The following is a 57,671-nucleotide window of genomic DNA, read 5'->3' as shown; positions in this document are numbered from 1 at the left end:
CTTCGCGGACCCCAGTTGGGTATGCCTGCCGGCGATCCAAGGCAGCGGTCGAGCGGTCAACCGCATCATGCCTACAAGACGCCCTCGATCCCCGCCGCGGTCCAGCCGGTCAAACACTCGGACACCTCCGTCAGGTCTTTGGTCTGCCAGGGCCCGTCGAAGTCGGTCACAACCACTCGTTGATGGCGGCGAGGTGGATGGTGGCTTCGTAGCGGACTGCGAGTTTGATGCCCCGGGCTGCCGATGCACCAGCGGAGTCCGCCGACCGCCAGTTAGGCGTCGACCTCGAACGCCGGGACGTAGCCGCGCCCAGCGCCAAGGTCTTCATAGACCGTTGTCTGGGCAACCCGGTTCCACCGGTGTCCGAGCAGAAGCGCAAGGCCGCCGGGCCCGGCGAGGAAGATGTGGACACGAGCGGCGGGCTTGCATTCGAGGTCTTGGCGGATAGCGTTGCGTAGCGCCTGGGCATAGGCGACGGCCTCGCCGGCGCCGGCGACGGACTGATCGTGTGCGCCGTCGGCGGGCAGCAGAGTGAGAATCCTGTCGATCGGGAGGTTCGCGTCGGTGACGTATCGGGAGACCGCGGTCGTCGGGTCGACGCTCATGCCTATGGCCACGGCCAGTTCGTTGCCGTTGCCGACAGTGGTCGTGACACCGTCGGGGGCGGAGACCGGTACGTGTTTCGCGTTCGACGTCCAGGCAACGCCGTTCTGCAGGTAGGTGATGGTGGTGCCGCTGACCTGGGCGAGGCGTGCGCCGACGGTGAAGAAGGTGGCCTGGCGCATGAAGCCGCGTAGGACGATGTCGTTGTTGCCCTGGGCGGTGAGGGTGTCGACGGCTTGGTCGATGTCGTTGCTAATGGTCGCCCAGTCGGCTGGGTCGCGTGGTTGGCGTCGCAGCGGTGGCGTGTCGCCGTCGTACAGGTCGACCCAGTCGAGGACGACGGTGGCGTCGTCGGGGTGCGGTTCGCGCTTGATCGCCTGGACGAGAAGTACGGCGCGAGGGTCGTCGGCGCGCAGGTTCACTCGCTCCACCTCCTTGCGGATGTCCTCGCGAGTGAGGATTCGCCTGCCTTCGCGTACCCATTTGTCGATGAGGGCAACACCGCGGTCAAGGGCCTCGTTGTCGGCTTGAAGTCCGTTGGCGAGCATGAGTGCCTGTGCGCGATCCTTCTCACTGCTGACGGTCAGGCCGACCTTGAACACGAGTCCGTCGAGCATCGCGAGCACGTCATCGCGATCGCATTGCAGGTGGCTCGCCCATTCATCGATGCGGAGCCCCTCCGGAGAGGTAGGACTTGCGAGGCGTGCCGCCGGGTTGAGGCAGTCGGAGCGTCCGTCGACGAGGCTCAGCAGCGGATCGGTCGGGTCGAGAGCGCGGTTGGTGGTCAGTTCCATGCTCGGCGGGACGTCGTCTCGGTCACGCAGCAGTTTCCAACTTCCGTGGAACTTTTGCAGCAGCGACTTGCCCTTCTTCGGCACGCCGGTCAGGTAGCCATCGTTGATGAGGTCGGCGGTCTTGGCCGCCCACTTCACCTGCGCGTAGCGGTGACGGTCGGCGATGGCGCGCAGGATGACGTCGTCCACGTTGCCGGCCCCGTTGACTTCGATCTCCAGTTGGTTGTACCCGGCGTTGGGCTGGAGGACGCGCAGGGCGGCTGACCAGGCGATGAGGTCCTGGTAGTAGAACCCGGATCGCAATGCTCCGACACGGGACAGCGAGCCAGCGGCAGGTTCGGGTTCGGGCGAGGTCATCGGTGGTCCTCCGTTGAGGTCGGGCGTTGGTCGTCGGTGACCAGGACCAGGGGGACGGCGACCGCGTGGTTGCCGAAGCAAGCCCATGCGTATGCCGCTGGCCGGTCCCACTGGGGGTTCGCGACGGCGATGATCGCGATGACGGTCTCGAAGCCGAGGTCGGGGTCCGCGAGCAGCCGCGCGTATGTGGCGAGGTCGCGTTCGCTCGGGACCGGGGCGGCGGCGAGGTGGGTGTGCCAGTCGCCGACCCAGATGCTGCCATCGCGGGTGAAGGCGTCGTGCGCGAGTTGCTGGGCGTGGCCGAGGTCGCGGAGGAAGAAGGCAGGCTGCCGCACGGCCGTCGGCCCGGGGCCGCCGGCGACCCGGATTTCCGCCACGCCGTCGTGGACGTGGCCGAGCAGGATGCCGCCGGTCTCGTTACCGTCCTGGGAGCGAGTGCATTCCTGCCTGATGACGGCGTGGGCGGCGGCGGTGAGATGAACACGCTGGACGGGCGACTCGACCGTCACGGTTCCTCGCAGGTCGGGCAGCCGGATACGGGCGGGCGAGCGTCCAGCCAGCGCAGTTCTCCGGCGCGGGCCAGGTCGAACGGCGGCGGCCAGCCTGGTTTCGGGCGGAGCGCGAGCAGTCCGTGATCGCCGGGCAGCCGCTGGTCCGGGTGGCCTGCACATTCCAGGAGCGTGGCGACGGCGGCCTTGGCGGCGAGTTGGCCGACCAGGTGGAGGTCCGACCCGACCGCGGTCATAGGCCGGTGGCGGGTGCCGGTGCCGTAGCCTGCGTCCAGGGCGGGCTCGGGATCGATCGCTCCGGCGTCGGTGAGAGCCTGCCGTTGGCAGACCAGGCAGCCCCGGTCCGGCCACGGCCGTAGCCGCAGGATCTCACCGATCCCGCCGTCTTCCAGCACGCAGGCGAGTACGGCCTCCAGCCCGGCGCGGCGGGCCAGGTGGCTGACGACCCGGCGCGGGGCGACACCGTCGGCGGTGCACACGACGAGGTCGCTGCGGGCCAGCAGCGGTCGAACCTTGTCGGCGTCGCGGATGACGTCGAGAGCGTGCGGCTCGATGTGAGTGTCGGGCCGCAGTTTTTCAAGGTCGTCGCGGAGGGCGAAGACCTTCATCTTGCCGACCTGCGCCGGGCCGCTGACGTGACGCACGAGGTTGTGCCACAGCAGGCGGTCCGGGTCGACGAGCACCAGCCGGCCTACGCCGTAATCGGCGAGGGCGTGCACCGTAGCGCCGCCGATGCTGCCGGTCCCGACGACCGTTACCGTTGCTGCGGCCAGCGGGTCGACCGGCCACTGAGGGGCGAGTTGCGCGTTGCCGACGACCTGCGGTTCGCACGCCACGTCCAAGGGTTTTACGCCGTCGGCGGTCACGAGCCAGGCCGCGAACTCGGCGATCCCGGCCCCCGGATGGTCGATCTCCGCGTTGGGCGCATAGGTGAGCGCGATGTAGCCGCTCCCGCCACCCGGCTGCTTGAAGCCGGACGGCACCAGTTCGGCGAACGCGGGCACCGGCAGCACGCCGCAACGGTGCCGCCCGTATTCCCACGCGACGTGCAGGTCGGTGGCCACCCGAAACCAGTAGCCGCTCGGGCGCGGATCTCCGAAGTTGAGGAAATGCGTACGCGGTGACATCTCCACCGGGAGCGTCAGCCCCTCCTTCACCGAGATCGCGCACAGGTAGCCGACGTTCTCGGCATCGGAGACCCTGAAGGTCGCACTTCCGTGGCTGCCTGCGGCACGCAGCCGGTCAACGCCCTCGCGCGGGACCAGGACCAGGAGCCGGTTCACGAAGCGCCGTCCGGTTCACGCTCTGCCTGTTGGTCACCAGAATCCTCGATGGCCTCGGCCGCCACCGCGATCAGGTGGTCGGACTGCGCGTCGTCGACGATGCCGTGCAGGGTCATCGCCTCGATCACGCCGGCCTTCATCAGCGCGTACTCCACCCGCCAGCCAGCCGCCTTCAGCAGCAGGTCAACCACCGAGCCGCTGCCGTTCCAGGTCGCGTCGTCCTGTAACAAGCACAGGCTGCCATCGCCGTTGACGTGCCACTTGTGGTCCGTTCGCTCGGCGATCCCCGGTTCCGGGTCCTGCGGGTAGATCAACGGCGCGACCATTGGGTAGGCGTGCCCGTACAGGAGACCGACCTGCAGGCCCTCCTCGCCGATCAGCGCCCGTAGTGCGGCGGGCTCCGGCCGGTCGAACGGCCACCGAGGCAGCCGCCCGATCCATCCGCCCGCACCCTGGTCAAACCATCGCAATCCGGGAAACCGTTCGCTGACCTCGGTCTTATCGCGAGCGAGCCGGCGCGGCTCGCACTGCCACCACGTCACCGCGCCGCCGTCGTCAGATGTCATCGGTCAGCCCTGCGGGGCGTCCTTAATCGGCCGGGGCAGGATGAGCGCCGGTCCGGTCACGGCCGGGCTGACCTTCGTCTTCGCCGGTGCCGGGAAGTCCTCGCCGAAGATCTCCTGCCAGGCCCGCAGCGCGTCGTCCGTGTCGCCGGCCACCGCATGTTCGCACGCGCGTGTGGCAATCTCCGACGCCTCCTCCAGCGCGGTCCGAAGGCCGACCTTGTCCAGGTCCGGCTGGATCAGGCCGCAGTGGCCCGCCGGGTCCTCGATCGGCGTGTTCACCCGCACCGCCGCGGCGGTGAAGAACGCCCGCAACGCCTCCGCGCGGCTCCCGGAGCGGGGCATGCATTCGAAAGCCAGGACCTCGATCAGCAGCGACTTGATCTTGCCATCGACCTTCACGGAGCGACGCCAGTCCTTGAGGACGCGCACGATCGGCCGAAAGTACGCCCAGTCCGCCTGGTGGTCCTCCACGCGCCGGATCAGGTCTTCCGGGTCCGCGGTCACCCACGTCTGGGACAGCGCCTCCGGGATCAGCAGCGTGCCATCGGCCTGCCGAAGCGCCGGCATCGTGTCGACGGTGAATGCCTCCGGGTCATCCGGGTCGTCGATGAAGCACTTCACCGCGTGGTTGCGCCAGCGCGCCAGCCGGACCAACTTGTCGACGGTGCCGTTGGTCGCCCCCAGCAACGCGTTGACCCGCCCCCGCGTGTAGTCCAGGGCCTCCTCAGCCGAGTCGCCGGACTGGCCCCAATCCGGGTGGTCATCCTCCGCGTACACGACCACCAGGTCCACGTCGTGGATCGGCTTGAGTTGTGTGCTGCGGCGCAGCGAACCCGACCCGAACACCTCCGCGACGTCACTCTCGGCCTCGAACGCCTCCTTGAATATGTCACGCCGAGCGCGGGCCAACACCACCTGCATCCGCTCGGCGTCCACAGTCTTCTGGAACTCGTCGAACGCCTCGTCTACGCCCATCTCTCTCCTATACGGTCAAACCATCGCATCGGTGGGCGACCGCCGGGCTCATAGGTAACCCACGGTCACCAACCTCGCTGGCGGGCCGTCCATTCCCGACTTCGCGTCGAAGATGCCGACCGTACCGCCGGGGTACGACATCCAGTCCGAGATCACGCTTTCACCGGCGGATATCCGGGCTCGGTGCGCATCACCCGGCGAGGCCATCTACTCCTACTTGACCCCGACGACGCCCTCTACGCACTCGGGCGTCGCCACTACAGGCAGCCACTGAGGCGCAGCGCAGCGCCATCTCTCCACGCCGCGACGGCAGCCGCCGATGATGCGTACGCGTTCGTCGGCAAGCGGGACGCCGGAAACCATCCGATCTCCGCGCACTTGTGCGGTTCGACGTTGACCGGTTGGCCGTAGCATGCGGGCTCGTACGCAGCGGCGAAGACCAGCCCACGCGACCCTGGCCGGCCCGGCTGCGGTGATGAACCGTGGCGGCGAGTCGCACCATGCCGCGGTCCAGCCACGCGCCGATCTCCTCCGACGTCTCGCGCACGACTGCGGTGACCACGTCCTCACCGGCTTCGAGTTTGCCGCTCGGCAGCACCCATCGACCGTCCGCATACCCCGTCCCTGCCGAAGACCGAGCAGGACACGATCGCCGTCAGCAAGCAGGAACAACACGTCGACCGGGTGCATGGGAATCGTCACGTCCCCATCAATCCTGGTCATCGGATCCCCGTTCGCGCCCACCCTGTGCCGCAGCGAGGTCACTGATGATCGTTGCCACCATCTCCCGCAGTCGGCGCAGTTCCCCTGCAGTGAGGCCAAGCTCGTAGCAGTGGTGGTGGCCTGCTCGAGACAGCGCCGACCAGGCGTATCCGGCGCGGGCGGCGATCGACCGGCCAGCGTAGCGGTCGAGGATCAGGAACTGGGGCGACCGGGCTCGCATCGGCAAGACCTCCGGGTGACAGCGCCGCCAGTAGTCGTCCATGGCGCCCTCAAGCGCGAGCCGAAGGAGCCAGGCGCAGGCTCGTGGCCAGGCGCCGCGGGTGCCCCGTACGACGCTGGACAGTGAGCCACCCCCGTTTTCATGGAGCTTCTTGATCATGGTCTGATGGCCGTGGGGAGGAAGTCGTCCGTGGCAGCACCGAAGAAGTACCCCGATGAGCTACGTCAGCGCGCTGTGCGCTTGTATCGCGAGTCGGACCCGAAGCCGGTGATCCGGCGCCTGGCCGAGCAGCTCAGCGTGCATCACGAGGCGTTGCGGAACTGGATCCGGCAAGCCGAGGCCGACGCGGGTGAGCGCACCGACCGGCCGACCAGCGAGATGGCGGACGAGAACCGGCGGCTGCGCAAGGAAGTGGCCGAGTTGCGGCGGGCGAACGAGATCCTGAAGGCCGCGAGCGCGTATTTCGCGGCGGAGCTCGACCCGACCCGGCGACGGTCATGAGGTTCGTCCATGAACACCGTGACCAGTTCGCGGTCGCGCTCCTGCTACGGGTCCTGAACATCGGCGCCTCGACCTACTACGCGTGGGTCAAGCAGGTCGAGCAGCCCTGCGACCGGGACGTGGTCGACCTGGGGCTGATCTCCAACATCCACGAGATCTGGGAGACCTCTGGGCGTACCTACGGCGCGGACCGGGTCCACCGGCAGCTACGCCGTGACGGCATCCGTGTGGGCCGCAAGCGCATCGAGCGGCTGATGGCCGAGCAGGGCTGGCAGGGTGCGTTCCTGCGTCGAGGCTGGCGTGGCGGCTCCACGAAGCAGGATCCCCGGCACACGCCGGCGCCGGATCTGGTCAACCGGCAGTTCACCGCCGACGGGCCGAACCGGCTCTGGGTTGCCGACGCCACCCGCATTCCCTGCGGTGAGGGCGTGTTCTGGTTGGCTGCGGTCCGCGACGCGTTTTCCCGCCGGATCGTCGGGTGGAAGACGTCTGACCGCTGCGACACCGACTTGATCCTCGCCGCCCTCGAATACGGCATCTGGTCCCGCGACGTCCGCGACGGCCAGTTGATCCACCACAGCGACCGCGGGTCGAACTACACGTCCTTCCGCTTCGCGGAACGCTTACAGGACAACGGGATCCTGCCGTCGATGGGCTCCGTCGGCGACTCGTATGACAACGCCCTGATGGAGAACTTCTGGTCGACGCTGAAGATCGAACTCGTCTACCGCACGTCCTGGCGGACCCGCGACGAGGCAGAGAACGCGATCTTCGCCTACATCGACGGCTGGTACAACACCCGCCGCATCCAACGCGAGCTGGGTTACCTCAGCCCGAACGAGTACGAGGCCGCCTGGCACAGCCGCCATACCGAGTCAGCCGAGCCACCTATCGCCACCCCTGCGCCAGCCGGCAGCAGGTAACCACCGCTCCATCAAAGCGGGGGGAACTCACAGCAGCTGGTCGGCAGCCTCCAGGCAGTTCTGCGGGACGGCCACGAGCTGACCGGCCGTCATCGCAGGTGCTCCGCGAGTCGGCGTGCGTCTCGCACCAGCACCTCGAGATTGAAGGTGCCCGGCCCATGTACGCCCTGCTTGCAGGCCTGGAACGCATCACCGGCCCAACCACCGAAGCGGTTGATTCGGCCGAGCACATCCTTACCGCGGTGCAGATCGCCGAAGAGCGCCAGGGCCGTTACCTGGTTAAGCGTCAGTGCCTTCTCGATGAGTTCCTCCACGTCGCCGTGTCGTTCGCCGCGCGCTATCCGCTCCCGCCGGATCCGCTCATGACAGGCGGCCTCGAGAGCTGAACGGCAGAACCCGGAGACCAGCGGGTAGCGGGCGTTGTCGGGCAGTTCCTCGGCCTTGAGGATCGCGGTGGCGTCATTGAGGTACCGCTCGACCGGGTCGCTGTTCTTCCGGATCTCCACCACCGACTCGTCCCGCCGGGTGACCGCCCAGATGGTGGCCTCGATGCGCAACCGGCGTACCGCCTCGGGCAGTCGGTTGTCGTGGGTGAAGACCACGACCTGCCGGGTCTCCGCCAGGCCGGCCAGCACCTGCGCCAGGCCGTCGACCTTCGATGGGTCCATGCTCTGGACCGGGTCGTCGATGATGACGAACCGGAACGGGCTGTCGTCGGCGCAGGCACGGGGCAGGAACACCGACAGACCGAGGGCCTGCAGCTCTCCCTGGCTCATGACCGCCATGGCGGAGGTGGTGGTGCCATCAACCTTGGCGGGGAAGGAGATCTTGCGGCGGGTGTTGGTGCCGTCCAGGCGCATCCCGCTCAGTTCGACGTTGCTCTCCTGCCGCAGCTCGTCCCAGATCTCCTGAGACCGCTGGGCAAACGGCTGGAACCGCTGGTCGCGCAGCGCCGTGATCGCGTTCTTCAACCAGTCTCGGGCGGCGTTGACACGCTTGAGCTTCGCCTCGTTCTCGGCGGCGGTCCGGGCCCGGATCAGCCAGTCCTGCAGAGCGACGGCATGCTCGCGCCAGGCGTCGTGGCGCTGCCGGAGCCAAGCGCTCGTCGCCTCCTGCAACTCCGTGAACGCCTCGAGCAGCGCCGGATAGGTGGCCCGGAGGTGTCCGGCAAGCTGGTCGTGTGAGAGCTGGTCGTTCACAGGGTGCAGCTCATCCGCCCGCGAACGGAACCGCTTCACCATGTCAGCCTGGTCGAGTACGCCAGCCAAGGCCTCCAGATCGTCGGTGCTGATCCGTCGGTCGAGGTCGAGCAGCCTCGAAACCCGGGCGCGGGCATCCCGAAGTCGTCGGTGCCCCTCCTCCACGGCGACAGCGTCGCGTTGCAGCTGCTCGAGAGTGGCGCCGGCGTGGGCTCGCCAGTCGGCGTCGAGGGTTCGCGAGCCACAGACGGGGCACGGGCCATCGCCGTGCTCGGCGTGGAAGGTGACTGCCATGCGGAGCAGCTGGGCCGCCTGGTCGGCCGTGCCAGCCTGGGTGGCGGAGAGGTCAGCAACCTGTGCTGCCACAGCCATGAGTTCGTGGGCCACCTCGCTGGCGTAGGCCAGGTCTGGCAGCGCTACGGCGACCAATCGGCGGGCCGCAACTGCCACCGGGTCGCTGACGTCGCTGCCCGCGTCGGCGAGCAGCTGGTCGAGAGCATCGAGGTCAGGAGCCCGCTTCGCGAGAAGCGCGCACGCTCTCTGTGCCCGCGGGTCGTCGACACCGGCGAGCGCGACCCGCAGCGCGTCCCGCGCCGACTTGACCGCGGCGATCTGATCACTCAGATCCTTGCGGATCCGCATCAGCCGTTTGTCAGCATCGATGATCGGGTCCAAGCCGAGGATCGGGGCCAACGCGTCGAAGAGCCCACTGGGCGTGGAGGTGATGAGCCGAGCGAGGTCGCTCGCGGTGAGGAATGGCCGGTATGCCTCGAGTGGTTGCTGCCATCCCAGCTCCGCCGTCTCCCCGTAGCGGTTGCCGTCATCGGCCAGGATGTTCCCTACGCTCTGGTGTGCCTCCGTGTGGTCATCGCGCCACGAGCGACGTACCCGGATGGGTTTTGCGGCTCCATCAGCGCGCAGCAGCACTTCGATCTCGCAGGGCGACCCGCAGTGCAGGTTTCGCCAGCCGTCCTTGAAGACGCTGTTGCGGTCGGCCCAGCGCGCACTGTCGCCGGTCAGGGCCAGCTCAGCGGCCTCCGCATAGCTCGACTTGCCCGAGCCGTTTCGACCCACGACGAGGGTGAGCCCCGCGTGCGGCTGCAGTCGGAGGCTCTGCTGTGGACCGACACCTCGGAAGCCTGCGACGGAGATCGACTCGAGGTAGAGCGGCTGTGGACGCGGTCGCGTCGACGGGTCCCGCGTCGGCAGCTCGACGGGGTCTCCCCCGAGGACGGCGGCAAGCTGCTCGTCTCCGACGTACGCGGCGAGTACAAGATCTACGAGATCGCCAGAACCGTTGTCCTCGGCCAACCGGTCGAAAACCTGGTCGAGTAGCGACTGGTCCGGGGCCATACGGGTCTCCCTTCCAGGCCCGACGGTAAGTATTGTTGCCTGCACCAACAACCCCTCAGACGGGTGATTGCTGGAAAACACTGGAACTTGTACCATGCTCCTCGTGGCCGAGTCCATAGAAAACCTCGAGCGTCGGATTGAAGACCTGCGAACAGCGGTCCGCCGGGCGGTGATCGCACGCGACACCGCCCGAGCGCGAGCGATGCGGGCTGAGCTGCGAGCCGCCGAAAGTGAATGGGAGAAGGCGCTCACGGACCTCGCCGACGCGGCAGAGGACGACACCTTGGCCGCGAGGCCTGACGCGCCGCTGGTGCCGGTACGCGAGCAGGTGCACCACGCGCTCACCCTGCTGTCGGTGCCGGCCGCACCCAAGCTGATCGCCGAAGTGCACGCCGCTTTCTACGGTGCCGGAGCTACTGGGATCGCGGCGGGCAAGCTCACCCACCTGCGCCGCGACGAAGAGCGGTCCTTTCGCACGGCGCGGCACTCCCGGCCGTACTACCTCTGCTCCGCGTTGACCGCTGATCACCTGGCGCCGGCCCGCGGCCTGCTAGCTGTATCCACCTGGCCACTCGAGCGACGCATCATCGGGCCACTGAGCCCACGTGTCGACTTTCTGACAGCTGCCATCAAAGTGGCGGAACGGGCGACCAGGATGTCTGAACAAGATCCGGGCGTCACTCGGCTGCTCTGGAGATTTGCCACCACGATCCCAGGGGCAGCCGAACCGCATGGAGGGGTAGACGTGGCCACCGTCATGGAGGCCGCTCAGGCCGAGCTTGACGTGCACGCAGCGGCCGACCAGTCACAGCGGAAGGCGGCTGCGGACCGCGCCCGCCGGCAGATGGACGAGGCCGAGCAGCTTTTCGGCAGCAAGCTGCGCGTACTCAGGGGGACGGCATGACCAATGTCGGTCAGCGGCTGGCCGCGATCCGCGGTGGCGGTGCCGCGAGCCGCCACAACGCTCGAACCATCGCCGCCCTGACCACAAACCCGGGCTGCGCCCGCAGAGCGGTGCTCGACTGCGCCGGCGTCGACAAGCAGCGCCTGGCTGCCTACATCGACTACCCGGCCCGCTTCGGTCAGTCGCAGTTCGCGATCACCCGGGGCAACGCCTTCGAGGCCCAGGTCAAGGCCAACGGTTGCGCCCAACTGCTGCAGCTGCTGCGGGAACGGCTCGACCTCGAGATTCCCGAGGTCTCCTACGACGACTTGGAGTCGGTCGCGGGCCGCGAGAGCCAGGACGTTCGGTACGCCCGATCGCGGGCCCTGCTCACCCGGGCGGCGGCCCAGGCCGACGGGGCTGGCACGCTCTTTGACCACCCGCTGCTTCGACTCGAGGTAGCCGGCCAGCAGGCCTACCTAGAACCGGACCTGATCGCGTTCCAGCACGATGGCCAGTTCCACGTGGTGGAGATCAAGTCCTTCGCGGTCATCGACGGCCAGGGCGATCCGGGCAAGGTGGCTGCCGCGGCGATCCAGGCCGCCGTCTACGTGCTGGCCATGCGTGAGCTGCTCGGCGAGGCCGGGTACGACCCGCAGATCGTCTCGCACGATGTCATGTTGGTCTGCCCCCGCGACTTCTCCAACCAACCGATGGCGGTCCGCGTCGACGTGCGGAAGCAGCTCGCCGTGTTGCGCCGTCAGCTGTCCCGGATGACCCGGATCGACGCGCTCCTGGCCGACCTTCCGGCCACGCTCAGCTTCGATTTCGCTCCCGACGAGCGTGGAGTACCCACCCGTTCGCCGGCCTCGCTGGTCGCTGCCCTCGAAGCCGTCGAGGCTCGGTACTCGCCGGAGTGCCTGGCGAGCTGCGAGCTTGCGTACTTCTGCCGGCACGAGGCTCGCGGCAGCACGGCCGCGCTCGGCAAGTCCGCTCGGGATGAGATAGGCGGCATCGAGCGCGTGGAGACGGCGCTGGCCATCGCGCGCAGCCAGCTTGCCCCCGCAGAGGACCAGCAGGAGGCCGCCGAGCTGCTGCGCGCTGCCGCACGGCTGCGGGCGGAGCTGATGAGCGGGGTCGCCGGATGACCACTCTGACCACCTTGGCGCGGGCCGAGGCGGTGGTCGAGGGCATCGCCCAGCGAATCACCCTCGTCCGTCACGTGCACATAGCCGACCGGCCCCTGGTCTTCATTCCGCTCACCATGGCAGGCGAGGCTAATGCGCCGCTTGCGGCAATGGTGGGCGACGACCCGGAAGACCCGACGTTGCTGATCGTGCCGCAGCCGCGTAACCGCGACCAGCGGTTCGCCTTCGCGGCCGACCTGGCGGGCGTCGTGGTTCCCTACATCAACTGCTTCCACGGGACCATCGAAGCGACGAGCAAGGGCAAAACCTCGCGCCACCGCTATGCGGACGCACCACAGCTGCTTGTACCTAACCCGGGCGGGGTCGGCTTCACCCGGCTGTTCGGGCGTTCCACGCGGTTCCGCCGCACCGACGGCGACTACCCGGTGGACCCGTCGGTGCCTCTGCTCGGCCGATGGCTGACGTACCTGGCCGAACGCGCCGAGCGCCCGGGGTCGTCGGCCCTCGTGGCGATGACCCAGGCTCTCTCGATGCACTGGGCCACCGGGCAGAGCCCACTCGAAGACGCGCAGCTGGCCGCGCTTCTCGCCTGGATCACTCCCCCGCCGGGTATGACGGGTGCCGAGGCTGCGGCTGCGGCCGAGGACCCGATGACCTGGCCGCCGGCGGGTCCCGCCACGGACCCCACCTTCGACAACGAAGAACTGGCCCCGGCGATGGCCGCATACGACCGGGCGGTGACCACGGGTTCGCAGGTTTCCCGATCCCGCGCCAAGCTGGAAAACCTCCTCCGGTCCCAGCTCGAGCCGACCTGGCGACTGATGTGGCAGGCGATCTCGCTGCTGCGGGAGCTGCCCGCAGGCACTCACGTGGCCAAGCGCTGGACGGATGACCGGGATGCCTTCACGAACTTCACGGCGTACCTGGAACAGGCCGGGATTCCGCAGCCCCGCCGCGACGGAGCGGTCGCGGCGGCCAGGAAGCTGCACCACATGGAGCGGGCTCTGGCCTCGTACGACGTGCAACGCGCCTACGACGACCCGATGGTGATGGCCGAGTACCGGCTCACCGGCGAGGCATTCGTTGGCGAGGTGACGGCGGCCCACCCCACACGGGTCGACAGCAGCGGGAAGAAGCGGGTGCTGCGCCCCTGGATCGCCGTGACCACCACCGACACGGTTCTCGTCACGCCCGGCACCACCTTGTACTCCCCGGAACAACCCGAGCAGCAGAAGGCTCGGGTGATGTCCGTGGCGCCGAAGGACGACGGTACGACCGCAGTGGTGCTGGAACTGACCGGCGGGATGGGGCGGGCACTCACCCCGGCCCCCGGGACCGTGCCGGAAGTGGGACAGCGGATCTGCTACACCACGCTCACCGACTCCTTCATGCCTCCGGGCACCTTCCCGTCTCGCGACGAGACGCCGTGGACCCATGGCGGGCCACCGGCCCCGTACGAGGACACCTCCCCGACGTCGGAGGACGCCCGCGAGGAGTGGTCTTGATCTACCCTGACCGGCCATACCAGCAATCGATGACCAAGCGTTCAGATCCGTGGGGGAGCTGACATGAGCAAGTTGGGCACGATCCTCGACCAGATCGACTCCGGCACCGTGCTGCTCCCGGAATTCCAGCGCGGCTACGTGTGGAACCGGGATCAGGTACGCGGCCTGATGCGCTCGCTCTACCTCGGCTTCCCCGTCGGTGGGCTGCTGGTGTGGGAGACGGAAGCCGACCATGGCTCCGTACGCGGTAACACCCACGTCGGCGGCGGGGTGAAGCTGCTGCTCCTCGACGGGCAGCAGCGGATCACCTCCCTGTACGGCGTGGTCCGCGGTCAGCCGCCGGCGTTCTTCGAAGGCGACCCCGCCGCCTTCACCGGCCTGCGGTTCAACGTCGAGGAGGAGACCTTCGAGTTCTACGCGCCGGCGAAGATGAAGGACGACCCCACCTGGGTCGACGTCACCGCGCTCTTCGTCGAGGGCTTGGAAACGCAGATCGGGAAGCTGAACGCCCACCCGTCCGTGGCGCCCCGCATCGTTACGTACATGACCCGGCTGAGCCGGTTGCGCAATCTCCTCGAGCGCGAGTTCCACCAGGAGAAGATCACCGGAGCGGACAAGGGTGTCGAGGTCGTCGTCGACATCTTCAACCGGGTCAACTCGGGCGGTACCAAGCTTTCCAAGGGTGACCTCGCGTTGGCCAAGATCTGCGCCGACTGGCCCGAGGCCCGCTCGACCATGCGTAAGCACCTGGGCACATGGTCGACCGCCGGATTCCAGTTCAACCTCGACTGGTTGCTCCGCAACGTCAACGCCGTCGCGACCGGGCGTGCCCAGTTCGAGTCCCTGGAGGGGGTCGGGTCGGCCGACTTTGCCCAGGCGCTGGCATCGAGCGAGCGCTACATCAGCGGGTTCCTCGACGTGATTTCGGGTCGGCTCGGCCTCGATCACGACCGCGTGTTGATGGGCCGCTACGCCTTCCCGGTGATCTCCCGCTTCCTGCACCTCAACGGCGGCTCGTTCACCGACGCCATGCAGCGTGACCGGATGCTCTTCTGGTACATCCATGCGGCGCTGTGGGGACGCTTCGCCGGCTCGACCGAAACGATCCTGACCCAGGACTACGAGACGGTCGCTCGCGGCGGCATCGATGGCCTGATCACCAGCCTGACCCGCTGGCGCGGTGGCAACCTGACGATCGACGGGCAGGACTTCGAAGGGTTCGGCCGGGGTTCCCGGTTCTACCCCCTGCTCTACCTGCTCACCCGGGTGCTCGGCGCCCGTGACTTCGGCTCCGGACTGGAGCTCAAGAGCGAGATGTTGGGGCACCTCACCTCGCTGCAGGTGCACCACATCTTTCCCAAGGCGCTGCTCTACAAGCACGGCTACGGCCGATCCGAGGTCAATGCGGTCGCCAACTTCTCCTTCCTCACCCAGCAGACCAACCTGGCGATCGGCAAGCGGGCACCCGAGGACTACTTCGCCGAGACGCAGCAGAAGCACCCGGGTGCGCTGGAATCTCAGTGGATCCCGACCGACCCGCAGCTCTGGCGGCCCGACCGCTACCTGGACTTCCTTGCCGCCCGTCGGGAGCTGCTGGCCAACGCCGCCAACGGCTTCCTCGCGGGCCTGCGGGACGGCACGAAGCCGGCTGCCGAGCCGCTGCGGCCGGTCGTGGTTGTCACCGAGGAAGAGGCCGACGACGTCCGTGCCGGGCAGGTAAAGGCCCTCGTCGAGGAGCTGGTCAACGCGGGCTGCGCCGAGCCCGCCCTGGACAGCGAGATCGCGGACCCCGCCACCGGCCGGGTGTTGGGCGTGGCGGAGGCTTACTGGCCGGACGGGCTGCAGCCCGGGCTGGGGAACCCGGTCGTGCTGGAGCTGGACGCCAACCCGGAGCTGGCTCGGATGGAGGAGCTCGGCTACGAGGTCTTCACCTCGGTCGACGCTCTTCGTGGTTACGTGGCCCGCCGCAACGAGCACGCGGCGGGACTTAGCGACGCCGACGGTGAGCCGCTCGGCGAGGACTCGGACTCCGAAGCCAGGGCGACCATCGCGCCGTCCGCTCCGTCCGTCGTGCCGGCACAGGCCGGCGGTGACCACGGGACGGTCGCGGACTTCGAGCGAGCGATGCGCGGGGTGTACGAGGCCGCGCGGCGCGAGGCTGGCTACAACGCCACCTACTTCCTCGGAATGATCGCCGAGCACGGTGGCCTGGCCACCGCGAAGAAGTTGCTCGCCAGCCCGGTGGTGTCTGACGGGTTCGCGGCGCTGTGGGAACGCGGGCGACTCGACCTGACGGTGGAGGCGCTCGTGGCCAAGCCCGAGTATGAGTCCCTCTTCACGCCGGACGAGCTCGACATCGCCCGCCACCGGCTGCGGCAGTTCGATTACGACATCGCCGCGCGGAGGTGAGCACCATGACCACCCTGCTCCTGCCGGACGCGCCGGCCGACCCACCGTCGGTCCAGGCTGAACGGGTCATCGCCGATGTGCTGGCAGACCTACAGTCTGGCCTGCACCGTGGCGTCGTGGTCGACTCGCCTCCCGGGGCCGGCAAGTCGACTCTCGTCGTCCGCGCTGCCGTCGAGCTGGCCCGAGGCGGCGAGCCGCTGATCGTGATCGCGCAGACCAATGAGCAGGTCGACGACCTGATCGACCGATTGGCGCAGAAGGCGCCGGAGCTGCACATTGGCCGGCTTTCGGCGACCGACTACACGGCCACCGATCGGATCAAGCGATACCCAACCGTCCGGGTCGCATCCAAGGTAGCCGACCTCGGTGGTCCGTCCGTCATCATCGGTACGGCAGCCAAGTGGGCGGTGGTGCCCGACGGCTGCTGGCCCTGGGCCATCGTCGACGAGGCATACCAGATGCGGTCTGACGCTCTCCTGCGCGTGGCCAGCCGCTTCGAGCGGGCGCTGTTCGTCGGCGATCCCGGCCAGCTCGACCCGTTCTCCACCGTCGAAACCGAGCGGTGGACCGGACTGACGTGGGATCCCATGCTGTCTGCGGTGGCGGCCCTACTGCGGCACAACCCCGACCTGCCGGTACACCGGCTGCCCGTGTCCTGGCGACTGCCTCCCTCGGCGGCACCGGTGGTGGCTGAGGCCTTCTATCCCTTCACCGGATTCCAGGCCGGCACAGACCCTGGCGAACGGTCGCTGTCCCTCACCACCTCAGGGTTCGGACACCGGCCGGTTGACGCGGCGGTGGAGACGGCGGCGTCGACGGGGTGGGCGCTCTACGAACTCCCGGCCCGGCACACGCTACGGACCGACGCCGAGGCAGTCGCGGCCTGTGCAGCCCTGGCACGCCGGGTGCTGGAGCGGGGAGCGGTTGCCGTCTCGGAACGTGAACCTGGTGGTGCGTCGGTCACCGCGGACCGAGTCGCGATCGGCGCCGCCCACCGTGACCAGGTCGCTGCGATCCGGGGACAGCTCGGCCCGGCCGCAGCAGACATCACCGTCGACACCGCCAATCGGCTGCAGGGCCGGGAATACGACGTGACGATCGTGCTGCACCCGCTGTCAGGACGGCGGGACGCCACTGCTTTCCACCTGGAATCGGGGCGGCTCTGTGTGCTGACGTCTCGGCACCGCCAGGCCTGCATCGTGGTGGCTCGGGCGGGGATCGCCGAGCTACTCGATGCACATCCGTCGAGCGAACCGGTTCACCTCAACGTGCCGGTCAAGTTTCCCGACGGCTGGGAGGCGAACCAAGCCGTGCTCGCGCACCTGGCCGGGCATCGCGTCTCCGGCCACTGATCCCGCTTCTAGCCACCGTCTGCTTCTGAACCAGCGTCCACCGAAGGTGCCGACATGCCAGACCCTTCCACGCTCACCCCGGACCTCAGCAACCCGATCATCAACTCGCCGTATCACCCTCCGGAGCACCACTTCGAGATCGGTGAGCATGGCCCCACCGGGAAGCTCCTTCCCGGCCGCCGGCCGAGCGAGTCGTTCATCCCGGTCCCTGTCAGCAAGAAGGGACGTAAGGGCGCCGTTCAGCAGGCCTTCGACTTCGACGTCACCGGCGAGCGCCGTGAGTCGAACTCTCTCATCAATGACATCCGGGTTGCCGTCGAGCGCTGGCGCGCGAACAACTGGAACGGCGTCACGCCGTACACCAGGAAGCTGCTGGCGCACTGGGCACCGGGCCCACATCGTGACGATGCCGTGCTGTTCTGCCAGCGCGAGGCTGTCGAGACCGCGATCTTCCTCGCGGAGGTCGCCGGCCGCCACGGCACGGCCGACTACCGACGACGCCTGGAGCCGGAGAACCAGCTGCACAACGACGGGCTGCCGCGGATCGGGCTGAAGATGGCAACCGGGTCCGGCAAGACGGTGGTCATGGCAATGCTGATCGCCTGGCAGACCATCAACAAGGTGATGACGCCGCGGGACGCACGCTTCGCCAAGCGTATCCTCGTCGTGGCGCCGGGAGTGACCATCCGCGACCGCCTCGGCGTCCTCCACCCCGAACGGGACGACAACTACTACCGCGAGCGGGACCTCGTCCCATCGGACCTGTGGGAGCCGCTGCTTCAGGCTCAGGTCCAGGTCGTCAACTACCACACCTTCCTGCCCAGGGATGCCAAGGAGATCCAGGGCGTCTCCAGCAACACACGCAAGCTGCTGCGGGGCGGACGACCGGACATGCCCGATGCCTTCCGGGAAACCCCGGAGATGGTCGCCGACCGCGTGCTGCGCCCCTTTGGCTCTACCGAGGGTGGCATCGTCGTTCTCAACGACGAGGCACACCACTGCTATCAGGACAAGCTCCTGGAGCACCCCGACGACGAGGCTGACCGGGAGGACGAGGAGCGCAACCGTGAGGCCCGCGTGTGGTTCCGGGGCCTGCTTGACCTGAGCCGCAAGACAAAGATCAAGTCGGTCTACGACCTCTCGGCCACGCCCTACTACCTCAAGGGCTCCGGCTACAACGAGGGCTACATCTTCCCCTGGGTCGTCAGCGACTTTTCACTGATGGACGCCATCGAGTCGGGCATCGTCAAGATCCCGCGAGTACCCGTGGACGACGACGCGGCCACCCGGCAGCCGGTGTACCTCAATCTCTGGGACAACATCAAGCCGCCCCTGCCCAAGCGTCGCAGCACCAGGGGCGTGGATTTCGGGCCGCAGGGCTGGGTCATGCCGGAGACGCTGGAAGGCGCCCTCCGCAGCCTCTACCGCAGCTATGAGCAGAACCACCGACGGTACGAGGAAACCTTGGCTGCCGCCGGTGAACCTCCACCCGTGCTGATCGTGGTCTGCCCCAACACGATTGTCTCGAAGTGGGTCTTCGACTGGATCGCCGGCCGCGAGGTCGACCACCCCGACGGATCGACTCGCCTCGCCGCAGGCAACCTACCGCTGTTCAGCAATGTCGAGGACGGCGTGTGGACACCTCGTCAGCGGACGATCCTCGTCGACTCCGTGGCGCTGGAGTCTGGAGGCCCGCTCGGTCCAGAGTTCCGCAAGGATGCCGCCCGGGAGATCGAGGCGTTCAAGCAGGCCTATCGGCTGCGGAACCCCGGCGCCGACGTCGACTCCCTGACCGACGGCGACCTGCTGCGCGAGGCGATGAACACCATCGGCAAGAAGGGCAAGCTGGGAGAGCACATCCGCTGCGTCGTGTCCGTCGCGATGCTTACGGAGGGCTGGGACGCCAACACCGTCACTCACATCCTCGGTGTACGACCGTTCCGCAGCCAACTGCTCTGCGAGCAGGTGGTCGGGCGCGGGCTCCGCCGGCGCAGCTACGCGGTGAACGCCGAGGGCCGATTCGAGCCGGAGTACGCCGAGGTGTACGGCGTCCCGTTCGCGTTCATCCCCAGCGACCGAGCCATGCCGAAGCCGAAGCTGACCCGGCCGGCAGTGGAGGTTCGCGCGTTGCCCGAACGGTCACACCTCGCGATTCGCTTCCCGAAGCTCGACGGCTACCGCGTCGAGCTGCCCGACGAGACGCTGTACGCCGACTTCACGGCCGAGTCCCGCCTGCATCTCGACCAACGTGAGGTCGCCCTGTGGGTACAGAACCAGGGTGTGGTGGGTGCTGCCAGCGACGTCGACCTGGAGGACATTCGCCTCGCGCGGCCCCAGCGCATCGCGTATTCGATCGCGAAGCGGCTGATCGAAGAGGAGCGGTACTTCGCAGCGCACGCGGGCGTCGAGCGACCGTGGCTGTTCCCCCAGCTGGTTGACATCTGCAAGCAGTGGTTGGAGGAGTGGGTCACCACCGACCCCGAAGTGACGAAGGGGCACCTGCTGCTGACGCAGGCGTGCGCCCGGGCCGCGGAGAAGGTCTACTCCTCGATCATCCGGCTACAGGACAACCGCACCCCGGTACTCATGCCGGTCGTCCGACGCATGGACAGCGAGGGTTCCACGGATGACGTCCGCTACCTGACCCGCAAGGCGGTCATGGATCCTCCGCCTGAGAAGTCGCACCTCAACCACGTCGTTCTCGACGGGGTGCGGGGCAACACCTGGGAGGAAGCCCTCGCCGACATGCTCGAGCGCGACAAGCGGGTCTACTCGTACGTCAAGAACGAGCGGCTCGGCTTCACCATCCCGTACGTGTTCGAGGGCCGCAGCCACGAGTACGTGCCGGACTTCCTGGTGCGGCTCGTCACCGAACCCGGCGACGTCGAGCGCACGCTCATCGTCGAGGTGTCCGGCGGCCGGAAATCACCCGGCCCCACCTGGGCCAAAGCCGACACCGCTCGGAACCAGTGGTGCGCCGCCGTCAACAACGCCGGCGACTTTGGCCGCTGGGGCTACATCGAAGTCGGCAACCCCTTCGATGCGCACGCTGTGCTCCATACCGCCATCGAGAACCTGTACGCCGACCGGCCGATCATCGGCCTGCCCGCCTGATCCTGCGAAGGGAACCCACACCTATGCCACCGCGGAAGAAGGCCGCCACCGGGCCGACCCCCGTCGACGCCATCACCTACAACGACAAGCGGACGAACCTGCCGACCGCCGACGCACACGATTTCGTGGATCCCGAGATCGAGAACCCATTCGTCTTCAAGTACCCGCGACCGCTCTACAGCCCGCAACTTGTGTGGCGCGGCAAGGAGGAGCAGGACCTCGCGGAGTACCTCGAGGGCAACGCTCCTCCGATCTACATCCAGGAGAAGATCGATCCGCGGGTGCTCATCGAGAACCTCCGCCAGACGTCAGCACGAGCTGAGGAAGAGCCAGAGCTGACCCTGTTTGACGCCTTCGACGGCTTGCCCGAACTCGATCTGGTCGACTTCTATCAGCACGAGGCCAACTGGTCGAACCGCATGATCTTGGGCGACTCGCTGAATGTCATGGCGAGCCTCGCGGAGCGGGAGCGCCTCCGCGGCAAGGTCCAGATGATTTACCTCGACCCGCCGTATGGCATCAAGTTCGGCAGCAACTGGCAGGTGTCGGCCCGCAAGCGCGACGTCAAGGACGGCAAACTCGAGGACGCCACCCGCGAGGTTGAGCAGATCAAGGCCTTCCGGGACACGTGGGAATACGGAATTAACTCGTATCTCACCTACCTGCGAGACCGGCTGACCGCCGCCAGGGAATTGCTGACCGAGAGCGGATCGGTTTTTGTCCAGATCGGCGACGAAAACGTGCACCTGGTTCGTAGTCTGATGGACGAGGTTTGCGGCAGCGAAAACTTCATTTCGCAAATCACATTCAAGACAACCAGTGGGGCGACTAGCGAGTTTATCGGGGGCACCACCGACTACCTCCTCTGGTACGCCAAGGACCGGAGGGTCGCGAAATTCAGGCCACTCTATCGACCGCGCCACATCGGCGAGGGCGGCGACGAGACGTATTCCCTTCTCGAGCGTTCAGACGGCACCCGAGTCCGACTCCGCCGAACGGAATTGGCCTCTTATCGTCCCGAGGATGGCCGCCTCTACCGCCTGCAGCTTCTTACCTCACAGAGCCAGGGTCGCGCTAAGGGGGAAGGCGCAGCCTCATGGTTCCCTGTTCAAATTGATGGCCGGACGTTCCGTCCATCTATGCAGGCTCGATGGAAGACGAACGAAGTTGGGATGGCGAGGCTTATTGCCGCTCGCCGCGTAGAATCCTCCGGCAACAACATCAACTACGTTCGCTTCCACGACGATTTCCCTGCCATTCCCCTGAACAACCTATGGGATGACACCCAGTCCGGTTCGGCGATGAACAAGGTCTACGTCGTCCAGACAAACTCGAGGGTCATTGAACGCTGCATGTTGATGTGCACGGATCCGGGTGACCTCGTATTGGATCCCACCTGCGGCTCGGGCACGACGGCCTTCGTCGCAGAACAGTGGGGACGGCGATGGATCACGGTTGACACCTCGCGGGTGGCGCTCGCGTTGGCCAGGCAACGGCTCATGGGAGGGCGCTTCCCGTGGTACCTGCTGGCCGACTCGGTAGAGGGAAGGGCCAAGGAGAGCGAGCTTTCGGGTGCCCCACTGCCGCCTGCCGCGACAACCGGCGACATTCGGCATGGCTTTGTTTACGAGCGCGTGCAGCACATCACGCTTAAGTCAATCGCAAATAACCCGGACATCCGCGAGGGGATGAGCCGGGCCGAGATCGACGCGGCAATAAAGCGGCATGCCGAATACGAGCTGCTCTACGACAGGCCGCACGAGGACAAAAGGAAAGTCCGAGTCGCTGGACCCTTCACGGTCGAGAGCCTCTCACCTCACCGGTCGCTGGCCTTCGCCGGGAGCGCAGTGGACGATCCGGAAGCAACTAGCTTGAACGAAGAGGGCGCCTTCGACGGAAGCGCCGAGTTCGAGCAGACGGTTATCGCCAACCTTCGCGCCGCCGGAATTCAAAACGGCCGAAAGAACGAGCGTCTGACCTTCGACTCCGTGGAGCCTTACGCGTCGCCGTACATCCAGGCTGTGGGTATCCGCGAGGATGCGACTAACGGCATGCCCAAGCGGGTCGGCATCACCGTCGGTCCGCAGTATGGGACGGTTGGGCCGTCCTTCATTAAAGATGCTGCCCGGGAGGCGAACCGCACGCGAGAAGTGGACCTGCTCTGCGTCCTCGCCTTCGCCTTCGACCCAGCTGTGCTCGGCACCGCGGACGACGACTACGTGACCTCCGAGGATGGCTTCGCCAACGTCGCCGCAGAGCGGCGTCTCGGACGCGTGCCGGTCCTCCTGGTACGGATGAACGCCGACTTGGTCATGGGCGAGGAACTCAAGAAGACGGGGGCGGGCAACCTGTTCACCGTCTTCGGCGAGCCGGACATCGAGATCAAGCGGGAGGACGACGAGCTGCGGGTGCTGCTGCATGGTGTCGACGTCTACGACCCCAACACCGGGGAGCTGCGCAGCAACAACACCGACCAGATCGCGCTGTGGATGGTCGACACGGCGTACAACGGCGAGTCGTTTTTCGTGCGGCACTGCTACTTCACCGGCGGGCAGGACCCGTACAAGCGGTTGAAGGCGGCGCTTAAGGCGGACATCGACCGGGACGCGTGGGACAGTCTCTACGGCACCGAGTCACGGCCCTTCGTTCGCCCTGACACCGGCAAGATCGCGGTCAAGGTGATCAACGACTACGGCGACGAGGTGATGAAGGTCTTCACCGTCTGACGGTTGCGCTCATCCGGCGGACCCGCAGATGGTCCGTACCTCGCAGCGGCGGCAGCGGGGACCGGGGTTTGGCTTGTAGTCGCGTGCCTTGACGCGCGCGGCGGCCTCGGTCACCGCTGCCTCCGCCCGCTGCAGGGCCTCTGGGTCCACGAGGACTGGGAGGCGGGCGGATGCTTTGAGGTCATGCACGTATGCTGCACGCACGTCGAGGCCTTCTCGTCGCGCTGCGTCGGCGTAGACCTGAAGCTGCAGTGCATGGTCAGCTTCGCCGGCCGAGGTAGAGGTCTTGTAGTCGACGATCGCGAGGGCGTTGGTTATGCCGCCTTCCTTGTCGAGGATCACGTCGGCTCGGCCGGCGACGGTGACGCCATCCAGGTGTAGCTCGAAGGGGCGCTCCGTCTCCCACACCCGGTACAGGTCGGCTTCGTGCTGTGTCGCGTACGTCAGGACAAGCCGGCGTGCGGCGTCCCGAAGCTGGCGGTGCGCGGCTTTGTTGGCGGTGGGCAGGAAGAAGCTTACGTTCAGGATCTCGTCGATCTGATCCGCGTTCGGCACCCGGCCGTTGGCCTTCGTGGCCTCGGCAACCGCGCGCATGACATGGTGTACGGCCTTGCCGTAACCGAGCTCGGTGGCCAGGCGCGGCTGAAAACCGATCAGCTCCCGTAGCCGGAACGCCTGGCCACAATCCATAAACGCGGCCAGCTGGCTGTAGGTCATCGAGAGCGGCTCGTCGCCGCCGTGTCCGCTGCTTTCGATGGGTGGGAAGGCGATGTTCTCTGGCTTCACCTCAACCTGCCCGATCTCCTGGTGGTAGGGACTCCGCGCCACCCGCCGTGTCGTCACGCGCTCGTGGCGCGAGACCGAGAGCCAGTCCCGAGCGCGGGTCATCGCGACGTAGAAGAGGCGCCGCTCGTCAGCATCCGAGCCCTCGTAGCGCACGGCGTCGAATTGGTCTCGCGGGACGAGCCATGACTGGGGCTGCCCCGTGCGGCTGGAGGGGAATCGGCTGGCAGTCACCGACGGTACGAACACCACCGGCCACTCCAGGCCCTTCGCGCGATGCACGGTCGTCAGGTCGACCGCGTCCAGAGCGAAGTCCGCCTCCCCGTCGAAGCCTTCGTAGGCGCCCTGTGCGTAGTTGACGATGTGCAGCGCAAGGTTCCGGTAGTACCAGATGCCGCGGTCCTGACCGCCGAGCTGCTCTGTGGGCGCGTCGGGGTCAGGCCGGGCCCGACGCCTGACCGACTCGTAGTCCGCGAGTAGGGACGTGAAGCGTGCCAGGGTACCGAGGCGGTTGATGGTCATCTCGTCGGTCAGGTCCCAGGATCGAACCTGCAACTCGAGGAACAGCTCGTACAGCTCGCCGACCAGGTTCGCGGTGCGGTTGGTACGCGGTACTGCAGCCTTCCACTCCCGAAGGAGTCGAACGACCTGACGCCGCTCAAGCCCCGACAGGTTGAAGACCCGCTCGTACTCATCGAACAGGTCCGCGTCCGCGACCGGCTGACCCGTGCCGAAGCTGCCACGCCACTCGGTATCGGCAAGCCACACGAAGGTGCGGCCGAGAACTCTCGCCTCCGGCTGATCGAAGAGCCCAGAGCGACCACCGGGCTGCACCGGAATCCCGAAGGTCGCGAACTGCTCCACCAGCCGCGGGTATGCGGCCCTGCTTCGGACAAGCACGGCTATGTCCCTCAGCGGGACACCGTCGTCGACCAGGTCGAGGATGTAGCTGACGATCCAGCCGGCCTCCTCCGTCTCCGTCTCGGCCGTCCACACCACAACCTCTGGCTGAGGGCTGTCGGCGGAGGGCCGGTGGGACAGCATCTGCTTGTCAATACGCTCGGGGATCGTCTCGGCAAAGCGGTTGGCCACGCCGATGATCTGTGGGCGGCTGCGCCGGTTCACGGTGATCTCGAAAGTTGCCACGTCTGGGTAGCGCTGCGGGAACGTCACAATGTTGGAGACGTCGGAGCCCCGCCACTGGTAGATGGCTTGCTGGTCGTCGCCGACGACGCACAGTTCCACCTGTGGGCCAGTCAGCAGCTCGATGAGCCGCTCCTGTGCCGGGTTCACGTCCTGGTACTCGTCGACGATCAGGTGGCGCAGGGTCGCGTGGATGTCTGCTGCGAACGCCGGGCGCTCCAGTTCCCGCACAGCGCAAACGACCTGCTGGCCGTAGGTCAGCAGCCGGTAGCGGTCGAGGGTCTCGTAGTAGTTGCGGAGGACCGACTTAACCGGTTCGGGCAGAGGATCAGTGTCGAGCAGCTCATTCTCCACCACGTCGACCGCCTTGAGGAACGCCGCGATCGACGCGAAGAGTCGGTTCCCGGGATCGAGCTGGCGCAGCTCGAGTCGGTTCGCCTCTCGCGAGAGAAAGGCGGTGAGCTGGTTGTCGTCAAGCACGTCGTACGTCTCGTATCGAGGCACCCGTTGCTGCAGTAGGCGGAAGCAGAAGGCGTGGATCGTGCCGACGAACAGACCGTTCAACCGGTCGAGAGCTGCCTTTCCCAGGCGTCCCTCGACCCGCTGAGCGATGCGGTTCTTCAGCTCCTCTGCGGCCCGCGCCGTGAAAGTGAAAGCAACGATCGTTTCTGGGGGCACGCCCTCCGCCAAGAGGTCGACCACGCGCTGTGACACAACCTCCGTTTTGCCGGCACCAGCAGATGCGATGATCTGGAGGTGGCTACCTCGATGGCGTACGGCTTCCAGGGCCGGACCCGTCAGCTGCGGAACTCCGCTCCCAGCTCGCTTTGACACGACGGCTCCTGTCCGTTGGCTGGCTACGCGTCGCCAGCGGCGAGGTACACAGGGACTACTGGGTAGCGACGCCGTGTGGCCTTGAGATCGTCAGAGAAGAGCGATCGAATCCTGTGGGCCAACTCGCGGGCTACGCCGGACTGCCAGCGAGGGCGTCGATGGTGCTGGTCACCAGCTCCCACAGAGTTCAGACGGTCGTTGACCCGAGCAATCGCGTGCCGTCAGCCCCCAGCCCCACCGCCTTCATCCCGTACTCGCCAGCGGTAGCGAGATCACCGGCCAGGATACTCGCCGTGGGCAACCGACATCGTCTCGAAGATGAAGACCGACGGTCCTGCGGGCGGCGTAGCCCAACCGGCTGGTGGAAGTGCTCGCCGGCGCGGGCCCGTCGACGTCATCGAGCATGGACCGCGGCGGGTGTCGGGCCGCCAGGTCGTGTCGGCGACACCTCGGCGAGGATCTGGGCGCTTACCCCGCCCACGACCACCACCCGTTGGCATCAGAACGGCTCGGGTGAGTCGTAGTTGACGGCTCAACGCGCCCCGGGCCCGTCCACAACCGGGATGAGTTGGATTCACCGAAGCACCCGGACCTTACTCCTCGGAAAGGAGCGGATGCGGCTCTCCCGACAGCGCAGACAACGCCCGAGCAACGTCGTAAATATCTGCCTTGACGTAGGTACTTGTCACGCCAGCGTCCGAACGACCGGTATGGCCGGCATACGCCCGAGCGATGGCGTATCCAAAATTCCGTTCAACCCAGGTCAACGTGGTATGCCGTAGCCAGTGTGTATAAACCTGCTGGGCCTGGATCCAAGGCAGGCGACGACCCAATCGCTGCCAAAGATGATCATAGCGACGGGTCGTCAATGGAGCGCCCGACCGGTATCTGAGCAGTTGCGTACCGCCACCGATCTTCCCACGCTCTTCCTAGTGCCGGACAAGCATACGCAGCATGGAAGGGGAGACGGGCTGCCAGCGAACTGTCCCGCCCTTCTCGCTGAGCCGAATGCAACAATTCTCGAGGTCCAAGTCCGCTCGGTCCAGACCCAGTGCTCCACCCCGCCGGCAGGCTGTTTCGATGTGAAGTCGCAGGATGAGAGAGTCTAGGTGCGGATCATTTCCCGTACGCCCTGCGAGTTCCACTATCCGCGCAAGCTGACGCTCCGCGAGAGCGTGTCGATTGCTCGGCAGCCTTCGGGGCTTTGCCACTCGTCGAGCTGGATCTTCTGCCTCGGCAATCAAGCCGTCGGCAACCGCGAATGCATAGAGGCAGCGAAGGGCAGAGACCGTGTGCTCAGCGGCTGAGCGACCGCCGCGTGAGTTGCTACGGACGACTGCACTCGCGCGGATCTGCTCTACAAGCGCCGAGATTTCGGATGGTGTTGGGTCGTTCAGTTTGCGCTCGCCCCAGCACTGCTCGATTCGCTTCCAGTAGCTTTCGTAGAGTCGGCGGGAGCCTGGAGCAACGGCCACCGATACGCGCTGGATGTAGTCACGGAAGGTCGGGATTCCCGGCGGCTCGCCGATTGCCGACCGTCCACGCAACCCTTCATCGGGAATGCGCGCAAGAATCGACCGCAGGGCGGCTACCTCTTGGTTGGTTAATCCATTCGGCAACGGCCCGGTCATGTAACACCACCTGAGCCACTGTCAATGAAAGCCGCGAGCGCAGATTCCACAAGATCCATGGTGCAAAGGATGACCACTCCCTCTTTCCTCCGCGCCACTACTAAGAGTCGTACGCCTGTGGACAGTTCGGCCGAAAGCCTGATAGGAGAGAGTACGCGGAGGTGGCCCTGTGCTGTAACGAGACAGGTTCCGTCCTCGCCGCGCTGGATTATGATGAAGCCCTCCCCCACTTTGCCGTTCAGCGAATCGTCCGGGCTCCACCCCATTGCGCGAACCGGGGTTCGATCCGCAAGCCGCCCTCGCGCGTCCATGACGGTGAGGCAGTATTGCCAATGGCAACCTTTCGCGGGCCTACGTCTTTGAGGAGCGTGGAGACCGATAGCTGCCAGCAAAGATGGTGGCGTGGCCGGCCGCCTCGCGTCCTCGCCACCTCCGGATGCCGCATTCGCAAGCATCATCGCCATGACTCCCCGCACACATAGTTCACCGAATCTGGTTCTCGGCGACCTCAGCCGCCAAATTGCTGATTCGAGGAGGTCACATCCCCTGAGCATCCTAGGATGTAGGTGACCTGCTCGGGAATCAAGCTCTCAGGTCTCATCGCGTCGACGCAGCGCGCTTCCTTGAGCGACTAATGGCAGTACAGGAGCTTGGGGCCCGCGCAAGCGCGGACCCCAAGCTCGGCTTACCAGTCGCCGACGGCAGTGAATCCGTAGTACTTGCCCAGGTCGATGCGGACCCAGACGTAGAACTTGGTGCCGTCCTTGACGTTGGTGGCGAGGTTGCGCCACTGGCCGACGGGCACGTGCGTCCAGTAGTTGCAGGTGGCGCGTCCGTAGAAGTTGATGCAGGCGTCGCACGGGCCGTAGTCCTTGCCGTTGCCGGTGTTGCGGACCTGGATGTCCTTGCATTGGCTGGTGGTGCGGTAGTAGCTGGGGTATTTGGGGTAGCTGATGATCTCCACGCCGTTGTACTGCATAAAGGCGTCGGCGGCGCCGAACTTGGCGCTGTAGGGTGCGGCGCGGCAGCCGGCGGCCTGGGCGGGCCCGCCGGAGACGCCGACGAGGCCGGCGGTGACGGCTGCCAGAGTGACAACTGCCGCGGCCAGGCGGGTCAGTCGCCGGTGTGCCTTGGCGGGTGTGCGTGTGGACACGTGTCCTCCCTTGCGTGGTTGGGTGTGGCGGCAGCGGCCGGGGGGACGTCGGCCCGCTGACGCGGTGAGGGTTCATGGCCGGGCCTGCGGGGGCCGGCGGTGAGGGCGAGGCAGTACGGGTCCGGAAGAAGAGCCGGGGTGGGTTGGCTGGTGTTGTAGTAGCGGCTCCAGGAGGGGTCCTGGGGAGTCATCGGGTAGGAGTTGAGCCAGCTCCAGTCACCGACCACGACGCGGCCGGCTGCTTCCTCGTGCTGCACGAAGCGGGCAAAGGCCCGGCTTTCGCGGTGGTGGTCGGTGATGGACACGCCGGCGGCTTCGAAGCTGTGCAGCACGGCTTCGTGCAGGGTGAGCAGGGCTTTGTCGGCGCGCAGCCGGTCGCGGTCGTCGAGGCCCAGGCCGGCGATGATGGCGGGCAGCTGGTTGTAGCGATGTTCGTCGGCGAGGTTGCGGGTGGCGATCTCGGATGCCATGAAGGTGCCGCTGAACGGGGCGGGGAACTGCAGGCCACCGAAGTGGAGTGCCACGTTGCCGATGACGGGTACGGCGGGCCAACGCAGTTCGAGATCAGCGATCCACGGGTAGTCGGGGTGGTGGATCGGCACCTCGAGGATGTGCGCTGGGTCTGTAGGCAGCATGTGCAGTACCCCGTCGGCGGTGGCGGCGATCCAGGGCAGGAGGTCGAACGGGCCGCGCCGAGTGGGTCCTGGCCAGCCGAGGTCGGTGGCCAGGCTGGTCAAGGCCAGGTTGGCGGGGTCACCGAGGACACCGTCTCTATTGGGCCATGCCGCGTAGCGGGCCAACTGCGGGCTGATGATGCGCGCCGGTGGCGGGCCGGTGTGTGTGGTGGGTGCGAGGACGGTGATGACGGAGCGGGTCCGTCCGCCGTTGGTGGCCTCGTCGAGGTGAGCGGCCAGTTCTCGGCCCACATCCTGCAGGGTGGTGATGTGGCGGCGGTCGCGAACGATGAGGCTGGGCCAACGCAGCCGGCCGATGCAGCGGCCGGAGTTGCGCCAGGCCACCCGCGCCGCGTAGGCCAGCTCGTCGTCGGTCGGCCGCCACGTCCCGTTCGCGCGGATTTCGGCACGCACTTCTCGCCAGCGGCGCGCGAGGCCGGGCATCCCTAACTCGTTGTGCCGTTGGCGGAGGAAGGCGTGGGCTTGGGCTGGCAGCTGATCGTGGGGCATGTCCGCCCGTCGGCGCACGGTCGATGGCGCAGTCATCGATCACCGCTCCTCAGGGTCGTGGGTGTCGCGGTTGCGGAAGACGTGTTGGTCGCGGCCATGGAGGAGGTACGGGGGCCCGGGCGTGACGCCGGTGCCTCGTCGTTCGGTACCGAGCATTCGCACGGCGAGGCGGTAGTGGGTGCGCCGCCACTGGTGCACGGCGGCGGCGAACTGCCGCATCCCGTCGGCCAGAATGGGCGTCGTTTGCGCGAGAGCTCGATGGTCGGCGCGGATGGCGTCCAGGGCGTCGTCGAGACTGCGCTGTCCGTTGCTGACGCGGGCGTAAACGTCGGGCACGGACAGGTACGCCACTGAGTGCAGACGGTGCGGGTCGGGTGTGCGGCACAGCGATTCGACCAGCTTGTAAGCGCGGGACTGGATGGCGCTTGCCCCGTCGGTGTAGACGCGGAAGGCGTGGAACGCGTCCGGTTGCATGGTGGCCAGCAGCGACCACAGCGGTGCGGTCTCGCGCAGGAGCGACGCCGCGAAGGACAGGCGCGTGCCGGCCACGGGCAGACGTTCTTCGTCCACGGCGGTGATGGCAGCGGTAAGGTCCACGGCGAGCAGGGCGAGGGTGGACTCAAAGGCTTGCAGGACCCGGATAAACAGATACTCGTCGTGAACGCGCTCGACCGGCAGCATCGTGGTCCGCAGGATCAGCCGGTCAGCTGCGGTGCGATCGATTGCGGCCAGCGCGGTCAGGCAGCGGGCCAGCGCCATCGGATCGTCGGCGGCAGGGAGGGCGAAGCTGAGCCGGCGCAGTGCGGGAGCAGCGGCGCGTACCGCGTGTCGCACCCGTTTCCTCACCACCGTCGCGTCGGGACGCATCTGGGGCAGCGGCGCCCCGGTGCTGTCGAGGGCGCGCAGCTCGAAGGAGATGAGGTCGGTCAGGAGCAGGATGTGGAGGTGGTCGCGGCGGGCCAGCACCTGGTCTGCCGGTGCGGCGTTGCTCTCCGGGTCAGGTATGGGCAGGAGGGGCAGGGCGAGGTAGGTGCGGTAGTCGTACCTGCCGTCGACCTTGTCGAGGGCGACGGCCAGGAAGTCGGCCAGGTATGCGCGCGGCCCGGACACCTCGGGCAGGCGCTCACGGGCCGAGCGCAGCGGCGTAGTCCACGCCTCGGGGATGAAGTGCTTGCCGTAGTAGAGGTAGGCGTCGACGACAGTGTCGTAGGGGAAGCGGTGTGTGGTGGGCCGGCGGTGGGCCAGCCAGCGGTGCAGCGGCTCGGGATTCATCGGGCCGCTCCAGGACGGGTGCGGCTGCGGCACCGGTACGCGGCGATCGTCTCGCATACGGCGTCGATGTCCTCGTTCGTGGTGTAGGCATGCATGGCCAGACGCAGGACACCGCTGCGGGGCGCGGCGATGACGCCGCGGTGCCCGAGCCAGGCGGCCATCGCCTCCACGTGTGGCTCGACGAGCGCCAGGTGGGCGCCTTGCGCGTCGGCGTCGGTGGCCAGGCGCACAACCTCGCCCTGGGCGGCCAGCCGCTGCGCGGTCATGGCGATCAGCCGCTGAGTGTGGTGGCGTACCTGCCGCAGGTCGAGGTCACCGATCAGGGACAGGCCGGCGACGGCGGCGTAGACGGCGGCTGCGGCGGGGGTGCCGGTCTCGTAGCGCCGGGCGTGCGGGGGCGAGTCCAGGACGGTGGCGCGGAAGGCGTGGGGGTCGGTGCGACCGAGCCAGCCGGTGAGCGCCGGCAGCGGACCGCCCGGATGCCGGACGTAGAGGAACGCCAGGCCGGGCAGCCCGAGCAGATATTTGCCGGTGCCGGTGACGAGGAAGTCGCAGCACAGGGCATCGACGTCGAGGGGGATAACGCCGGCGGCCTGGTAGGCGTCGACGAACACGGCAGCACCGGTCGCGTGCGCGGCATCGGCGATGCGTGGCACATCGAGGCGGATGGCGTCGCGGTAGGTGACGGCGGGCACTGACACCAGCGCGGTACGGGGCGTGATCGCCGATAGGTAGTCGCCGGTTTGCACCGCCCCGTCGGGCGTGCCACACCAGCGCACCCGCGCTCCGGGTTGGGCCATCCAGGTATGAGCGATCCCCGGGAACTCGGCTGGGGTGGTGAGGATTTCCCGGCGTCGTCGCCACCGGCGGCCGGCTGCCGCCTGGTGCGCGGCGATGCTGGCGTTGGGCAGGATCGCGACCTGGTCGGCGTCGGCGCCGATGAGTCGTGCGAACATCTGGCGGGCCTGGGCGACCTGCTCTTCGCATGCTTGCCAGAAGCCGGGCCGAGAGAGGTCGTTGAGCATCCGGGCGACGGCCTGTTCCAGGTCGAGGGTGCGGGGTGCGATGCTGCACGCGGCTAGGTGGGCGCCGCCGGGTGGCGTGGCCAACCGCTGCCGAAGCAGCGCGGGTCGGGCCAGTGTCGCGGCGGTCACGGCTGTACCTGCCGGGGACAGGCCACGCGCGAGGACCCTTCGGTGAGTTCGCTGCGGGCTTCCCACAGCGTCGGGAACCTGCGATGGGCGATGAGCTTGGTGAGGCTGTCAACTGGGGTGCGGCGCGTGCCGAGCACGCCCTGACCGATGACGCGGGTGGCGACGCTCTAGTGCTCGGTGCGCCACAGCGCGATCCTTTCGTCTAGCTCCACCAGCGCCTCGGCGAGCCGGTACAGCGGGTCCGATGGCTGTCCCCGATATAGGTCGACGGGGGTGAGGCGCAGCGCGGACAGCAGCCGGGCGAACGCGATGTCCAGCTCCGTGGTCGCTTCGCGCAGAAGCCGCCATCCGGGGCTTTCGAACCCTGACCCGTTGCCGAGCGCGGTCCGGATGATGGCGAACTGCGCCGGTGGCAGTGACCGCAGGATGCGCAGGTGCTCGGTGATCAGCCGCAGGGCTTCCGCAGCTCGACGGAGGAGGGAGTTCGGCCGCGGACGGTTGATCTGCGGTCATGTGAGCGAGGGCCCTGGCGAGATGTGAGCGGGTGAGCTTGAGCCACAGTTCGCTGCTCTGGTGCACGACATGGAACAGCAGTTCGTCAGGGTGTACCCACTCCCCCGGTCCCTTCTGCAGGGACAGCAGGTCGTCGATGCGCATGTAGCGGGCGTAGTCGGTGTCGCCCGCTCCCGGTAAAACAGCGGGTAGAGGTGTTGTGGGCACAGGAAGTCTCCAAGGACGGTCGGACCGATGCGCAGGCGAGGCGTTGTCGGGATCGGCGTTCCGGTGGATCGCGTCGCGGCAGCCTGATCAGGCGCGCAGGGCGGCCAGGGTCGAGGCCGCTACGGTCGTGAGCCGGGCGGGCAGGTCGGCGGGCAGCGCAGCCCCGAGGCGCAGCGGTGCGGCCGCGATCGTCAGGTACAGGTTCGCGTCGTAGGTGGCCACGTTGAAGCCGGTCGACTCGTCCGTGTAGGTGTAGGCGGCGACGCCGACGCCGGGCAGATCGGTGACCGGTCCGGCGTCCTGCTGCGCCTGCCGCATGCCCTCATACATCAGGCGGGCCGAGTCGGGTTCCACGATGTCGACGTGCACCGTCATCACGACACCGTTGGGTAGGCGCCCCACGGTGGCGGCGCACGCGAGGTTGGCGGTGCTGCCGCTCATGCGGGAGGTGTCCTGGCGGCTCCCTACCGGCCCGATGATGTCGGCGACGGCCCGGAGGTCCAGCTTGGGGCATAGCGCGTCAATCGGGCGGTAGAGGATCGCGGTCGAGGGTGGCACGGCCGACGTCGCCGAGGCGCTCACTATGGCGGTGGAGGTCGCGTCGGAAGCAGGCGAAGACTCAGCGGCGCCGGTACAGCCGGACACCGCCAGCGCCACCGCGGCGAGGCCCCACATTGCGGCCGCAACGCGAAGGGTCAAGCCATAGGGAATCACCCGCCGGCGACTACGCGACTGACGGCCGAAGGGAAATGATGACGAAGTCATTTGGCGCACCTATCCGGGGGTGCGAGCTAGCAGCCCGCGCGGATGATGTCGCGGGCTCTGGGCGCAGACCCGCTCCCCCGTTGTGAGGTCTGCGCCAACAATGCGATCAATTCAGCACACGTCCAACCGGAGTGTCTACGTTTCCGGCCACCACTAGTCGCTTTCACCAGTCCACTCACTGCACCATGTAGGCACGGCTGAACTGGGATTATGTCCACCGGAATGCAATCCTCCAGCGCGCATCACGCTGGTAGCGGACACAGCAAGAAGCTACGGTTCCTCCCGCACGGCACGGCGGAGCGTCGCGCCTTCCGTCAAGGCCGAGTTCAACACTTCGAACGGGGAGGAATCCTTCGTGCATTTTGGATCGATTAGAACGTGGAACGCGCTGGTAATATCGGCGGCCAGCGCAGCTGTCGGCCTGATGGTCGCAGCCTCACCCGCAATCGCCGATGCCACTCCCACTCCGGACGCGGCTGCGACGAAGGCCGCGACCGCGGAGGCGACCAGCGCCGGCGCGAACCCGCCCGTGCCGGATCCCACCGTGACGCCGGAGCCCGATCCCACCGGCCCGGGGCCGGATCCGGAACCCACCACAGCTCCCGGCCCTGAGCCCTCCACGCCACCGCTCCCTGAACCGAGCAAATCGCCGACGGCCCCGCCCCCGCTCAAGCCCTCGCGGCCGTCCAGCAGCGTCTCGAACACGTCCACCCCGACGTCCGACGCCGCCGTTGCCACTGGCAGTGCCGATCAAGACCCAGGGCTGCCCGTGACCGGGGCGCGCGTCGCAACCATCACGGCGGTCGGATCCGGGGCAGTCCTCATCGGCGTCGGTCTGGTCGTTGCTGGCCGTCGACGCAAGATCGGCTGACGCTTACGACACAGGCAGGGAGGGCAACTGTGACGAGGCAGCGCCCCGACCAGGCGATCTGGCCCATCGGCCACGGCGACGTGCCGGCGAGGGCGCCTGGCCGGGCGCCTGCCGTCACTCCCGTACACCCTGCAGGCGGCGTCTCCTCTCCAGCCCACGCCGCCATCCCGCACAGTGATCGACCAAGGACCAGCCGCGCCCGGCTTGTGGCCATGATCCTCGCGGTGCTCCTTGCCGGTGCCGGGCTCGGCACCGGTTTCGCGAGCTGGTTTGCACCCACATCCTCGGAGAGGCCAAGGGACCTCCCCACAGGCGATGCCGAAGGTGCGTTCGCCGAGCGTCAGGCCAGCGTCAATCGCAGCCACATCCCGACGAAGCAGCTGGCCGAGTTCGCCGCGCCCTGGCTCGCTCGCATGGGCGACTGCACCGGCGACACCCAAAGCGGAGGACCCGAGCGCGGCGACGGCGAGCAGACGCGTACCCGGTGCACCGCCGGGGTCGTCACCGTCTACTGGATCTCATATCGCAGCATCGCCGATCGGGATGCCGCCCAGGCTCGATACGCTGCCCAGGCGGCGCACTTACAACATCTGGCTCCCGGCATGCTGCAACCCAGCCCGGCGCCCGCCGAACACCGTCCGCAGCTTCACGTCGAGTACGCCTACCGAGTGCCCGCCGGAGAGCACGCCGGACAGACGGTGGCCGCGCTGTGGTGGAGCGACCCTGCGCAGCCTGTCGCCGGCGTCCTGACCGCCTACTGGGAAGAGGGCCTCGGCTCCTCCTGGGAGCCCCTGCGCGACCTGTGGCGTCGCACTTCCTAAATCTGTCGATGACCGCGAGGTCCCTCGGGTGGCTGGGCGGACGGGATGGGCTCCAGGGGGGCCATAACAGGCCCCGGCACCGGCCGACCTCGCCGAGATTCAATTAACGGTGCGTGAGGGCCAAGGCTGCTGGTGCTGCGCGTGGCAGTGCGCGGATCTGTCGATGTGAGTGCGCCCGAAGCGATGCTGACACCCCTGCAAACACCAAACGACGCGCTGACGAGTTCCTGGAGGTGCGCAACAGAAGTCAACCGAGCCCTGAAGCCCTAATACCTCCACTGTTCCTCCATGCCTGCCGTCCAGACCAAGCCGGCCTCTTTCGAATCCATCCGGTAGGTAGACCCTATCTGCAACCCATTGCAGTCTTCAGCTGATGAACCGAACGATCGTCGTGGACCGAAGCCGTATTCGGTCCATCTCCGATTCCAGCCGGTAGGTCTTGCGCGAGTTACACAGCCAGTGGGCGCACTGTGCGTTGTCTCGTCGGTGTTTTCCTCCTCGCGCGAGCGGGGTCACGTGGTCGAGGCTGACCGACATCGGGTGCGGAAAGATGAGGGTCCGGTCAACCGGTCGCTTACAGATTCCGCATGTCCAGCCGTCGCGCTCGTAGATCTCGATGTCGGTGAACTTCTCGGACTCCGGGTCTCGGCGCGCGAGGCGACGGTTGCGCTTGTTGTTGCGATTCTTTATCCGGCGTAGCTCCGGCCGGTCCTTAAGCCACTGCTGGGTCTGCCGCTTCCACGCTTGTTCACTGCAGGGCGGGCAACGCTTCCGAAAGTTTCCGTTCCGGCCCGTCTGCTCGATGGTCTTGCCGCAACCGAGACACGTGGTGCGCCATACCGTCGGCGGCAGCGCATTCGCATTCCGGCGGGCCTGCTCGGCACGGCGCGCATACTCTGGCCGGCAGTTTCGACAACAGATGGGGAACGCACCAAGCCGCTGTACCGGTTTAACCGCCGAACAGATGACACAGGTGAAGACGACGGGCCTGCGCGCAGTCGTTGCAGCGCGATTTCTGGCGTTCTGACGCTCTCGCAAGCCGCGTGCTGTGCACGAGGGGCAGTGCTGAGGCGGATTGCCGCCGCGCCCCTTCCAACGGAATTCGCCAGCGCAGCTGCCGCACCGGTGAATCTCCGGACGCTGGGGATAGTTGTCGGCGTAGTATCGCCGGGAGTACTCGATGCGCCGTTGACGGTTATGAAGCTCGGCGCACGATGCACAGCGGGCGGGCCGCTTCCCTCGCCCCTGGATCTGCGGTAATGAGCCGTCACAGTCGACACATCGGCGCTCAAGTTCAGCCTGGATGCGGGCCTCTCGCTCCGGTGCGCGCTTGCGGCGCTGAGCTTGACGAGTCTGTTGACGTTTTCGTTTGAGCTGGCAGTCGCCGCATCGTGGAGAATGTCGGCCGGGACCCCTGACCGGCGGAAGTTCACCGCTGCAGTCGACACAGAAGCGGACCGCGCTATTCATGTGGCTCCCGTTCAGGGACCGCGATGTCGTCGTGGGTCGATCACCTGTCATGGTCGCCCCCTCCAGACTGGATCACGATGAGACGGTACCCGCGAGGTGCGACACTTCTTGGTTGCAGCACCCGATCGAGAGAGGTGATCAAGAGACGGGCTCCGGTGGGGGTCGGAGCCGAAACAGGCTGCCACCCCTGCTTAAGTGCTTGCGAGCGATCCCACAGCGGTTCTCCCGCCTGACCGTCTGTGCTGGAGACACAGCTCTGTGACGTTGGTGGCTGCGCGCGGCGAGCCGTGGCTTGCTTACGCCTGCGACGGGCCGCCGGCCGTGCCGGCCCGGTCCTGCTTGGCCTTGGTGGCCCAGTTCCGCAGCATCCCTTGCTTAACGCCCAGCTCCTAGGCTGCGTCGCAGTTCGGACAGCCGGAGTTCAGCACCAGTGCCACAGCCTGGCGCCGGAACTCTTGGGGTTCTTACACGGTGGCGCCATGCGGTTCCTCCTCCTCGGCAGGATGCCAGGTCAGGAGGTGTCCGGTCACTTCACCGACATCGGCGCCTTCACCCGGCACGGTGAACACCGCCCGCGAGACATCACCGCTCCGCTGCACCTGCTGCCGGCACGCCGGCGCTATCCTCGTCCGCCTGACCCAGACGTGACCGGACCTGGTGGCCTGGGCACCCGACGAATCGCTTACTGCAGACGCAAGCTCACCCAGTGGCAGCACAGCGGTCACAATGCAGTGGTGATTGTGCGCATCGGCAAGCCGTGGTGGATCGTGGGTCTGGTGGTCGGGCTAATCGCGCTAGCCGTGGCGCTGGCACGAGCTGGGCTGGAGGACGCCGACACTTCAGCTCGGTGATCATGGGGCGGGATATCTCAGTCACGTTGCCAGCCGAGATCCGGCCGGCCTTGACTGGGCTGCCGCCAGCCTCGCCCGTGTTCACCGGGCGCGAGCATGCTGCGGAGGCCCTACGCGAAGCGTTGAGGCCCGACTGTCCCGGCGGCGTCCAGCTGGTGTCCGCGGTGGCCGGGATGGCCGGGGTCGGCAAGACCGAGCTGGTGCTGCACATCGCCCACGAGGTCCTTGCTGATGGATGGTTTCCCGGCGGCGTGCTTTTCGTTGACATGTTCGGCTACGACCCTGACCGTCGGGTTTCCGCCGAGGACGCTCTGGCGGGATGGCTGTCGGCGCTAGGGATCCCGGGTGAGCACATCCCGGCCGACTTGAGCGGCCGGTCCCTGCTCTGGCGCAGCGTCCTTGACGCCTATACCACTCACGACCGGCGGCTGCTGCTGGTCATCGACAACGTTGACAGCGAGGAACAGGTCCGTCCGCTGTTGCCTAGCGATGGCCGGATACCGGTGCTAGTGACCTCTCGGCACACGCTCGACTTGGACGCTCGGCTGCACGATCTGGATGTGCTGGGACAGGATGCCTCCACCGACGTGCTGGCCGAGGTGATTGGTACTCGTCTCGGCCCGGAGGAACCACGCCTGCAGGCGGACCACCGGGAAGCGCTGACCGAACTCGCAGGCCTGTGCGCGGGGCTGCCGCTAGCGCTGCGCATCGTGGCGGCGCTGCTGGTCGACCGACGTCAGCTACAGCCGCAGACACTCGCCGACCGGCTGCGGGCCGAACAGCACCGCCTGTCCGGCCTGACCCGGCAGCAGAAGGCCGTACGCTCCGCCTTCGACCTGTCCTACCAGCATCTCACCGTTCCGCAGGCGCGTCTGTTCCGGCTACTCCCCATAAATCCGGGGACCGACATCGCCACCATCGCCGCCGCCCACCTCGCCGGGCTCCCGGAGCATGAGGCCGCGGAACTGCTCGCCGACCTGCATCGGGCCCATTTAGTGACCGAACCAGCACCGGAACGCTGGAGCATGCACGACCTGCTCCGTCTGCACGCTGCCGAACAGCAGCGCACCAGTGACGGCGGTGAGGAAGCCGAAACCAGTCAGGCGCGGCAGCGGCTGTACCGCTACTACCTTTGGGCTGCTAGTGCGGCGAGTACGCATCTGACCCCAACTGCGGTGGCCGAGTCGCACACCTTTGCCAGCCGCGGCGAGGCCCTGACCTGGCTGGACAGCGAGCACGCCAATCTGATGGCTGTGGCGGCGAGCGCGCCGGCCTTCCGGATGACCGAGGTGACGATCGATCTCGCTCTGACCCTCGGCGAGTACCAAAGCCTGCGCCGCCATTTCGATGATTGGATCATCATCGCCACCCGGGCTCGGCACCTTTGTCATCACGTCGGTGATCGATCCCGCGAAGCTGCGGCGTCGAACAATCTGAGCATCGCGTATTACCAAGCTGGGCACTTCAGCGCGGCCGCGGAAGCCGCAACTCATGCTCAGCAGCTCTTCCATCAACTCGGCGATCAGCGCTATGAGGGCGCAGCGTGGGACAATTTGGGACTAGCGTTAACCGAGATGCAGCAATTCGAGGAGGCTGCCGAAGCATTCGGCAACAGCCTCGAACGGCTGGAGGAAGCCGGCGACCTACGCGCGACCGGCCGGGTGTGGAACGACTTCGGCATCGTCCTCCGCCAAACGAACCGCCTCGACAAGGCGATCGAAGTCAGCGCCAACGCGCGCGACATCCTCCGGATGGCTGGTGACAAACACGGCGAAGCTAAGGCGTGGGGCAACCTGGGCGGTGCTCTTGCCGAGAATGGACAGCCCGATGAAGCGGCAGAAGCACAGGCTAACGCGCGTAACCTCTTCCAGGAGGCGGGGGATCCGCACGGTGAAGCAGTGACGTCGAACGACCTGAGCCTCGCGCTGATTGAAGCCGGCCGTCCTGACGAAGCCGTCGAACCGGCTATCCACGCTCGGGAGATCTTCCAGCAGACTGGCGATCACCGGGGTGAAGGTCTGGCTTTGAATAATCTCGGCATCGCTCTAAATCGGCTGGGTCGGCACCGTGATGCCTATAAGGCCCACAGCACGGCCTACGACATTTTCGATCAGCTTCGCGATTGCCTCGGACTGGCGCAAACCTGGGCTGGCCTCGGACGCACGTTGTCCGGCCTCAACCGGCTCGATGATGCCATCGATGCACACGCCCGAGCTGGCTTAATCTTTGCAACGTTAGGGGATCGGTATGGCGAGGGGCAGTCGTACCGACAACTCGGCATCGTGCTGTTCGGCGCGGGCCGAGTCGGTGATGCTGTCAAAGCCCACCTTCAAGCAGGGAAGATCTTCCAGGATATTGGCGAGCGGCAAGAGGATGGTCTGACCGCGGGAAGCCTGTTCTTCATCCTGGCGGAGGAGGGACTTCCCGGCGCCCGTGACGTTGGGGAACACGCGATCCTCGCCTTGTCCGAGGGCGGCAAGCAGGATCTTGTAGCCGACATCCGGGAGCGCCTCGACAAGCTCCCCAGGTGACCGCCTCAACTCGGTCAACGGGAACGCGGGAACCAGCCGGCATCGTCGATGAGCGCTGCGATCCGCGACTCGAGTCCTGCAGCTGCGGGCACTCTTGAATGAGCTGAGATTCTTAACTCTCTGCACTCATTTGCCGCGGACAACGCGCGGTCGTCGCCATCGCCCGCTCGGTGAGCACCGGCGCCGGCCACGTTTGGTAGCCGAGAGGAGCGCCAGGCAGCCGTGGTGGGCAAGTTATGGCCGTCCCGGTGGAGGCCATGTCGTCCGTCATAGCCACTCGGGAAGCTTTTCTCGCGCGCCCACTTGGGCGCACGCGTCGTGGCTGAGCCACCCCCGTTTTCATGGAGCTTCTTGATCATGGTCTGATGGCCGTGGGGAGGAAGTCGTCCGTGGCAGCACCGAAGAAGTACCCCGATGAGCTACGTCAGCGCGCTGTGCGCTTGTATCGCGAGTCGGACCCGAAGCCGGTGATCCGGCGCCTGGCCGAGCAGCTCAGCGTGCATCACGAGGCGTTGCGGAACTGGATCCGGCAAGCCGAGGCCGACGCGGGTGAGCGCACCGACCGGCCGACCAGCGAGATGGCGGACGAGAACCGGCGGCTGCGCAAGGAAGTGGCCGAGTTGCGGCGGGCGAACGAGATCCTGAAGGCCGCGAGCGCGTATTTCGCGGCGGAGCTCGACCCGACCCGGCGACGGTCATGAGGTTCGTCCATGAACACCGTGACCAGTTCGCGGTCGCGCTCCTGCTACGGGTCCTGAACATCGGCGCCTCGACCTACTACGCGTGGGTCAAGCAGGTCGAGCAGCCCTGCGACCGGGACGTGGTCGACCTGGGGCTGATCTCCAACATCCACGAGATCTGGGAGACCTCTGGGCGTACCTACGGCGCGGACCGGGTCCACCGGCAGCTACGCCGTGACGGCATCCGTGTGGGCCGCAAGCGCATCGAGCGGCTGATGGCCGAGCAGGGCTGGCAGGGTGCGTTCCTGCGTCGAGGCTGGCGTGGCGGCTCCACGAAGCAGGATCCCCGGCACACGCCGGCGCCGGATCTGGTCAACCGGCAGTTCACCGCCGACGGGCCGAACCGGCTCTGGGTTGCCGACGCCACCCGCATTCCCTGCGGTGAGGGCGTGTTCTGGTTGGCTGCGGTCCGCGACGCGTTTTCCCGCCGGATCGTCGGGTGGAAGACGTCTGACCGCTGCGACACCGACTTGATCCTCGCCGCCCTCGAATACGGCATCTGGTCCCGCGACGTCCGCGACGGCCAGTTGATCCACCACAGCGACCGCGGGTCGAACTACACGTCCTTCCGCTTCGCGGAACGCTTACAGGACAACGGGATCCTGCCGTCGATGGGCTCCGTCGGCGACTCGTATGACAACGCCCTGATGGAGAACTTCTGGTCGACGCTGAAGATCGAACTCGTCTACCGCACGTCCTGGCGGACCCGCGACGAGGCAGAGAACGCGATCTTCGCCTACATCGACGGCTGGTACAACACCCGCCGCATCCAACGCGAGCTGGGTTACCTCAGCCCGAACGAGTACGAGGCCGCCTGGCACAGCCGCCATACCGAGTCAGCCGAGCCACCTATCGCCACCCCTGCGCCAGCCGGCAGCAGGTAACCACCGCTCCATCAAAGCGGGGGGAACTCAGCCGAGCCACCTATCGCCACCCCTGCGCCAGCCGGCAGCAGGTAACCACCGCTCCATCAAAGCGGGGGGAACTCACGTCGGACATCAGACTCCCGGTTGTCACGTTGGCCCATGAGGGACAGCGTGACGACTCCTGCCTTGGTGCCAACCCGGTCAAGGTTTATGGTCACCGCAACAGCTGAGCTATGCCGACGTGTGGGTCAGGCCCGTCGGTCGATCTTCATGTGCTCGCACGCGCCGTCGTGGTTCTCGGTAAAAGCCCCATCCGTTCGCCGCGCGACCTTCTGCCAAAACGTCCCAGCGGTGTCGTACTGAGTGGTCGTGTACCAGGTGAGGCCCGGGTACCGCCGATAGAGCTTGAGCACGGCGCGGGTGCCGATCCCATAGCCTTTGGCGGCCCCATCAACGCTGATCTTCCGCAGGTAGCCACGCCGACACCCCTGGCACACCTGGAAGTCGACCTGACCGACGACGAGCAGGCCCCGACGAAGGACCAGCCGCTGGAACCCGGCAGGCGCGCCGGCTGGTAGGTGGACCGCGCGGACGCGCAGTGCCGCCAGGCGGCGCAGCCACCACACAGGATCGCGGCGTCGCGCCGTGTCCCACCGGAAGGGCCCTGGATCCGGGAAGAGTTGTCCGAGGAGCCGGACCCGAGCATCATCGTCGTTGTCGGCACCGGCGTCGTGGACTATGCGCAGGGCGCGGTCCAGAAGGTTCGCAGTCTCCCCCCAAACATCCTCGTCCCCCTCGCCCTGCCGGCGTCGGCACACCGCGGCCGCCGCCGCAAACCGACCCGAATCCGCCTGCCAAGTATTGACGAGCACAGCGGCCACCGCAGCGACCCGCTCCGGTGACGCGTCGTCCAGTCCGATGGCAAACGACAATGCCTGGTCAGCGTCATCCTCGGCGGACCGCCGAGGACCCGGCACCTGCGGAAAGCCCATAGCCGTCACCGTAACCGCGCTGTACGACGGCGAGCGCCTACCGGAGGGGCCCACTCCAATCGTTTGGGGCGGCCCCAGTCCGCCTAGGACAGGGCCCGCCCCAACACCCCACTACGCCAGCGGATGTGGCTCACCGGTAAGTGCCGCCAGCGCGGCAGCAACCTCGTGGATAGTTGCGCGAACGTAGGTGGCGGTGGTTCCGGCATCTCCCCCACTGGCGGAGTGACCGGCATAGGCCCGGGCGATGGCGTAGCCGAAGTTGCCCTCCACCCAGGTCAACGTGGTATGCCGTAGCCAGTACTTGCTGATCTGCTGCGCGTGCACCCACGGCAGGTGCTCACCGATGCGCACCCACAGGTGGTCGTAGCGCCGGTAGGTGATCGGCTGGCCGCTGCGGTACCGGAACAACGGCCCCGTCTCGGTCGCGTGCCGCTGCTCGGCGTGGCGCTGCAGGTACCGCGTGAGTGTCGGCGACACCGGCTGCCACCGCACAGTTTCGCCCTTCTCCCGCGGCAGGATCAGACACTGGTCCGGGTCCAGGTCGACCGGCCGCAACGCCAAGCCCCACCCCGGCGGCACGCCGTCTCGGTGTGCAACCGCAGAAGCAGACTGTCTAACGCCGGATCGTCACTCGTGGACGCCGCGACCTCGTTGATCTCCGACAACCGGGTGTCCGCCAATGCCCGCCGGGTGCTCGGCAGCCGCCGTGGCTTCGCCACCTTCAACGCCGGGTTCTCGGCCTCAGACAGGAGCCCGTCGGCGACCGCCCGCCGGTATAGGCATCGCAACGACGCGATCAGATGCTCCGCCGCGCTGCGCCCGCCCCGCGCGTTGCGCCGGGCCACCACATGCGTCTTGACGTACTCCGCCAGCCGCTCGATCTCCGACGGCGTCGGCTCATCGATACGCCGCTGGCCCCACTGCTCGACCACGCGCTTCCAGTACGACCCGTACGCCCGCCGCGTCCCGGCACTGACCGCAGCCGCAACCACCGGCACGTACTCCGCGAACGTCGGAGCCGGCGGACGATCGGACGCCACCGTCACCAGATCCGCTGGAGAGATGCCCATCCGCGATAGCAACAACCGAGCGGCCTCCAGCTCCGCCTTGCCCGCCACGCCGCTCACGACTCACCACCCGCGAACGCCCCGTCCTGCACCCGCGCAACCACCGCGTCCAGCGAGGCCGGCGGGTGAAGCACGAGACGTCCGGCCTTTGGATCGGCCGCCAGCAGCACCCGATCGCCGGCTGTCAGCCCGCACCACTGGCGGACCACAGCGGGCAACCGCACATGGCCCTCTTTCGTCACTCGGAACACCCCGCGCGGGTCAGGGTCGAGGATGATCAGGCCGCCGCTTTCCCTGATGCCCAGCCTGAGGCCGGGAGCCCAGCCGAGGGCGATCATCACCGCCCGATCAGCGACGCGGCCGTGCACATCAAGAGTCGCCAGCCCATACACCGTGCTGCTGTCACGAGTAGGAGTCAGTCGCGCCAGCGGCAGAGGCGGTCGCTTCATCGCGGCACGCGAGTCGCCGCGGATCTTGAGCCCGCCTGACGGACCACCGCCGGGATCACCGAATCGATCGGCCGGTCGATCATGACCCACCTCGCCTGACGACGAGGCTGCCACCAACGGCGGTAACAGAGAGTGAAATCAGGTGGTCAAGCGTGCTTGACCACCTGAACGTCCAACGTCGCACGGTTGCTACGCGGGAGTGTCCGAGGGGGGACTTGAACCCCCACGCCCTATACGGGCACTAGCACCTCAAGCTAGCGCGTCTGCCATTCCGCCACCCGGACCTGCATCGTCCAGCCTACCGCGCCGTACCGGGTGAACCCGTCACCCGTTCGGCCGCCCGGCGGGCCGCACGGGGAGTTACTGTACACGGCCCGGGTGGATCATGCACATCGGCTTCCGCCCCTCCCGCCGGAACCATTCGCACCCTGCTCAGCAGGGGTCGGCCGGTGCCGGCGAGGGGGTGGACCGGCGTGCCCGGGTAGCGTCCGGCCGCCGTCACCCGGCAGCATGGCCACGTGTCCCATCCCGCTTCCCTGGCCGTCGTCCAACAGAGGGCTCTCGCGCTGCGCGCCGCTGGCGATCTGACCGCCGCCCGCCGGATGCTCGCCGACGCCATCGGGTCCGCCCGGCCCGCGTACGGCGAAGACCACCCGGATGTGCTCAACACCGCACACCTGTTGGCCCGGCTGCACCGCGAGGCGGACGACCCGGGCGCCGCCCGCCGGGTGCTGGAGGAGGCGTTCGCCGCGGGCGAGCGCCGCTGGTCGCAGACCGAGCCGCTGATGCTCGCGCTCTCGTTCGAGCTGGCCGGGGTAGCGGACGAACTGGGCAATCGGCACGAAGCACGCCGCAATTACCTCCGGATCGCCACCGCCGGGCCCGCCGTGCTCGGCGCCGACCATCCGGCGGTACGCACCGCGCAGCAGTACCTCGGCCAGGCCGCTCCCGCCCCGCAGCCGCCCGCCCCCGGCGGCGGCGGCCAGGGTGGCGCCGACGCCCGGCCCGGCGCGGCGCTCAGCGGCCCGACCGTGTCCATGAGCACCATTCCGGCCACCGACCAGCCGCAGGTCGCCGCCCAACCGCCGCAGGCCCCCGCCGCCCGACCGGTGGTCGCTCCGGCACCCCCGCTGCCTCCGCCTCCTCCGGTGCCGGGCCGTGGCCCGTCCGCCCCGCCGTCGGCGCGCTCCGCCCAGGCCGTCCCGCATCCGCCGGTGGTCGCCGCTCCCCCGGCGCCGCCCACCGCCGGCCCGCCGGTGTCCAGCCCGCCCCACCCGGCCCCGCCCGCGCCCGGCCACCACGCCGCTGGTCGTGCGGCACCGGCCCACGCCACGCCGCCGCCTCCGGCACCCCACCCGCACCGCCTCGCTCCGCCCACCTCGGCTCCACCGGCACCCCCCACCCCGCAGGCGGGGCGTCCGGCGGCACCGACTCCGCCGACCCCGCCGGTCCCGGCCGCACCGACGCCGTACGCTCCGCCGACGGGCCGTCCGGCAGGACAGCTTCCGTCGACCCCGCCAGCCCCGGCCGCACCGACGCCGTACGCTCCGCCGACGGGCCGTCCGGCGGGACAGCTTCCGCCGGCCCCGCCCGTTCCGGTGCCGCCGACGCCCCCAGCTCATCCGGCGGGCCGCCCAGCCGGCCCCGTCCCGCCGGCGCCCGCCGGTCAGCAGGCGGGCCGTTCGGCGGTTCCGCCGGGCCCGCCCCTGCCGGCTCCACCGCCGTTGCCACCCAGCCGTGGTACGGCGGCGGCAGTCCCGCCGGCGCGGGCCGCCGTGCCGCCGGCCCCCCAGGTCGCGGCGCACGCCGCGGCGCCCCCGACCGCGCCCGCACCGCAGCCCGCCCCGGTCCCGCCATCCGCGCCGGGGGCGCGCACCGCGCCCACCCCGGCGGCGCCGCACACGACACCTCCGGTTCCGCCCGCACCGCCGCTTCCGCCGCCACCGCAGGTCCGCGGGGACCGCACCGTGCCCATGACGGCGCTGGGCGGGGCCGGCACGGCACAGCAGCTCCCACCGCCGCCGCAGCACCGCGCCGCCCCGGTCGTGCCAGCCCCGCGACAGTCGCCGTGGGCCCCGCCGCAGCCGCCCGCGGATCCCACCCGGCGGGTCCCGGACCAGCCGACGGCCGGCGCGGCGCCGCAGGCCGCCGCGCAACAGGCCACCGCCCCGTCCCGACCGGCTCCCGCACCGCCTGCCCAGGACCAGGCACGGCACGTCGTGGCACCGCCAGCGGCCTCTCCGGCGCAGCCGGCACCCGAGCCGCCCGCCGCGGAGCAGGCCCGACAGGTCTCCGCGCCGCCCGCCGCCCCTCCGGCGCAGCCCGCTCCCACAGCGCCCTCGGCGGAGCAGGCGCGGCACGTCGTGGCACCGCCAGCGACCCCTCCGGCGCAGCCGGCGCCCGAGCCGCCCGCCGCGGAGCAGGCCCGACAGGTCTCCGCACCGCCGTCCGCTCCTGCGGCACCGGCGGTCCCGGTGCCGTCCGCGACCCCGCAGGCCGCCAGCACGGCATCGCAGTCCGCCACGCCGGCGCGGCCGGTGCCGGCGCCGCCGGCGAGCGCCGGCCGCCCGGCGCCGGCAAGCCCGGAGGTCGTACCGCCCCGGCCGCCGCGGCAGCGGACTCCGGAGGAATCCGGCCCGGCCACGCGGCCGCAGCAGCTGCCGGACCCGCCGCCGATCCCGGCACCCGGGTGGGACAAGCCGACCATCCAGGTGCAGCAGATCGGGCCGCTGCTGGCGGAGGAGGTGGCACGGGTCGCCAAGAAGCCGGCCGAACCGCCGGCCACGGCGTCCCCGGTCACTCCGCCCCCACCCGCACAACCGGTGGGCGCAGCACCGTCGCCCGCGCCGGTCAGCGCGCCGCCCGTCAGCGCGCCACCGGTCAGCGCGCCGCCCGTCAGCGCGCTACCGGTCAGCGCGCCACCGGTGAGCGCGCCCCCGGCCCACCCGGTCAGCGCCGCACCCACGAGCGCGCCCCCGGCACCGCCGATCAGCGCACCACCGGCACACCCCACCAGCGCGCCCCCGGCACCGCCGGCACCGCCGGTGAGCGCGCCACCGGCTCCCCCGCACCCGGTCAGCTCACCGCCCGTGAGCGCACCCCCGGCCCACCCCGTCAGCGCGCCGCCCGGGCCGGCCCAGCCGGTTCTCCCCCCGCCTCCGGTCGTACCGCCGGCGCACCCGGTCAGCGGACCGCCGCACGCCGGGTACCCGGCACCGCCGGTCAGCGCGCCGCCGGCGCACCCGCACCCGGTCAGCGGCACGCCCCTGCCGCCACCACCGGTCAGCGCGCCGCCGCACCCGGCGTATCCAGCCCGGCCGCAGCCGGTCAGCGCGCCGCCCGGACACCCGCAGCCGGTCAGCGCGCCGCCCGGACACCCGCAGCCGATCAGCGCGCCGCCTGGGCACGCGCACCAGGTGAGCGGGCCGCCCGTGGCGCCGCCGCCGGTCAGCGCGCCGCCGTGGGGGATGACGGCGCCGCCGTGGGGCAGCATGGCGCCGCCGCAGCCGCTGGCCGCGCCGGTCGACGATGCCGAGGCCGAGCCGGACGACGCCGACGACGAGGACGAGGGCACTGACGAACCGGCCTACGTGGACCTCGACCTGGACCAGCCGCGACTCGAACCGGCACCGGAGCCGCCAGCCGACGCCACGAGCGCGGACGCGCCGGTGTCGGCGTACCCGCAGCAGCCGGCGTACCCGTCGACGCTGCCCGCGTACGCCATCGAGGAGCCGGAGTCCGGCGGCCGGAGCCGGGCGACGGTGATCGTCGCGGTCGTCGCCACGGTGGTGGCGGTGGCGGCGGTGGCCGGCGTTGGCGCGCTGGTGCTCGGCCGGGACGCGGCGCCGCCGGCCGGTCCGACCCCGTCGGCCTCGGCCCCGGCCACCGCGGCCGGGCCGCCCCCGACCGACCTGAAGCTGCGCGACGACACCGCGACGATCACGTTGACCTGGACCGACCCGGCCGACGGCGCGGTGCCGTTCATGGTGGCCGGTGGGCGGACCGGGCAGGCGCTGGGCGTGATGGCGTCGGTGGACCCGGGGCAGACCACCTACACGGTCAACGGGTTGAACTCCCGGGTGGACTACTGCTTCACCGTGCTGGCGGTCTACTCCACCGACTCGTTCGCCACGTCCGGCCAGGTCTGCACGGATCGGAAGGGCGGCGCCTCGCCGCGCTGAGCGTCCACAGCGGGCGCGCACGCTGGGTGTCCACAGGGGGACGGTGCGGGTTCCCCCGCCCTCGGCCGGGCCATATGATGGCACCCGGCTCAGGGGGAGGGGTCGCCGACGGGCGCGCCACCTGCCAGGACGACCAGGGGAGGCACCGGGCTGTGGCCACCATCGACGACGCCGTGCGCGCCGGCACCGACGCCGCTCGCCCCCGATCGCGGTTCCGGGGCGGCCTGGTCACCATCGCGACGGTGGCCGCGCTGCTCGCCGCCATGGGGCTGACCGTGCTCGGGCTCGGCGCCGCGGACAACGCGGTGGCCAGCTACGACGCGAGTTCCTGGCTGTGGAGCGCCGCGCGCAGCGAGCTGGCCCGGGTCAACGGGGTCACCGCCCGGGTGGACACCCGGGTGGAGATCCCGGCCGCCCGCCGGCATCCGATGCAGGTCACCCAGACCGACCGGCTGCTGATCCTGCGGGATCTGAACACCGGTCAGGTCAGCTCGCTGGACCTGGCCACCCTGCAGATCACCGCGACCACCCGCACCACCCCCGGGTTGGGCGTGAACGTCGCGCTGCACGAGGACGCGGCGTTCGTCGTCGACGCGGTGCAGGGCGTGGTCCGCCAGCTCGACCCGCGCTCGCTGGCGCCGGTCGGTGAGCCGGTGCGCTACCCGCCGGGCATCACCGGCGGGTCGTTCGACGGCGAGGGTCGGCTGTGGATCGCGGTGCCGAGCGAGGGCACCGTCTCGGCGATCACCGCGGCGACGCTGCCCTCCGCGCCGGCCTCGGCCGCCCCGGCCGGCGCCGGGCTGAGCCCGAAGCAGGTGGAGACGTACGACGTCGCGGAGGCCAGCCACGAGCTGGTCGTCTCCACCCTGGACGACGGGGTCGCGGTGCTCGACCGCACGGCCGGCACGCTGGTCCGGGTGCAGCGCGGCGAGGTGCGCAAGACGCCGCTGCCGATGACCGCGCCCGGCGCGCTGCCGACCCGCACCAGCGGTCCGCTGGTGCCGGTGACGGTGGCCGACGAGCGGAAGGTGCACGCGGTCGGTGCCGGCGGCGAGGTGCGCGCGTTCACCGTGCCGGGCACCGGCGACCGGCTCTCCCCCGCGGTGGCCTGGGCCAACCGGTTCTACTGCGCCGACGAGGCCACCGGCACCGTCTACTCCTTCGACGTCAACGGCCAGCTGGTCGACACCATCCGCGGCAAGACCACCGGCCCGCTGGAGCTGGAGGTCCGGGAGAACCACCTGTTCATCAACGCGCCCGACACCTCGACGGCGCGGGTGGTCAACGACAAGCACCAGGTGCGCGAGGTCGACAAGTACGCCAACGACGTGCTCGGCGGCGACCCGCCGCCGGCTCCCCCGCCGCCGCCTCCGCCGAAGAAGCCCAAGGTCGGCAAGCCGAGCGCGCCGCGCAGCGTCACCGCCGCCGCCGGCAACGCGCAGGCCCGGGTGAGCTGGCGGCCGGCCGCGGCCAACGGCGCGCAGATCATCCGGTACGTGGTGGAGGGCGCCGGCCAGCGGCACGAGGTGGGCGCCAACCAGCGGGCCGTGGAGATCAAGGGCCTGACCAACGGCGAGACGTACCGGTTCTCGGTGCACGCGGTGAACGCCAAGGGCGCCGGTCCGGAGCGGACCAGCAACCCGGTCACCCCGACGGCGGCGGTGCCCGACCCGCCGGCCAGCGTCACCGCCCAGGAGCGGCCGGACGGCACGGTGCTGGTGCGCTGGCCGGCGGCGAACGGGCAGGGCAACACCATCGCGAAGTACGTGGTGACGGCCACCTCGGCGGGCGCCAACGCCCCGGCGGGCGAGTCGCGCAAGACCGAGCTGGTGGTGCCGGCCGGCGAGCTGGAGTACGGCACCCAGTACGCCTTCACCGTGGTGTCGGTCAACGACAAGGGCGCCGGGTCGGCGGCGTCGCCGGTCAGCAACACGGTGGTGCCGTACGCGGCGCCGGGGCAGCCGGTCGGGCTGCGGGCGAGCACGGTGGCCAACCAGCCGGGCACGGTCTCGGTGCAGTGGTCGCCCGCCGAGGCGAACGGCCGGCCGGTGACGAAGTACCTGGTGGACGTGGGCGGGCTCAGCAGCGAGGTGACCGACACCCGGACGACGGTGAGCGGGTTGGGCAACGGCCAGAACGTCACGGTCAAGGTGAAGGCGGTCAACGAGGCCGGCCCCGGCCCGGAGGCGACCGCCACCGCGCGGACGGTGGCCGAGCCGCGGGTCACGGTGACCGGCTCGTCGGCGACCGCGACGGCGGCGACGGTGACGTTCACCGTGGACGCCGGCGGCGGGCAGGCGTCCTGCTCGCTGAGCACGCCCGGGGAGCCGGCGAAGACCGGCCCGTGCTCCAGCATCACGATGAGCGGCCTGGCCCCGGGCACGAAGTACACCTTCACGGTGACCGCCAGCAACGCGGCCGGCGAGGGCACCGCCACCCGCGCGCAGACCACCGACGCCCTCTACGGCATCGCGACCTGCCGCAACGGCTCGTCCGGGGCCGAGGCGAGCTACTGCAGCCGGGAGATCCCCGGCGAGCGCAACGGCAACGAGATCTTCGAGGTCACCCGGCAGGACAACGACCGGCAGGCCGGATGGGTAGCCAACGGCACGCGGCTCAAGGCGTTCTGCAAGAAGCAGGGCGAAGAGGTGTACGCGTACATCTACAACAACCACAAGCGCAGCACCTGGTGGGTGCAGGTCGAGTACAGCGGGAAGAACTACATCCCCTGGGCCTGGCTCAACCTGGAGGGCGGCGACAACATCAACGTCCTGCCGACCTGCTGACCCACCCAGGCAAGGAGCACCACCCGTGAACACCCACGAGCCGCTCACCCAGCCGGAGGTGCAGGGCTTCGCCGCCCTCGCCGCCCGGCTGGCCGAGAACGTCAACGCGGTCGTGCTGGGCAAGCCGCAGGTGGTCCGGCTGGCGCTGACCGCGCTCTTCGCCCAGGGGCACGTGCTGCTGGAGGACGTGCCCGGCGTCGGCAAGACCACCCTGGCCCGGGCCATCGCCGCGACGGTGAAGGGGCAGTGGCGGCGGATCCAGTTCACCCCGGACCTGCTCCCCTCGGACGTGTCCGGGGTGACCATCTTCAACCAGGCCACGCGGGGTTTCGAGTTCCACCCGGGCCCGGTGTTCGCCAACATCGTCATCGCCGACGAGATCAACCGGGCCTCGCCGAAGACCCAGTCGGCGCTGCTGGAGGTGATGGAGGAGCGCACCGTCACGGTGGACGGGGTCCGGCACCCGGTGCCGCAGCCGTTCCTGGTGGTGGCCACCCAGAACCCGGTCGAGATGGACGGCACCTACCGGCTGCCGGAGGCCCAGCTGGACCGCTTCCTGGTGAAGCTCTCCGTCGGCTATCCGGACGAGGCGGTCGAGGTGGAGGTGCTGCGCGGCGCCACGGTCCGCTCCCCCGAGGCGCTCACCGCGGTCACCGACACCGCCACCGTCGGCGAGATGGTCAAGATGGCCCGCCGGGTGCACATCGCCGAGCCGCTCTACGCGTACGCGGTCCGGCTGGCCGCCGCCACCCGCAACCATCCGCAGGTGCGGGTCGGGGTCAGCCCCCGGGGCGTGATCGCGCTGACCCGGGCGGCCTGCGCGTACGCGCTGATCGACGGGCGCGGCTGGATCATGCCGGAGGACCTGAAGGCGCTGGCCGAGCCGGTCTTCGCGCACCGGCTGCTGCTCACCCCGGACGCCCAGGTGCGCGGGGTGACCGCCGCCGAGGTGCTGCGCCAGGCGGTCGCCTCGGTGCCGGTGCCGCTGCCGTCCGGGCAGCCGGCCCCGGTGCAGGGCTGACCGGCAGGTCGGCGTGGGGATCACCGCCCGCGGGGTCGGGCTGCTCGTCGCCGCCGTGGTGCTGCTCGGGGTGGGGTTCCGCTTCGCGTACCCGGAGTTGACGCTGCTGGGCGCGGCGGCCGGCGCCGCGGTCGGCTACGCCGTGCTGACCGCGGCCTGGCGCCCCCGGCTGGAGGTGGCCCGCAGCGCCGACCCGGACCGGGTGGCCCGGGGCGAACCGGCGAGCATGACGGTGACCGTGCGCAACACCGGCCGGCTGCGGGCGGCGAGCCTGGTGGCCGAGGACCGGTGCGGGGACCGGGCGGTGCCGGTGCCGGTGCTGCGGCTGCGCCCCGGCCGGGACACCACGGTCCGCTACGAGGTGCCCACCCGGCGCCGGGGCGTGGTGCCGGTCGGCCCGCTGCGGGTGACCCGACGCGACCCGCTCGGGCTGGTGTCGGTGGCCCGCCCGTACGGCGGCACCGTCCCGGTCTGGGTGCACCCGCGGGTCCACCCGCTGCGCGCGGTGCCCACCGGCGCCGGGCGCAGCCTGGACGGCCGGGTGGACGCGGTGCCGCACGGCTCGATCACCTTCGACTCGCTGCGCGAGTACGTGGTCGGCGACGAGCTGCGCCGGGTGCACTGGCGCACCAGCGCCCGGGTGGGTGAGCTGATGGTGCGGGAGAACGTGGACACCAGCCTGCCCCGGATCGTCGTACTGCTGGACAACCGGGCCACCGCCCACCCGGAGCGGGTGGACGGGGTGGCCGAGTCGTTCGAGTCGGGCTGCGAGGCGGCGGCCTCCATCGTGACCGCCGCGGTCCGGGAGGACCTGCCGGTGGTGCTGCTCTTCGTCGCCCCCGAACCGGAGACCACCGCACCGGAGGCCGCCGGACCGGACGCCACCGCATCGGGCACCGCCAGCGGCGGGTCCACCGGCGGCGGGCCGCTGGACCGGCTCGCCGCGGCGCAGCTCTCCACGGCCGACGACGCGCTGCGCGCCGCCGCGAACCGGCTGCGCCAGGACCGGCTCGGCGACACCCTGGTCTTCCTCACCGGCCCCGGTGGACGGGACGACCTGGGGCACGTCGGCGCGCTGCGCGGCGCGTACCCCTCGGTGGTGGTCGGGGTGTTCGGCGCGCCGGAGCCCACCCCGGCGGGCGCGGCCGGCATGGTCGTGGTGGACGCGGCCGACGGGGCCGCGTTCGCCGCCGAGTGGGACGGGGTGCGCCGGTGGTGACCGTGACCGGGCCGCCGGCGTCCGACGCGGCCACCGACGCCGCGGCGGAGCCCGGCGGACCGGGCCGGCCGGCCACCGCCCGCCTCGGCCGGGTCCTACGCGCCGTGCCGGTGCCGCTGGCCCTGGTCGCGATGATCGGGCTGGCCGGCGTGGTGCTCGGCCGGGTCTACGCCGGCGGCCTGCTGACCGCGCTGGTGCTCGGCGCCGCCGTCGGGTCGGTGCTGGTCAGCGTGGCCGCCCGGCGGCTGCCGTCCTGGCTGGTCGCACCGATCTCGGTGCTGGCCATGGCCGGCTGGACGGCCTGGTCCCTGCGGTTCACCGCGACCCGGGCCGAGCTGCCCGGCGGGTTCGGCGAGGTGGTGGCGGACGCCGCCCGCAACGGCATCCCCCGGCTCCTGACCGCGATGATCCCGGTCGAACCGACGCCGGACACCGTGCTGGTGCCGCTGGTCGCGGCCTGGCTCGCCGGGCTGGCCGGCGCGGAGGTGGCGGTGCGGGCGGGCAGGGTGCTGCTCGGCTACCTGCCACCGCTGCTGCTCTACGCGGGCGCGCTCTACGTGGTCGGGCCGAACGCCGACCCGGCGATCCGGCCGACGCTGGTCCTGGTCGCCGCGGCGGTGCTCGGCCTCGCCGTCTCGGCGCGGCCCGGCACGGCCGGCGGCGACCCGGCGGCCGGGCTCGCGCCGGCACTGCGCACCGCCGTGCGGGCCCGGCTGGCCGCCGCGTCCGCCGCCGGGGTGGCCGTCGTGGTGGCGCTGGCCGCGCTGCTCGGCCCGCTGGTCGCCGCCCGGGTCGAGGACCGGCCGGTGGACCCGCGCCGGTACGTGGAACCACCGCAGGTGGAGACGCTGGACGAGAACCCGCTGATCCGCATCTCGGGCTGGGCGTTGAACCCGGAGCAGCAACTGCTCGACGTCCGCACCGCCCGACCGGCCGGGCCGGCCGCGGCCGCCCCACCGTCGGGCGATCCGGCCGGCGCCGGGCCGGAGGAGCCGGCCGGTGAGGCGCCACTGCGGATCCGGCTGGCCGTGCTCAGCGACTACGACGGGGTGACCTGGCGGGTCGGCGCGACCTACCGCAACGCGGGCCGGATACTGCCGGCGGCGGCACCGCCCCCGGACAGCACCGTCGAGACGGTACGGCAGGAGATCACCGTCGCCGACCTGACCGGGCGGCTGCTGCCCGCCGTCGCCACCCCCCGCGAGGTCACCGGCGCCCGGGTGGCGTACGACCCGGCGACCGGGACGCTGATCCGGCCGGAGGGGCTCAGCCCGGGGCTGCGCTACACGGTCACCTCGGAGCGGGCACGCCCCGACGTGAACCTGCTGGCCACCGCGAACGTGCCGGCCGGCGACCAGGTGGCCCGGGTGCTGCGGGTCGCCGACGGAGTACCGGACCCCCTGCGCCGGCTCGCCACCCAGCTGGCCGAGGAGAACGGCGCGCCGTACGCGCGGGCCCTGGCCGTGGAGCAGTTCCTCGCCGAGCACTACCGGCTGGTGGCCGACGCGCCGAGCGGGCACGCGTACCCGAACCTGAGCTTCTTCCTCTTCGGGCCGCGCAACGGCGGCGGGCAGCGCGGCACGTCGGAGCAGTTCGCGGCGGCCTTCGCGGTGCTGGGCCGGCTGACCGGGTTGCCCACCCGGGTGGTGGTCGGTTTCGAGTCCACCGGTGACGGGCCGGTCCGCGCCGCCGACGCGTACGCCTGGCCGGAGGTGCTCTTCGAGGGCCTCGGTTGGGTGCCGTTCGATCCGCTGCCCCGCCCCGACCAGGAACCCCGGCCGGTCGAGGAGGACTTCCGCCCCCAGCCGGAGGATCCGCCGCCGTCAGAGGCGCCCGAGCCGACCCTGGAGCCGACCGCCGAGCCGGAACCGGCGGCCGCGCCGGGGCCGCCGGTGGACTCCGGTGGCGTACCGACGCCGGTGCTGGTGGGTGGCGGCGCCGGCGGCCTGCTGCTGCTGGTCGGGGCGCTGCTGCTCACCCTGCTGCTGATGCGGCGGGCGCTGACCCGGGCGCGGCTCGGGCGGGGCGACCCCGGCCAGCGCATCGCCGGCGCCTGGCGGGAGGTGACCGACGCGCTGCGGCTGGCCGGGCACCCGGTCGGCGGGGACCTCGCCGCCACCGAGGTCGCCGCCCGCGCCCGCCGCACCCTCGCCGCCGCCCGGGCGAAACTGCCCGGCACCGTGGACGCCGGCGGGCCACCCACGCCGGGACCTGACCCGGCCGGACCGGCCGACGCTGTGGCCGAGCTGGCCGACCTGCTCAACCAGGTCGCCTTCGCGCCCGGCACCGCCACCGGTGAGCAGGCCCACCGCGCCGCCGCGGCCGCCGCCGACTACGTGGGCGCGTTGCGCGCCGCCCGCCCCTGGTGGCGGCGGCTGCTCTGGTCCGTGCACCCCGGTCCGCTGCGCCGCCGGTCGCAGACCCGGTGACCGCCCTCGCCCACCCGCCCCGCCGTCGCCGCCGGCGCGCACTACCCTCACCCTGATGAGCGCGAGCCGGCCTCCCCTGTGGCGTGACCGCAACTTCGGGACGTACTGGATCGCGCAGTCGCTCTCCGCCGCCGGCGACGCGTTCGCCTACCTGGCGGTGCCGCTGCTCGTGCTGCACGCCACCGGATCGGTGGCCCAGATGGGCCTGCTCACCGCGGTCGCCGGCGCCGCGGCCGTCGGCGCGGGCGTCTTCGGTGGCGTCCTGGTCGACCGGTACGACCGGCGCACCCTGATGATCACCGCCGACCTGGCCCGGCTGGTGCTCTACAGCCTCATCCCGCTGGCCTGGCTCGCCGGGCCGCAGGTCTGGCTGCTCTTCGTCGTCCTGCCGATCTGCGAGGCGGCCGGCATGGTGTTCCAGTCCGCCGCGGTCGCCGCGGTGCGCAACCTGGTCGACCGGGACCGGATCACCGAGGCCAACGGCCGCCTGCAGGCGACGTACGCGCTGGCGGCCGTCGGCGGGCCGCTGCTGGCCGGCGTGGTGTCCGCCCGGTTCGGCCCGACGGCGGCCATCGCCGTCAACGCGGCCAGCTTCGCCCTGTCGGCAGCCGGCCTCTGGCTGGTGCGGCTGCGCCGGGCCGAGAACGCCGAGCCGACCGGCACCACCGGGCGGCTCGCCGAGTTCCTGGCCGGCGCCCGGTTCCTCTGGCGTCAGCCCGTGCTCCGCTCGCTGACCGTGCTGCTGTCCATCTTCATCTTCCTGACGTACGGCTTCACCGACGTGCTCGTCTACCACGTCAAGCACGACCTCGACGGCTCCGACGGCACGGTCGGCACCGTGCTCGGCCTGGCCGCGCTGGGCACGATCGCCGGGGCGCTGCTGGTCGCGCCGCTGCGCCGCCGGCGCGGCTTCGGCGTCACCTGGGTCGGCGCGATCTCCACCTGCGGGCTGGCCATCGTCGGCATCGGCCTGGTCGGGACCGTGCCCGGCGTCACCGTGCTGACAGCGGTGTACCTGTGCGGCGTCAGCGTGGGCGGGATCTGCTCCATGTCGCTGCGCCAGGAGATCACGCCAGACCACCTGCTCGGCCGGGTCACCTCGGCGTTCTGGAGCACGCACTACTCGCTCGGGCCGGCCGGCGCGGCGGTGCTCACCTGGGCCGCCGGCCGGTACGGGGTCACCGCTGTCGCCCTGGTCGCGGGCACCGGCTGCCTGCTGGTCGCGATCGGCGGGCTGTTCACCCCGATCCGCCGGGCCGGCGCGGAGCCGGCCGCCGCGGAGCCGGCCCTGGCACCGGCCGTCTCCGGCGAAGCCGCCTGACCCCGGCCGGCCACCCACCCGGCGCCGATCGGGTCGTCCCGGTCCCGGCGTGACCGGGCTGACCGCCAGACGCCTGTCCTTTCGCGGGCACGGCCTCCCGCGACCCGCCGGGTGCACCCCGACGGCGCCGTTCCGCTGCTACGGTCGGCGACGTGATCGAGGAGCTGACCCGCCGCTACCTCGACGCGGTCGACCAGGCCCTGCCCGGTTACGTGCGCGGCCTCTACGTCGTCGGGTCCGCCGCGCTCGGCGCCTGGCAGGCCGGCGTCAGTGA

41 protein-coding genes, 1 tRNA gene and 3 pseudogenes (1 of these 45 only partly in view) are annotated in these 57,671 nt (G+C 69.5%); 23 read left to right on the top strand and 22 right to left on the bottom strand.

Translation table 11 applies throughout. From position 1 onward, the window contains the following. Positions 1-272 precede the first annotated feature (272 nt). The 7 genes and pseudogenes from SM577_RS17245 to SM577_RS17215 all read right to left on the bottom strand — a co-directional run bounded on the left by SM577_RS17245 (position 273) and on the right by SM577_RS17215 (position 6,189). A complete protein-coding gene (locus SM577_RS17245; RefSeq protein ID WP_474587355.1) occupies positions 273-1,754 on the bottom strand; it encodes an SAVED domain-containing protein in 1,482 nt (493 codons plus the stop codon). Next, positions 1,751-2,263, bottom strand: coding sequence for a Mov34/MPN/PAD-1 family protein (locus SM577_RS17240; RefSeq protein ID WP_474587354.1), 513 nt, complete (start codon positions 2,261-2,263; stop codon positions 1,751-1,753). The genes SM577_RS17245 and SM577_RS17240 overlap by 4 nt, the downstream gene beginning before the upstream one ends. Further along, on the bottom strand, positions 2,260-3,546 hold the full coding sequence (locus SM577_RS17235; protein WP_474587353.1) for a HesA/MoeB/ThiF family protein: 1,287 nt from the start codon (positions 3,544-3,546) through the stop codon (positions 2,260-2,262). Before SM577_RS17235 ends, SM577_RS17240 begins: the two co-directional genes overlap by 4 nt. Next, positions 3,543-4,112, bottom strand: a complete 570-nt coding sequence (locus tag SM577_RS17230; protein ID WP_474587352.1) for a hypothetical protein — start codon at positions 4,110-4,112, stop codon at positions 3,543-3,545. Before SM577_RS17230 ends, SM577_RS17235 begins: the two co-directional genes overlap by 4 nt. Before the next feature lie 3 nt (positions 4,113-4,115). Next, positions 4,116-5,087 carry a nucleotidyltransferase domain-containing protein gene (locus SM577_RS17225; RefSeq protein ID WP_474587351.1) on the bottom strand — a complete coding sequence of 324 codons (972 nt, stop codon included), beginning with the start codon at positions 5,085-5,087 and terminating at the stop codon, positions 4,116-4,118. Between the two features lie 190 nt (positions 5,088-5,277). Then, positions 5,278-5,691: pseudogene (locus SM577_RS17220) on the bottom strand (NUDIX domain-containing protein); the annotation flags it as partial. A 105-nt stretch (positions 5,692-5,796) separates the two neighbouring features. Beyond that, positions 5,797-6,189, bottom strand: a complete 393-nt coding sequence (locus SM577_RS17215; RefSeq protein ID WP_474587350.1) for a hypothetical protein — start codon at positions 6,187-6,189, stop codon at positions 5,797-5,799. 30 nt (positions 6,190-6,219) lie between these two features. On the opposite strand from SM577_RS17215, the gene SM577_RS17210 reads away from it, so the two are divergent. Beyond that, on the top strand, positions 6,220-6,531 hold the full coding sequence (locus SM577_RS17210; RefSeq protein WP_474587331.1) for a transposase: 312 nt from the start codon (positions 6,220-6,222) through the stop codon (positions 6,529-6,531). Beyond that, a complete protein-coding gene (locus tag SM577_RS17205; RefSeq protein WP_474587330.1) occupies positions 6,528-7,454 on the top strand; it encodes an IS3 family transposase in 927 nt (308 codons plus the stop codon). The genes SM577_RS17210 and SM577_RS17205 overlap by 4 nt, the downstream gene beginning before the upstream one ends. Before the next feature lie 89 nt (positions 7,455-7,543). On the opposite strand, the gene SM577_RS17200 is transcribed toward SM577_RS17205, so the two are convergent. Further along, entirely contained in the window at positions 7,544-10,006 is a 2,463-nt protein-coding gene (locus SM577_RS17200; protein ID WP_474587349.1) for an AAA family ATPase, read from the bottom strand. 103 nt (positions 10,007-10,109) lie between these two features. On the opposite strand from SM577_RS17200, the gene SM577_RS17195 reads away from it, so the two are divergent. The 7 genes from SM577_RS17195 to SM577_RS17165 all read left to right on the top strand — a co-directional run bounded on the left by SM577_RS17195 (position 10,110) and on the right by SM577_RS17165 (position 23,143). Next, a complete protein-coding gene (locus tag SM577_RS17195) occupies positions 10,110-10,910 on the top strand; it encodes a hypothetical protein (protein WP_474587348.1) in 801 nt (266 codons plus the stop codon). After that, the gene (locus SM577_RS17190; protein WP_474587347.1) at positions 10,907-12,037 is read left to right on the top strand and encodes a hypothetical protein; all 1,131 of its coding nucleotides are present in this window, start codon (positions 10,907-10,909) and stop codon (positions 12,035-12,037) included. Before SM577_RS17195 ends, SM577_RS17190 begins: the two co-directional genes overlap by 4 nt. Then, a complete protein-coding gene (locus SM577_RS17185) occupies positions 12,034-13,542 on the top strand; it encodes a hypothetical protein (protein ID WP_474587346.1) in 1,509 nt (502 codons plus the stop codon). The genes SM577_RS17190 and SM577_RS17185 overlap by 4 nt, the downstream gene beginning before the upstream one ends. A gap of 63 nt (positions 13,543-13,605) precedes the next feature. After that, a complete protein-coding gene (locus SM577_RS17180; protein WP_474587345.1) occupies positions 13,606-15,951 on the top strand; it encodes a GmrSD restriction endonuclease domain-containing protein in 2,346 nt (781 codons plus the stop codon). Between the two features lie 5 nt (positions 15,952-15,956). Beyond that, positions 15,957-17,303: an AAA domain-containing protein gene (locus tag SM577_RS17175; protein WP_474587344.1), complete on the top strand. Its 1,347-nt coding sequence runs from the start codon at positions 15,957-15,959 to the stop codon at positions 17,301-17,303. A gap of 54 nt (positions 17,304-17,357) precedes the next feature. Beyond that, positions 17,358-20,417, top strand: coding sequence for a BPTD_3080 family restriction endonuclease (locus SM577_RS17170; RefSeq protein ID WP_474587343.1), 3,060 nt, complete (start codon positions 17,358-17,360; stop codon positions 20,415-20,417). A 23-nt stretch (positions 20,418-20,440) separates the two neighbouring features. Beyond that, positions 20,441-23,143 (top strand): site-specific DNA-methyltransferase, encoded by a 2,703-nt coding sequence (locus SM577_RS17165; protein ID WP_474587342.1) that lies wholly within the window; start codon positions 20,441-20,443, stop codon positions 23,141-23,143. Between the two features lie 9 nt (positions 23,144-23,152). Here the strand turns inward: SM577_RS17165 and SM577_RS17160 are convergent, their stop codons facing one another. Beyond that, complete coding sequence (locus SM577_RS17160) at positions 23,153-25,903, bottom strand: ATP-dependent helicase (protein ID WP_474587341.1); 2,751 nt, start codon at positions 25,901-25,903, stop codon at positions 23,153-23,155. Positions 25,904-27,012: 1,109 nt separating this feature from the next. Between SM577_RS17160 and SM577_RS17155 the strand changes: the two genes are divergently transcribed. After that, on the top strand, positions 27,013-27,210 hold the full coding sequence (locus tag SM577_RS17155) for a hypothetical protein (protein ID WP_474587340.1): 198 nt from the start codon (positions 27,013-27,015) through the stop codon (positions 27,208-27,210). A 1,009-nt stretch (positions 27,211-28,219) separates the two neighbouring features. On the opposite strand, the gene SM577_RS17150 is transcribed toward SM577_RS17155, so the two are convergent. The 7 genes and pseudogenes from SM577_RS17150 to SM577_RS17120 form a co-directional block, all read right to left on the bottom strand. Then, positions 28,220-28,687 (bottom strand): hypothetical protein, encoded by a 468-nt coding sequence (locus tag SM577_RS17150; RefSeq protein WP_474587339.1) that lies wholly within the window; start codon positions 28,685-28,687, stop codon positions 28,220-28,222. Beyond that, complete coding sequence (locus SM577_RS17145) at positions 28,648-29,871, bottom strand: nitric oxide synthase oxygenase (protein WP_474587443.1); 1,224 nt, start codon at positions 29,869-29,871, stop codon at positions 28,648-28,650. Before SM577_RS17145 ends, SM577_RS17150 begins: the two co-directional genes overlap by 40 nt. 39 nt (positions 29,872-29,910) lie before the next feature. After that, positions 29,911-31,143: a tryptophan 2,3-dioxygenase family protein gene (locus SM577_RS17140; protein ID WP_474587338.1), complete on the bottom strand. Its 1,233-nt coding sequence runs from the start codon at positions 31,141-31,143 to the stop codon at positions 29,911-29,913. Beyond that, entirely contained in the window at positions 31,140-32,297 is a 1,158-nt protein-coding gene (locus SM577_RS17135; RefSeq protein WP_474587337.1) for an aminotransferase class V-fold PLP-dependent enzyme, read from the bottom strand. Before SM577_RS17135 ends, SM577_RS17140 begins: the two co-directional genes overlap by 4 nt. Then, positions 32,294-33,017 (bottom strand): annotated as a pseudogene (locus SM577_RS17130) (tryptophan 2,3-dioxygenase family protein). Before SM577_RS17130 ends, SM577_RS17135 begins: the two are co-directional and overlap by 4 nt. A gap of 87 nt (positions 33,018-33,104) precedes the next feature. After that, positions 33,105-33,782, bottom strand: a complete 678-nt coding sequence (locus SM577_RS17125; protein WP_474587336.1) for a hypothetical protein — start codon at positions 33,780-33,782, stop codon at positions 33,105-33,107. A gap of 270 nt (positions 33,783-34,052) precedes the next feature. Then, positions 34,053-34,493 (bottom strand): hypothetical protein, encoded by a 441-nt coding sequence (locus SM577_RS17120; RefSeq protein WP_474587335.1) that lies wholly within the window; start codon positions 34,491-34,493, stop codon positions 34,053-34,055. A gap of 372 nt (positions 34,494-34,865) precedes the next feature. Between SM577_RS17120 and SM577_RS17115 the strand changes: the two genes are divergently transcribed. After that, entirely contained in the window at positions 34,866-35,474 is a 609-nt protein-coding gene (locus SM577_RS17115; RefSeq protein ID WP_474587334.1) for a hypothetical protein, read from the top strand. Positions 35,475-35,840: 366 nt separating this feature from the next. Here SM577_RS17115 and SM577_RS17110 read toward each other — a convergent pair whose 3' ends face one another. Next, on the bottom strand, positions 35,841-36,512 hold the full coding sequence (locus tag SM577_RS17110; protein WP_474587333.1) for an HNH endonuclease: 672 nt from the start codon (positions 36,510-36,512) through the stop codon (positions 35,841-35,843). A 911-nt stretch (positions 36,513-37,423) separates the two neighbouring features. On the opposite strand from SM577_RS17110, the gene SM577_RS17105 reads away from it, so the two are divergent. From SM577_RS17105 to SM577_RS17090, 4 genes are all read left to right on the top strand, one after another. Further along, positions 37,424-37,795 (top strand): hypothetical protein, encoded by a 372-nt coding sequence (locus SM577_RS17105; RefSeq protein WP_474587332.1) that lies wholly within the window; start codon positions 37,424-37,426, stop codon positions 37,793-37,795. Positions 37,796-37,797: 2 nt separating this feature from the next. Further along, complete coding sequence (locus SM577_RS17100; RefSeq protein WP_474587442.1) at positions 37,798-40,326, top strand: ATP-binding protein; 2,529 nt, start codon at positions 37,798-37,800, stop codon at positions 40,324-40,326. A gap of 389 nt (positions 40,327-40,715) precedes the next feature. Next, complete coding sequence (locus SM577_RS17095; RefSeq protein ID WP_474587331.1) at positions 40,716-41,027, top strand: transposase; 312 nt, start codon at positions 40,716-40,718, stop codon at positions 41,025-41,027. Continuing rightward, positions 41,024-41,950 (top strand): IS3 family transposase, encoded by a 927-nt coding sequence (locus SM577_RS17090; RefSeq protein WP_474587330.1) that lies wholly within the window; start codon positions 41,024-41,026, stop codon positions 41,948-41,950. The genes SM577_RS17095 and SM577_RS17090 overlap by 4 nt, the downstream gene beginning before the upstream one ends. A gap of 230 nt (positions 41,951-42,180) precedes the next feature. On the opposite strand, the gene SM577_RS17085 is transcribed toward SM577_RS17090, so the two are convergent. From SM577_RS17085 to SM577_RS17065, 5 genes are all read right to left on the bottom strand, one after another. Further along, entirely contained in the window at positions 42,181-42,924 is a 744-nt protein-coding gene (locus tag SM577_RS17085) for a hypothetical protein (RefSeq protein ID WP_474587329.1), read from the bottom strand. 111 nt (positions 42,925-43,035) lie between these two features. Continuing rightward, a complete protein-coding gene (locus tag SM577_RS17080; protein WP_474587328.1) occupies positions 43,036-43,485 on the bottom strand; it encodes a site-specific integrase in 450 nt (149 codons plus the stop codon). Further along, positions 43,443-44,051: a hypothetical protein gene (locus SM577_RS17075; RefSeq protein ID WP_474587327.1), complete on the bottom strand. Its 609-nt coding sequence runs from the start codon at positions 44,049-44,051 to the stop codon at positions 43,443-43,445. The genes SM577_RS17080 and SM577_RS17075 overlap by 43 nt, the downstream gene beginning before the upstream one ends. Then, positions 44,048-44,440, bottom strand: a complete 393-nt coding sequence (locus SM577_RS17070) for an AbrB/MazE/SpoVT family DNA-binding domain-containing protein (protein WP_474587326.1) — start codon at positions 44,438-44,440, stop codon at positions 44,048-44,050. The genes SM577_RS17075 and SM577_RS17070 overlap by 4 nt, the downstream gene beginning before the upstream one ends. Before the next feature lie 200 nt (positions 44,441-44,640). Then, a tRNA-Leu gene (locus SM577_RS17065) sits at positions 44,641-44,724 on the bottom strand. A 234-nt stretch (positions 44,725-44,958) separates the two neighbouring features. Between SM577_RS17065 and SM577_RS17060 the strand changes: the two are divergent. The 8 genes and pseudogenes from SM577_RS17060 to SM577_RS17025 all read left to right on the top strand — a co-directional run. Beyond that, positions 44,959-45,132: pseudogene (locus tag SM577_RS17060) on the top strand (tetratricopeptide repeat protein); the annotation flags it as partial. Positions 45,133-47,856: 2,724 nt separating this feature from the next. Beyond that, complete coding sequence (locus SM577_RS17055) at positions 47,857-48,621, top strand: fibronectin type III domain-containing protein (RefSeq protein ID WP_474582735.1); 765 nt, start codon at positions 47,857-47,859, stop codon at positions 48,619-48,621. Between the two features lie 152 nt (positions 48,622-48,773). Continuing rightward, positions 48,774-51,407 (top strand): fibronectin type III domain-containing protein, encoded by a 2,634-nt coding sequence (locus SM577_RS17050; protein ID WP_474587325.1) that lies wholly within the window; start codon positions 48,774-48,776, stop codon positions 51,405-51,407. A gap of 25 nt (positions 51,408-51,432) precedes the next feature. Beyond that, the gene (locus tag SM577_RS17045; RefSeq protein ID WP_088993057.1) at positions 51,433-52,428 is read left to right on the top strand and encodes an AAA family ATPase; all 996 of its coding nucleotides are present in this window, start codon (positions 51,433-51,435) and stop codon (positions 52,426-52,428) included. 13 nt (positions 52,429-52,441) lie between these two features. Next, positions 52,442-53,647 carry a DUF58 domain-containing protein gene (locus SM577_RS17040; protein ID WP_474587324.1) on the top strand — a complete coding sequence of 402 codons (1,206 nt, stop codon included), beginning with the start codon at positions 52,442-52,444 and terminating at the stop codon, positions 53,645-53,647. Then, the gene (locus SM577_RS17035; protein ID WP_474587323.1) at positions 53,623-56,076 is read left to right on the top strand and encodes a transglutaminase TgpA family protein; all 2,454 of its coding nucleotides are present in this window, start codon (positions 53,623-53,625) and stop codon (positions 56,074-56,076) included. The genes SM577_RS17040 and SM577_RS17035 overlap by 25 nt, the downstream gene beginning before the upstream one ends. Before the next feature lie 55 nt (positions 56,077-56,131). Further along, positions 56,132-57,397 carry an MFS transporter gene (locus SM577_RS17030; RefSeq protein ID WP_474587322.1) on the top strand — a complete coding sequence of 422 codons (1,266 nt, stop codon included), beginning with the start codon at positions 56,132-56,134 and terminating at the stop codon, positions 57,395-57,397. A 152-nt stretch (positions 57,398-57,549) separates the two neighbouring features. Further along, positions 57,550-57,671, top strand: partial view of a nucleotidyltransferase domain-containing protein gene (locus tag SM577_RS17025; protein WP_474587321.1) — the 5' end (the start) only. It continues 655 nt past the right edge of the window; only the first 122 of its 777 coding nucleotides appear in the window; it begins with the start codon at positions 57,550-57,552; its stop codon lies beyond the right edge, outside the window.

It is taken from the genome of Micromonospora desertarenae (assembly GCF_056150265.1).
Note: the sequence above shows the minus strand (reverse complement) of the source record. Positions and strands in the feature narration are given on the sequence as shown.

Bases quoted from the DNA above. Each gene is read 5' to 3' on its own strand.
- SM577_RS17165 (WP_474587342.1), top strand. From the start codon at position 20,441: ATGCCACCGCGGAAGAAGGCCGCCACCGGGCCGACCCCCGTCGACGCC.
- SM577_RS17205 (WP_474587330.1), top strand. From the start codon at position 6,528: ATGAGGTTCGTCCATGAACACCGTGACCAGTTCGCGGTCGCGCTCCTG.
- SM577_RS17140 (WP_474587338.1), bottom strand. From the start codon at position 31,143: ATGAATCCCGAGCCGCTGCACCGCTGGCTGGCCCACCGCCGGCCCACC.
- SM577_RS17090 (WP_474587330.1), top strand. From the start codon at position 41,024: ATGAGGTTCGTCCATGAACACCGTGACCAGTTCGCGGTCGCGCTCCTG.
- SM577_RS17230 (WP_474587352.1), bottom strand. From the start codon at position 4,112: ATGACATCTGACGACGGCGGCGCGGTGACGTGGTGGCAGTGCGAGCCG.
- SM577_RS17185 (WP_474587346.1), top strand. From the start codon at position 12,034: ATGACCACTCTGACCACCTTGGCGCGGGCCGAGGCGGTGGTCGAGGGC.
- SM577_RS17125 (WP_474587336.1), bottom strand. From the start codon at position 33,782: ATGACTTCGTCATCATTTCCCTTCGGCCGTCAGTCGCGTAGTCGCCGG.
- SM577_RS17105 (WP_474587332.1), top strand. From the start codon at position 37,424: ATGCGGTTCCTCCTCCTCGGCAGGATGCCAGGTCAGGAGGTGTCCGGT.
- SM577_RS17115 (WP_474587334.1), top strand. From the start codon at position 34,866: ATGATCCTCGCGGTGCTCCTTGCCGGTGCCGGGCTCGGCACCGGTTTC.
- SM577_RS17190 (WP_474587347.1), top strand. From the start codon at position 10,907: ATGACCAATGTCGGTCAGCGGCTGGCCGCGATCCGCGGTGGCGGTGCC.
- SM577_RS17225 (WP_474587351.1), bottom strand. From the start codon at position 5,087: ATGGGCGTAGACGAGGCGTTCGACGAGTTCCAGAAGACTGTGGACGCC.
- SM577_RS17145 (WP_474587443.1), bottom strand. From the start codon at position 29,871: ATGCCCCACGATCAGCTGCCAGCCCAAGCCCACGCCTTCCTCCGCCAA.
- SM577_RS17175 (WP_474587344.1), top strand. From the start codon at position 15,957: ATGACCACCCTGCTCCTGCCGGACGCGCCGGCCGACCCACCGTCGGTC.
- SM577_RS17180 (WP_474587345.1), top strand. From the start codon at position 13,606: ATGAGCAAGTTGGGCACGATCCTCGACCAGATCGACTCCGGCACCGTG.
- SM577_RS17215 (WP_474587350.1), bottom strand. From the start codon at position 6,189: ATGATCAAGAAGCTCCATGAAAACGGGGGTGGCTCACTGTCCAGCGTC.
- SM577_RS17070 (WP_474587326.1), bottom strand. From the start codon at position 44,440: ATGAAGCGACCGCCTCTGCCGCTGGCGCGACTGACTCCTACTCGTGAC.
- SM577_RS17170 (WP_474587343.1), top strand. From the start codon at position 17,358: ATGCCAGACCCTTCCACGCTCACCCCGGACCTCAGCAACCCGATCATC.
- SM577_RS17030 (WP_474587322.1), top strand. From the start codon at position 56,132: ATGAGCGCGAGCCGGCCTCCCCTGTGGCGTGACCGCAACTTCGGGACG.
- SM577_RS17085 (WP_474587329.1), bottom strand. From the start codon at position 42,924: ATGGGCTTTCCGCAGGTGCCGGGTCCTCGGCGGTCCGCCGAGGATGAC.
- SM577_RS17245 (WP_474587355.1), bottom strand. From the start codon at position 1,754: ATGACCTCGCCCGAACCCGAACCTGCCGCTGGCTCGCTGTCCCGTGTC.
- SM577_RS17200 (WP_474587349.1), bottom strand. From the start codon at position 10,006: ATGGCCCCGGACCAGTCGCTACTCGACCAGGTTTTCGACCGGTTGGCC.
- SM577_RS17100 (WP_474587442.1), top strand. From the start codon at position 37,798: ATGGGGCGGGATATCTCAGTCACGTTGCCAGCCGAGATCCGGCCGGCC.